Here is a 51,297-nt window from a genome sequence, read left to right on the forward strand (position 1 = left end):
GCAATGAAGGGGCCTTTCATAGCAAAATTTGCTATGAAAGGCCCCTTCATTGCACGGGGGTGCTGGCCCGCACGCGTCAGTGGTTCGAGCAGGTCCCGACGATCTCCACGGTGTGGCTGATGTCCGAGAACCCGTGCTCGGAAGCGATCTTCTCGGCCCAGCGCTCGACGGCGGGCCCCTCCACCTCGACGGTGCTCCCGCAGAGGCGGCACACCAGGTGATGGTGGTGATGCGACGAGCAACGCCGGTAGATGGCCTCGCCGGTGTCGGTGCGCAGGACGTCGATCTCGCCGGCCTCCGAGAGCGATTGCAGCGTCCGGTACACCGTGGTGAGCCCGATGCCGTCGCCGCGTTTGCGCAGCTCGTCGTGCAATTCCTGGGCGGAACGGAAGTCGTCGATCTCCTTGAGCAGCTCGACCACGGCGGCCCGCTGTTTCGTCGACCGGCGTCCCGGCACTGGCGCGGAACTGTTGACCGTCGTCGGACTCATGCTCACTTCCCCTCCTGAACGTGGGCTACGGCGTCCACCACGATATGCGCAAGGTGATCGTCGACCAGCGAGTACACCACCTCGCGGCCGCGTCGCTCACCCTGTACGACACCCGCCGTCTTGAGCACCCGCAGGTGCTGGCTGATCAGCGGCTGCGCGACATCGAGTGTGTCCACCAATTCGTGTACGCACCTGTCCGCGTTACGCAGTTGCAGGACGATGGCGATGCGCACGGGTGCGGCGAGGGCCCTGAGCAGGTCGCCGGCGTCCGCGAGAGCGGCGGCCGAGGCCGACGCGGCGGGTTCGGCCGGGGGACGGGCCGCCGAATGCGGGCCGGGGTCTTCCGTGAAGCCCGGGGCGGCAGAGTCCGGGGTCACCGTAGCCATCGCCGCCTCCAAGTCCATCATGATTTCCGAAGTCATTGCCAGTAACAGTCCAGCCCATCTTAGTGTTCCCGCCCGACGTGGTCTGTTCGCCGACCGGGCGACCACTTGGCGGCCACGTTACTGCTCCATTCGGGTGACTTAGCGAATAAATGACCATTCCACTTCGCATGTCGTCGCCAACGGTGCAAGGTTGTCGCGAGGGTCGAGGGAGGCAGTGGGGAGAAATGACTCGTTTCGTGACGAAGCTGGCCGCCGCCACGGCGGCCGTCGCTTTGGCGTCGATCCCGGGGCTCGCCTCGGCGCAGACGACGCAGGCCGTCGATGAGAAGACCGGTCCCGTGTCGTTCGCGAACGTGGCCTCGGTACGCATCGGGAACCCGGGATCGCTGATCACCGAGACCCAGCGCTCGCCGCTGACGCCCGGCCAGTCCAAACTCTCCCCGGACCGCACCGTCGTCCCCCGTGACGACGGCGAACGGAACACCTTCGGCAAGAAATGGGACATCAACCTGGGCCGCTACGGCGGCCAGAGCCCGTACCCGCCCGGTATCGCCAGCCGCGACCACAATGTGATCGCGGCGTTGCAGCAGACCACCGTCCCGACAGCGGTCGCGGAGAGCAACTACGCCCTGATCGACAACGGACGCGGCGGCGCGAAGCCCGCCGACAACACCGTGCTGGTGCTCGAAGGCGCGAAGAGCGCCGTCGACTGTAGTGCGCCCGGTAAGGCGACGTCGTCGACGAGCGTGGAGAAGGTCTGGGTGCGGGACGAGAAGGGCGCGCTGAAGCCGTCCGGCGCCTCGGGAATCGACGTCAAGGGACTCAAACTGGGCCCGCCGTCGACCGGTGAGATCGACAAAACGGCCAGCAAGGACAAGACCACCTCCGACCTGACCGTCTCCCGGGTGACCGCCTTCGACCAGCTCATCCGCCAGGACGGCTGGCGCAGCGGCGACGTGACCGCGGTGGCGGGCTGGAAACTGGACATCGTCACGCACGTGCGCGACGAGGCGGGCAAGGATCTGCGCGAGGCCCGCACGACGATCGTGCTCGGCGGCGTGAGCTGCGCGATCCCGAAGAACTTCGTGGCGAAGCCCGCCGGTGGCACCGGACCGGGCGCGGCACCCGAGCAGCCCGCGGTGCCGGGAACGGTCCCCGCGGGCGGTATCCCGCCGCAGGCAGGCGACTCGACGAGGACCGTGGTCGGGCTCGGGCTGCTGGGCGGCGGCATCGTGATCGGCGCCGCGACCATGCTGCTCCTCCGTCGTCGCAAGCCCGTCCCGGTGCGGGAGAAGTAGCGGCCCCGTGCGGACCTGGCTGGCGGGGCTCTCCGCCGTCGTCTCCGCGCTCGCCATCTCCGCGGGCGTGATCGTGCTGACCTGGATCCCGCCGGAACCGTCCGCCTCGACGGCCGAGCCCGCGGTCATGCCGGGGGAGGACGGCGCGCCCCTGGTGCTGCCCGCCGACGCCGCGAAGCGCGGTCAGCGACCCGGCACGATCCGTCTTCCCGAAGGCGGATCGGCGAAGCTCGTCCGCGCCGAGGTCAACTCCGACGGCACCCTCCCGATCCCGCGCGGGCTCGGAGACGCGGCCTGGTGGGGTGCGCGGCTCGGCGCCGAAGCGGGTACGGCGCTGATCTCCGGGCACGTCAACTGGGGCGGCGTCAAAGGACCGTTCGACGAGCTGTGGCGGATGCGGGAGGGCCAGGAGGTCGCCGTCAGCGACGCGGCGGGCGGGATCTGGGTCTACCGCGTGCGCGAGGTCGTCACCGTGCACAAGAACGACCTGCCCGCGCAGGCGGCGAAGCTGTTCGCGCAGAGCGGTCCGCACCGGCTGGTGCTGGTCACCTGCGGCGGCGATTACCTCGGCGGGACGGACGGCTACCGCGACAACCGGGTCGTCGTCGCGACTCCCGTCTCCGGCCCGCCCGTCTGAAGTCGATGCAACCCCTCTCGGCTCGCGTCGCGTGTCTAGCGACACCGGCCGCTCCGGCGGCTTGACGCGAGCAAGGAGTAATACCCGATGGTGGGACAGTTCGACGACGGCGAGCCGAGCGAGGAGCAGCCGAAGAAGCGCTCCAATCTGGGGTGGATCCTCGCCTCCGCCGCGATCTTCGTGGTGGCGGCCGTGGTCGCCGTCCTGGTATTCACCGGAAAGAATGATTCTGTCGTCGCAGCCGCGCAGGATCAGGTGAACACGTCCGCGGGGCAGACGTCCGGAGAAGCCCCGGTCGAGACGGGACAGGCGCCCGGCACGGTCAAACTCCCCGGTGGCGGCACCGCGAAACTGATCCGCAAGGAACTGACCGCCGACGGGACCCTCCCCATCCCCGAGGGCCTCGACGAAGCCACCTGGTGGGGCGCGAAACTGGGCGCTGAGCAGGGCGCTTCGCTGCTTTCCGGGCATGTGAACTGGAAGGGCGAGAAGGGCCCGTTCGACGAACTGTGGCGGCTCAAGACCGGCCAGGAGGTCGATCTCGTCGACACCGACGGCGGCAAGTGGGTCTACAAGATCAGCGAGATCGTCACCGTGCACAAGACGAAGCTGGCCGAGCAGTCGGAAAAGCTGTTCGGACCGGACGGTCCGCACCGGCTCGTCCTGGTCACCTGCGGTGGCGAGTACGTCGGCGGGACCGACGGTTACGAGGACAACCGCATCGTCACCGCGTCGTTGGTCACCCGCCCCTGAGCCGTCCGACCTCGCCGGAGGCCGCGCGGGGACGGGCAGTTAGGCTTGTCCTTCTAACCCATACCCGTCCCCGCATGCTTCGGAGCGTGGAGTGCCCGCCAACACCATTGAGACCGTCGTCAGCCTGTGCAAGCGTCGAGGCTTCGTTTTCCCGTGTGGAGAGATCTACGGCGGTACCAAGTCGGCGTGGGACTACGGGCCCCTCGGTGTCGAACTCAAGGACAACATCAAGCGCCAGTGGTGGAAGACCGTCGTGCAGAGCCGGGACGACGTCGTCGGCCTCGACTCCTCGGTCATCCTGCCGCGCCAGGTCTGGAGCGCGTCGGGTCATCTCGACGTCTTCACCGACCCGCTGATCGAATGTCTGTCCTGCCACAAGCGTTTCCGTGCCGACCAGCTGGCCGAGGACTTCTCCGCCCGTTCGGGCAAGGAGGTGTCCGAGGACGACCTGTCCGAGGTCCCGTGCCCGAACTGCGGCACCCGCGGGCAGTACACCGCGCCGCGTGACTTCAACATGATGCTGAAGACCTACCTCGGCCCGGTCGAGTCCGAGGAAGGCGTGCACTACCTCCGCCCGGAGACCGCGCAGGGCATCTTCATCAACTTCCTCAACGTGCAGACCGCGGCGCGCAAGAAGCCGCCGTTCGGCATCGGCCAGATCGGCAAGTCGTTCCGGAACGAGATCACGCCGGGCAACTTCATCTTCCGCACGCGCGAGTTCGAGCAGATGGAGATGGAGTTCTTCGTCGAGCCGGGCGAGGACGAGACCTGGCACCAGTACTGGATCGACGCGCGCACCGAGTGGTACAAGGACCTCGGCATCAAGGCGGACAACCTCCGCCTGTACGAGCACCCGAAGGAAAAGCTCTCCCACTACTCGAAGCGCACCGTCGACATCGAGTACCGCTTCGCGTTCAACGCGGGTCAGGAGTGGGGCGAGCTCGAAGGCATCGCGAACCGCACCGACTTCGACCTCACGACGCACTCGAACCACTCCGGCGTCGACCTGTCGTTCTTCGACCAGGCCACGAAGCAGCGGTTCCGCCCGTTCGTCATCGAGCCCGCGGCCGGTGTCGGCCGGTCGATGATGGCGTTCCTCGTCGACGCCTACCACGAGGAAGAGGTGCCGAACGCCAAGGGCAGCACCGACACCCGCGCGGTGCTCAAGCTGGACTACCGGCTCGCGCCGTTCAAGGTCGCCGTCCTCCCGCTGTCCCGCAACGCCGACCTCACGCCGAAGGCACGCGACGTCGCGGCGGCGCTGCGCAAGCACTGGAACGCCGACTTCGACGACGCCGGCGCGATCGGCCGCCGCTACCGGCGCCAGGACGAGATCGGGACGCCGTACTGCGTCACCGTCGACTTCGACTCGCTCAACGACCACGCGGTGACCGTGCGGGAGCGCGACACCATGGCTCAGGAGCGGGTCGCGATCGACAAGCTGGAGTCGTACCTGGCGGGTCGCCTGATCGGCGCCTGATACGCACCTGGGAAGTACGTGAAGGCCCCCTTCATTGCGCTAGACGCAGTGAAGGGGGCCTTCACGTACTTGGGACGTTCCCACCCCTGACAACTGTCACGCCCAGGTCGTGACGCGCGGCCCATGGCCGGACCGCCTGAGCGCGACAAGCTCTAGGCATGCGAGAACAAGACATCACCGCGGGGGCGGCGGTACGACTTTCCGGCCTGCGTAAGCACTATGGCGACGTCCACGCCGTCGACGGCCTGGACCTGACGATCGCGCCGGGCGAGGTGGTCGCCCTCCTCGGCCCCAACGGCGCGGGCAAATCCACCACGGTCGACATGATCCTGGGCCTGTCCGTGCCCGACAGCGGCATCGTGACCGTCTTCGGGCGGAAGCCGGGCGACGCGGTCGGCGACGGGATGATCGGCGCGATGCTGCAGGGCGGCGCGCTCGTCGAGGATCTCACGGTCGCCGAGACCGTCGGCATGGTCGCCGCGCTGCACCGCAAGCCGATGCCGGTACGCGAGGCGCTGCGCCGCGCCGGGATCGAGGACATCGCGAACCGGCGCTCCACCAAGCTTTCCGGCGGGCAGAAGCAGCGCGTGCGGTTCGCGGTCGCGTTGGTGAGCGACCCGGATCTGCTGATCCTCGACGAGCCCACCGCCGCGATGGACGTCGGCACGCGCCGCGAGTTCTGGAAGTCCATGTACGAGTACACGGACTCCGGTCGCACGGTCCTGTTCGCGACCCACTATCTCGAAGAGGCCGAAGAGTTCGCCGACCGTGTCGTGCTGATGCGGTCGGGACGGATCGTCGCGGACGGTTCGGTCGCGCAGGTGCGTGCGCTCGCAGGGGGACGCACGATCCGCGCGGCGGTGCCCGCGGCGGCGGAGCCGGTGATCGCGGGGCTGCCCGCGGTCACCGGGTTCGAACTCCGGGGCGGCCGCGTCGCGATCTCCAGCTCCGATTCCGACGCCACGCTGCGCGCGCTGATGACCGAAGTCCCCGAAGCGCGTGACATCGAGATCAGCGCCGTCGGCCTCGAAGGCGCGTTCCTTTCCCTGACCACCGACACGGAAAACACCGAGGAAGCCGTCCGATGAACCCGACCTATCTCAAGACCGAGATCGTCCGCACCTTCCGTTCGACGCGGTTCGTGCTCTTTGCCGTCGCCTTCCCGGTGCTGATGTTCCTGTTGCAGGCCAACGTTTTCGGCTCCGCCGAGATGAACATCGCCGGGGTGATCATGGTCAACATGATGGCTTTCGGCACCTTCTCCGCCGCGATGACGAGCGGCGCGAAACTGGCGATCGAAAGGTCCACGGGCTGGCAGCGCCAGCTGCGGCTGACCCCGCTGACCGGCGCCGGTTACCTCGGCGGCAAGGCCCTGTCGGCGATGCTCGTCGCGCTTCCGTCGCTGCTCATCGTTCCGCTGATCGGCGTCCTGTTCCAGGGTGTCCACCTCGACGCCGCGGGCTGGCTGCGGCTGGTGCTCGGTGTCTGGCTCGGCGCGATCCCGCTGGTGCTGCTGGGCCTGCTGCTCGGTCAGTTCGGCACCCCGGAGTCGATGCAGCCGATGAACATGATCGTCATGATGGGCATGGGCTTCCTTGGCGGCCTGTGGATCCCCATCGACGGGATGCCGTCGTGGATGGCCGACCTCGCCCAGGTCACGCCGACGTACTGGCTGATCCAGCTGGTCCGCCCGGTCGTCACCGACCATCTGACGGTGAGCCTCCCGGCTGCGCTCGGCGTGCTGGCGGCGTGGACCGTGGTCCTCGGGGCGCTGGTGGTCAGGCGTTACCGTAAAGACAGTGCGCGGGTCTGAGAAAAGGGTGAACTGGTGAACGACTACCCGGGCAGGGTGAAAACGGGCTTGAACAGCCGTGAGAACTGGTGGTCGGACATGCCGCCGCGGACCGGCCGGGGACCCCGGCCGGGGCGGTGGGCGATCCTCGGCATCGCCTTCATCCTGCCCAGCATGGTCCCCGCCGCGGTGGACCTGTTCACCGACGGGGCGACAGCCAAGGAGCTGGTGATCGCCGCCCTCCTGGTCGTCTACGGCTCCTGCTACGTGCTGTTCCCGCTCAGCCTGCGGCCCTCCCACCGGAAGACGACCTATGTCGCCTCGGTGGTGATGCTGCTGATCGGCCTCGCCCTGGTCTTCCTGCACGACACCAACCCGTACGTGCTGATCTACGCGACAGCGGTACTCGCTTTCACGCTGCCACCGGCGTGGGCGGTGATCCTGGACGGCGGGGCCCTCCTGCTGGTGCTGGGCGTCCACCTGGCCCTCGGGAGGGACGACTTCGGGGATCTCATCGCGGTCACCTCGATCACGGCGGCGATGTTCTTCATGGCGAACCTGGTCCGCGCGGTGCGGAAACTGGAGGCGGCGAACCGGGAGATCGCGACACTCGCGGTCGCGGGGGAACGCGAGCGCCTGGCGCGGGATCTGCACGACATCCTCGGCCACAGCCTCACCACCATCACGGTCAAGGCCGGGCTCGCCCGGCGGATCCTGGAGAGCGGCAAGGACGATCCCCGCGCGCTGCAGGAGATCAGCGACGTCGAGAACCTGACCCGCAGCGCGCTCTCGGACATCCGCGCCACGGTCTCCGAGTATCGCGAGGTGTCGCTTTCGGCCGAGGTCGCCGGGGCACGGGCGGCGCTGCGGGCGGCCGAGATCGACGCGGACCTGCCGCACGCGGTGGACAACGTCGACCCGTCCTTGCAGCGGACTTTCGGTTACGTGCTGCGGGAGGCGGTGACCAACGTCCTCCGGCACTCCGGGGCGAAGCGGGTCAAGGTCCGCTTCGGCAAGACCTGGCTGGAGATCGAGGACGACGGTGACGGCGGCGAGGTCGAGGAGGGGAACGGGCTGCGGGGGCTCACCGAACGGCTGGCCGCGGTCGGCGGAACCTTGACGGCCACCGCGCCTTCTGCGGGAGGATGGCTCGTCCGCGCGGAGGTACCGGAATCGGCCGTGCGGAGCGGCGCGCGGGCGCCGCTCACCGAACCGGCTGGAGGCTGCGCGTGATCCGGGTCCTGCTCGCCGACGACCAGGCCATGGTGCGTGGGGCGTTGGCCACCGTGCTCGGCCTCGAAACCGACATCGAGGTGGTCGCCCAGGTCGGCTCGGGCGACGAGGTGCTCCAGCGGGCGAAGGAAACCGCCCCGGACATCGCGCTGCTCGACGTCCAGATGCCGGGCAAAGACGGTCTCGAAGCCGCCGCCGAGCTGCGCGGCGCGCTGCCGTCGTGCCGGATCATCATCTGCACCACCTTCGGCAGACCGGGTTACCTCTCGCGGGCGATGGCGGCGGGCGCGGCGGGGTTCGTGGTCAAGGACGCCCCGCCGGAGCAGCTCGTCGACGCCGTCCGAAGAGTCCACAGTGGACTTCGGGTGGTCGATCCCGCGCTCGCCGCCGAATCGCTCGCCACCGGCGCGAGCCCGCTGACCGGACGCGAGCACGACGTCCTCGAAGCGGCCAAGGACGGCAGCACGGTGGCCGACATCGCCGGTGCGCTGCACCTTTCCGAAGGCACCGTGCGCAACCATCTTTCGGCCGCGATCGGCAAGACCGGGGCGAGGACGCGGGCCGAAGCGGTGCGGCTCGCGGAAGAGCACGGCTGGCTCTGAGATCGACTCGCGGCTCTGCGAGAATCTCCTTGTGAGTACCGCCGTACGGACCAAGCCCACCCGCGCGAACTGGGTGCGCCGGACCCTGGCGGGGTCCCTGCTGATCGTCGTCGCGGTGATCGGCGGGACGGCGTTCCGCGTCTGGCAGGTCGCGCGGGACGACGTGCGTGACCGCGCCGACGTGATCGTGGTGCTCGGCGCGGCCCAGTACAACGGCAGGCCGTCGGAGATCTTCCAGTCACGGCTGGCCAAGGCGAAGACGCTGTACGACCAGGGCGTCGCGAAGGTCATCGTCACCGCGGGCGGCAAGCGGGCCGACGACAACTACACCGAGGCGCAGGCGGGCGCGCAGTGGCTGCGCAAACGCGGGGTGCCGGAGTCGGCGACGCTGCCGGTCGGCGAGGGCAGCGACACCCTGCGCAGCCTCCGCGCCGTCGCCGATCAGGTGCAGAAGCGGGGCTGGAAGACGGCTGTACTGGTCAGTGACCCGTGGCATTCGTTCCGCGCGCGGGTGATGGCCGACGATCTCGGGCTGGACGCCTGGACGTCGCCCACCCATCGAGGCCCGGTCGTGCAGACCCGGGAGACGCAGGCGCGCTACATCGTCCGCGAGACCGGTGCGCTGCTGTACTACCGCCTCACGAGGTTCCCGGCGGAAGTCTGAGCCCGATAAGTGTCGGTGATCGCGTTTAAGCTGGTCGCGTGGACACCTACACCGAGGCCGACAGGGCGCGTCTGCTGCCCGAGCGGCCCAAGGGCGCGGCGCTGGAGGGCGCGGAGGACGGGCGGAGCGCCTTCGCCCGTGATCGCGCGCGGGTGCTGCACTCGGCGGCCCTGCGGCGGCTGGCCGGCAAGACCCAGGTGGTCGGCCCCGGTGAAGGCGCCGAGGTCAGCGGCGTACCCCGCACCCGGCTGACGCATTCGCTGGAGGTCGCGCAGATCGGCCGCGGCATCGCGGACGAGCTGGGCGCGGACCCGGATCTGGTGGACACCGCCGGGCTCGCGCACGACATCGGGCATCCGCCGTTCGGGCACAACGGCGAGCGCGCGCTGAACGAGGTCGCGCGGTCGTGCGGCGGTTTCGAGGGCAACGCGCAGACGCTGCGGATCCTGACCAGGCTGGAGCCCAAGGTCCTGCTCGAAGGCGGCGCCGTCGGCGGGCTGAACCTCACCCGTGCCTGTCTCGACGCCTCGACGAAGTACCCGTGGCCCCGTGAAGACGGCAATCCGAAGTACGGCGTGTACGCCGACGACGCCGAGGTGTTCGCGTGGGTCCGCGAGGGTGCGCCGGACCGCACGACCTGCCTTGAAGCGCAGATCATGGACTGGTCCGACGACGTCGCGTACTCCGTGCACGACGTCGAGGACGGGGTGCTGGCCGGCCGGATCTCGTTGCGGGTACTGGCCGACGCCGAGGAGCGCGCGGCGGTGGCCGAGGCCGCGCGCCGGTTCTCGGACCAGTCCCAGTCCACTTTGGAGGGAGCGGCGAAGGAACTGCTCGACCTGCCCGTGGTCGCGGAGCTCGCCGAGCCGGGGCTCGACGGCTCGCTCAAGGCGCAGGTCGCGCTGAAGCGGCTGACGAGTGAGCTGGTCGGCCGGTTCGCGACGGCGGTCGTCGGCGCGACACGGGAGGTGTACGGCGAGGGGCCGCTGAGCCGCTACGGCGCGCGGCTGGTCGTCCCGGAGCAGGTCGCGGCCGAGGTCGCGTTGTTCAAGGCGCTCGCGCTGCGGTACGTGATGAGCGACAAACGACGTCTCGCGATGCAGGACGGTCAGCGTCAGACGCTCGCCGAGCTGGTCGGGGCGCTGTGCCGCCGCGCGCCGGACGCGCTGGACGGCCTGTTCCTGCCCGCCTGGGAGGCCGCCCCGGACGACGCGGCCCGCCTGCGGGTGGTCGTCGATCAGGTGGCCTCGCTCACGGACGCGCAGGCGTACGCGTGGCACGCCTGGCACACGGGCCGCCACGGCTGAGGACCGAGCCGGGACTGGAGTGATCAGGTACCGCACTCGCGCGATCAAGCACGGATCTCACGGGCTGGAGGGACGGCACGCGTGATCAGGCGGACGGCACGTGTGTCCAGACGGACGACACGTGTATCCGGACGGACGACACGTGTGTCCGGACGGACGGCACGTGGAGTTGCCCCCGGTTGCCGGACACGGGTTTTCACGCGGCTTGGTGATGACTGTAGGTGGTTCGGGTTTCGTGGGGTGTTCGGTGGCTGAGTGTCGAATGTAGGCGGTCGTGGTTGTAGTAGTGGAGGTAGCGGTAGAGGTCGTGTCGGGCTTGGTTGCGGGTGGGCCAGATGGTGGTGCCGATCTCGGTTTTGAGGGTGGCGAAGAACGATTCGGCGACGGCGTTGTCGTAGCAGGATCCGACTCGTCCGATCGAGGGGCGGATCCGGTGCTCGGCGAGGGCGGCCCGGAATTGGCCGGAGTTGTATTGGACGCCACGGTCGGAGTTGAACACCGCGTCGGGGCGGATCAGGCCGCGTGCGGTGGCGAGGGTGATCGCGTCGCAGACCAGGTCTGCGCGCAGGTGATCGCCGATCGCGTGCCCGGCGATCTCGCGGTTGTGCAGGTCGATCACCGTGGCCAGGTAGAGCCAGCCCTGGAATGTGGGCAGGTAGGTGATGTCCCCGACGAACCGGCGGCCAGGATGCTCGGCGGTGAAATCACGGCGGATCACATCCGCCACCGGTGTCACCGGGCCGGCGGCGGGCTTGGTCAGGCTCCGGCGTTTCCGGCGGGTGATCCCGGCTAGGCCCTGCTCGCGCATCAACCGCTGCACCCTCTTGTGGTTCACCACGCGTCCGCGCCGGCGCAGCTCCGCGGTGATGCGGGGCCGCCCGTAAGCGCCTCGGTGCTGCGCGTGGATCGAGGCGATCATTGCTATCAGCTCCCGCTCCCGCGCCGCCGCGACCTCCCGGGCGGACTCGGCCGCGACCCATTCGTGGAAGCCTTGCCGGCGCAGGCCCAGGACCTGGCACAACCGCTTCACGCCGAACTCGGCGCGATGCTCGGAGATGAACCGGTAGCGGTAGATCATCGATCCATCTCTTTGGCAAAATAGGCGGCCGCTTTACGCAGGATCTCCTTCTCTTTCTGCAGCTCAGCGACCTGCTTCCGCAACCGCTGCACCTCATCGAGAGTGGCCGGGTCCTCCGTCGGCGGCCCGGCCTCGGCGGCCTGTTTGGCTACGTTGACCCACGATCGCAGGGTTTCGTGATTGACACCGAGCTCGCGGGCGATCTGCCGCAACGGCCGATCACTGGAGCTGACCAGCTCGACCGCATCGCGACGGAACTGCTCCGGATACTTCGAACGAGACACCAGGACATCCTCCCTCCAGACCACTGTCTGGAATCAAGGTGTCCGGAATCCAGGGGCAACCCCACACGTGTGTCCGGACGGACGGCACGCGTGATCAGACGGACGGCACGTGTGTCCGGACGGACGACACGTGTATCCGGACGGACGACACATGTCTGGACGGACGGCGCACGCTCGCGGCGGACCCCTGGCCGCGAGCGTGTCGTCCGTCGGATCACGCGAGTTCGCCGTCTGATCACGCGAGTTACGTGTCTGATCACATGAGTCACGCCTTCAGGCCCGGTACCGGCCTTCACGGACTTGGTGATCGTCACGGTCGCCCCAGACGCACCAGCAGTCACAGGGGCCGCGCGTGAAGGAGGCCTTCACGCCAGCCCAAGTACATGAAGGCCCCCTTCCTTGCGCCTAGCGCAGTGAAGGGGGCCTTCATGTACCGCGAGTGGGAAGCACGGCACACCACCGTCGCGCCGGCCCTCGACCAAGAGGGGAACTTTCGGACAGGAGACGGACGGGCGCGTGCACGGTACGGTCTGCGGCATGGGAGCTGTCGAAAGCCACCTCCGGTTTGGTCTGGACCTCTATCGGGTGCTGGCGAGCCGCGCGGAGAACGCGTGTTTCTCGCCGTACTCGATCGCGAGCGCGCTCGGCCTGGTGACGCAGGCCGCCAAGGGGAAGACCAGAGAGGAACTGATCGCGCTGCTCGGCGACCCGGACGAGCTCGCCGACCTGCTGGGCAAGGCCTCGTCGCTGCTCGACGACGGTCCCGAACTCGCGGTCGCGAACACGCTCTGGGCCTGGGACGGGCTCCCGCTCGAGAAGTCCTTCCGCGAGGAAATCGCCACGTGGCCGGGCGGCAAGGTCGAGAGCGCCCCGTTCGGCGAAGACCCGGAGGAAGCGCGGCGGCTGATCAACGCCGATGTCGCGGAGGCCACCCGCGAACTGATCCCCGAACTGCTCAAGCCGGGGACGGTCGCGCCGGACACCGTCGCGGCCATCGTCAACGCGTTGTATCTCAAAACCGCTTGGCAGAATCCGTTCTCGCGTGACAACACCGCGCCCGCGGACTTCCACGCGCCGTCCGGCACCCGTACGGTGCCGACGATGTGGCTCGAAAAACAGCTCGACCACACCCACGAGGACGGCTGGCAGGTCGTCCGCCTCGGCGCCGAGGGCGGGGTGGAGGCGATCATCCTGCTGCCGGACGGCGACCTCGACGACGCCGAGCTCGACGCGGGCAAGCTGTCGGGGCTGCTGGAGAACACGCGGTCCAAGACGCTCGCCCTGTCACTGCCGAAACTGGATCTGGACGTCGACAGCCCGCTGACGGCGAAACTGAAGGACCTCGGCGTGCGGACGATGTTCACCGGCGACGCCGATCTCACCGGGCTCGCCGACGACGACCGGCTCGAAGTGTCCGACGTCCTCCACCAGTCCGTGTTGCGCATCGACGAGCAGGGCCTCGAAGGGGCCGCCGCGACGGCGGTGCTGATGCGGCTGACGTCGATCATGGTCGACGAACCGCTGGAGGTCACCGTCGATCGTCCCTTCCTTCTGCTCGTCAGGCATGCCTCGACGGGTGTGATCTACTTTCTCGCCCGCGTTGTCGAGCCGTGAGGACGGTCAGTGAGTCTTTTCCAGGCTGAGGCGGTCGTGGAGGCCGACGAGACTCCCACGAGACCCCGCCGGTTCGCGGCCGCCGACGCCGCGATCATGGGCGCCTTCGTGCTGTTCGCCTTCTTGCTCTACAACGGGCTCTGGCTCGACCTGGAAGAGGGCTATCTCTGGAACAGCGCGTCGGATCAGAACCTGTGGGAGTGGTTCTTCTCCGTCACCGCGGACAACGTGCTGCACCTGAGGAACCCGCTCAGCTCGCACTTCCAGAACCATCCGCTCGGCGTGAACCTGATGGCCAACACGGCCATGCTCGGCATCGGCATCCCGCTTTCGCCGATCACGCTCACCTTCGGCCCGACGCTCACCTGGGCCATCGCGCTCACCGGCGGTCTCGCCGGCACGGCCGCCGCCTGGTACTGGGTCTTCTCGCGGCATCTGGTGACCCACCGGGTCGGCGCGGCCATCGGCGGCGCGTTCGTCGGGTTCGCCCCGCCGATGATCTCGCACGGCAACGCGCACCCGAACTTCGTCGCGTGGTTCGTGCTGCCGTTCATCGCGTTGCTGATCTTCAAGATCGCCCGCGGTGAGCGCCCGGTCCGCAACGGGATCTTCCTCGGCCTCCTGGCGGCGTACCAGATCTTCCTCGGTGAAGAACCGCTGCTGATCTTCGCGATGGCGTTCGCGATCTTCGCCATCGCCTATTTCGCGACGAACCACCGCGAGTTCCGGCCGATGGCGAAACCGCTCGGGATCGGCGTCGGCATCGGTGTCCTCGTGGCGCTCGTGCTGTGCGCGTATCCGCTGTGGTGGCAATTCTTCGGCCCGCAGAGCTATCAGGCGATCGAACACGGCCCCGTCGGGAACGACACGGCCGCCTTCACCCGTTTCGCGACGCAGTCGGTCGCCGGGCAGCCGCAGGCAGCCGCGGACGTGTCGATGAACCGCACCGAGGAGAACGCGTTCTTCGGCTGGCCGCTGATCGTGCTGATGGTGGTCATCACCGTCTGGCTGTGGCGCGAGGTGTTCGCGCGGGCGCTGGCGATCTCGATGTTCGTGATGGCCTGGCTCTCACTCGGTGTACAGCTCGTGGTCGTGCACGAGGAGACCGGGATCCCGGGGCCGTGGAAGCTCCTGTCGGAACTGCCGCTGTTCGAATCGCTGCTGGAATCCCGGCTCGCGATGGGGTGTATCCCGCTGATCGGCGCGCTGCTGGCCTTGGCGACCGAACGCGTCTACGCGGTCGCGTCGAAGCTGCCGGAAGTGCCGGGGGAGCGGCGGTTCCCGTTGCGGCTGGTGTGGATCGGCGTCGTCATCGCGGTACTGCTGCCGATCGCGCCGACCCAGCTGATCGTGAAGGAACGGCCGCCGACGCCGAAGTTCCTCGCCGACGGCACTTGGCGGTCCTACGTCGCGCCCGGCGGGACCGTGGTGCCCGTGCCGTTGCCGAGTTCCGGCGAATCCGAGCCGCTGCACTGGCAGATCGACGCGGGACTCGGCTATTCGATGCCGGAAGGCTATTTCGTCGGGCCGAGCGGCCCGGACGACAAACGTGGCCGCTACGGCGCCATCCAGCGGCCGACGTCGGTCATCTTCGACCAGATCAAGCAGACCGGGGTGCCGGCGACGATCACCGAATCGCAGCGCGTGCAGGCGCTGGAGGATCTGCGGTACTGGAACGCCGACGTCCTCGTGCTGATCCCGCGCGAACACCAGGACGCTTTCCGGGCCACGGTGGATCTGCTGCTGCGCAAGCCCGCCGAGTTCGTCGACGGCGTCTGGGTCTGGGACGTCCGGACGATCACGCCATGACTTCCCGCATTTCGTCCTCTGGATGCGGTAGTTGGTAAAGCGAACTACCGCATCCAGAGGACGAAATGCGAAGGGCGTCAGGTCCAGGGGGCGAGCGGGTACCACGGCAGGATGCCCCGGAACTGGAGCATCCGTACGTCCCAGTAGAACAGCGTGAACACGCCGGTGAAGATCAGCGCGCCCGCGGTCAGCGCCACGATCCGCCCCGGCCTCGCCGCCAGCCATCGCCGCAACCCGCCGCCCGCGACGTTGACCAGGATCAGCAGGATCGCCATCACCAGGATGTTCCCCACCGATTGCAGCGTGAACGCCGCCGCGCCGTAGAGCGGGTTCCCGCTTTCCGCGGCGTCGCGGAAGATCTGCCGGAACAGCACCCACGGCCGCCCGATCAGGAACGCGCCGATCAACGCGCCCAGGAACACCGTGCGAGCACGCGCGGAGAACGGATCGCGGACGTAGCCGAGCTGCGCGAATCCCAGGTACGTCAGCGAAATCCCGATGAAACCGAACACCAGCATCGACTGGACGTTGCGCGCCGTCAGCTCGCCCAGCGGCGCCTGGTCGCCGGTGAACTGCGGCATCTTCGTGCCCACCAGGCTGACGACGACGCCGTAGAGCGCGGACACGGCGATCATCCCGGCGGCCAGCAGCCGCAGCGGGGCGAGGGTCGCGCGGAACCGGGCCCAGCGGCCGCCGTCGGTGCCCAGCATCGGTGACATGGCCCCGAAAACCGCGACGTTGCAGCCGGTGAAGGTCCCCGCGAGACCGGATACGAACGCGTACACCACTCCCGTGACGACGCCGTCGATCGGCGATTGCGCGGGCTTGCCCAGCACGGCTTCGGTGACGCCGCCGCCGATCACCGTGTCGACGAACTGCGCGGACCACACGGTGGTCAGCACGAAGCCCGCGAGAGCGCTGACGAGCACCACGCGCCGCCGGTTCACTTCCGTTTCGAGCGCGGTCATCGCGCACCCGCCGGGCGATGCACGACGAACGGTTCCGTGTTGCCGTCGATGCCCCACGTACCGCCGGAAACCCCGAGCCCGCTCCATTTCGAGCCCGCGAACGGCTCGTCGAGGGACATGGCCAGATGCTCGTTGACCCAGACCGTCCCGCCTTCGAGCCGCATCGCGACGTCGGCGGCGTGCTCTTCGTCCGTGCCCCACACCGATCCGCACAAGCCGAACTTCGTGGCGTTCGCGAGCCCGACGGCTTCGTCCACTGTGGAGCATCGAACGATCGGCAGTACCGGGCCGAACTGCTCCTCGGTCACCACCCGCATGCCGTCGTGCGCCTCGGCGAGGATCGCCGGGGCGAAGAAGTACCCGGGCCCGTCGAGCCGTCCGCCGGTGACGAGCCGCGCGCCGTCCGACCGCGCTTCCTCGGTGAGACCGATGACGCGGTCGTACTGCGGCCGGTTGTTCACCGGGCCGATCCGCGTCCCGGGCGTCCGCCCGTCGCCCACCACGACCTCCGTCGCCAAAGCGGCCAGCGCCTCGACGACGCCGTCGTACGCGGAACCGACGGCGTAGACCCGTTTGATCGCCATGCAGATCTGCCCGCAGTTGGCGAAAGCGCTCCAGAACAGCTTTTCCGCGAGGAGAGCCGGGTCGGCGCAGGGAAGGACGATCGCCGGATCGTTTCCGCCCAGCTCCAGCGTCAGCCGCTTCAGATCGGGCGCGGCCGCCGCGGCCACGTGCTTCCCCGTGGCGACGGAACCGGTGAAGTTGATCTTCCGGATCCCCGGATGCGTCACCAGATGCTCGCCGAGCGGGTCCTTCCCGGTGAGCACGGTCAGCACGCCCGGCGGCAGTACCTCCGCCAGCATCCGGCCCAGGTGCAGGGTGGTGAGCGGGGTGTGCGGCGACGGTTTGAGCACCACCGTGTTCCCCGCGGCGAACGCCGGCGCGAGTTTCGCGACGGCCAGTTGCACGGGGAAGTTCCACGGCGTGATCGCGGCGACCGGCCCCAGCGGACGCCGGTGCACCTCGGCCTGGCCGACGACCCGGGGTTCGATCCGCAGACCGGCGAAGTACCGGAACCGTGCCGCCGCCCTGGTGAACTCGGCTTCGGCTTCCCGGAGCGGTTTCCCCTGTTCCTCGGTCAGTACGGGGGCCAGCACGGGCGCGGCCTCCTCGACGACGGCGGCGCACGACATCAGCGCCGCGTGCCGGTCCGTGACCCGCCACGCCGGCCAGGCGCCGACGGCGGCGCGGACCGCTTTGTCGACATCGGCCGGTCCGGCGTCCGGGACGGTCGTGATCCGCTGCCCGGTCGCGGGATTCTCGACGGCGAGCATCAGTCCTCCGCGCCGAGCAGTTTGGACGGGTTCACCGAACTCGTCGTGTGGACCTCGTCCTTGGTGAGCCCGAAGGCCTCCATATGCGCGCGCAGCAGCCGCAGCGCCTCGACCGTGTTGGGGAACAACGGTTCCCCGGCGTCGCTGGACAGCGTGACGTACTCGGTGCCGAGCGCCTGGATGGTCCGGCACATCTCGGCCGGGTCGACGCCGAGCAGCGGCGAGATCTCGTCGTAGGTGAAGTTCAGGTAGATACCGGCGGAAGTGAGTTCCCGCATCTGCGCCTGCGAAAGATCGATGAACGGGCTGAACGGATGGTCGATGACAGCCTTCGTGATGCCGAGGTCGCGGACCTGCTCGGCCATCTCCCAGATCTCGGCGTGGGTGGCGTGCGCGAACGAGATCATCACGTCGTGGTCCGCGACCATCTTGAACACCTCGCGGTACTCGGGTTTGAGTTTCCCGTGCTCGTCGAGGGTGTACGTGCCGACGCGCAGCGCCTTGTCCCACGGCAGCGGATCGGTCCACACACTGGGTTCCTCGCCCCACCAGCCGCTCATGCCGCCGACCTTGCTCAAGGTGTTGGCGCTGCGGAACACCGGCATCCACACCGCCGAGACGCCGTCGGCCAGCTGCCTGCGCGCCTGTTCCGGGATGGACAGGCCCATGGTGTCGGTGGTGATCCAGCCGGACCACAGCCGCGACGGCGGCACGTCTGCCTCGTCGCACCACTTGCGCAGTTCGCCTTCGACCTCGCGGACGACACCGGCGGGACCGGCGACGTCGGTGCGGGCCCGCCAGACGATGCTCTTGAACAGCAACCCTTTCACGCCGCTGGCGGACGCGAGTTTCGCGATCGACAGCCCGTCCTGTTGCCCTTCGTGACCGTGGCAGTGGATGTCGACGGCGCCTTCGACGCCGAACACCGCGGGCGGCACGAGGACGTCGCCCCGGTAGCCCATCCGGGCCCGGTAGGAGGACAGGAACCGGTCGTGCGGGGCGTTGTTCCGCCGCCGCAGCTTCGCCTCCGCCAGGTATTCCTTCTCGTCGTCCATTTCGGCCGCGTCGTTCATCCCCGCACCCGTCCTTCCGCGTCGTGGGTCGCGAAATACCTTTGGGCAAGCCGTTTTCGGCGCGCGTCGAGCACCATGTAGGTGCCGAGCACCAGCTGGACGACGTCGCGCCGGAGCTCCCCGGCGCGGTCACGCACCCGGAGATACCGCAACAGCCGCCGATCCGATCCGGGGTCGTCCACCGGCCGCAGCACGCACGGCCCCCGGTTGGGGATCGAGCGGACGTGGGTCGCCGTGGAACTCAGGAGGTACCGGGACAGCACGGCTTTCGCGACCGCGCGCATCGTCGGCGGCACTATTCCCTTGGCGGGGCAAGGCCGGTTCGCGGTGACACCGAACGGGATGTGGTTCGCCCGCGACGCGGTGTGGCGCTCCCAGCGATCCGGGTCGAACCGCTCCGGATCGGCGAACCCGCTCGCGTGGAAGTCCGCGTAGTTGAAGCACAGCACCGAACCGGCGGGCAACGTCGTGTGCTCGTCGACGGTGATCTCCCCCGAGCTGATCCGGTGCGCGATCCCGAACAGCGGGTACCGGCGGAAGGATTCGGACAGGACGCGGTCGAGGTAGGCGTCGCCGGATTCGGTCCGCAGGCGTGCCTGCACCTCCGGGTGGTGCGCGATGGCCAGCAGCAGATGGGTCATCGCCTCCGAGGACTGCACGACGGCGGTGTTGAAGAAGGCGCCCTGCAGGTACAGGACCTGTTCTTCGGGGGAAAGCCGTCGCGGGAGCGGCAAAGGACGCTCGCTCAGCCTCTCCGTCAGGTACCGGGTGAGCGCCGCCCGCCGGTTCATGTGCCGCAGTCCCAGGCATTTCAGCGCGGTGACGACGTCGGTCGCGTTGGCCACGATCAGGTCCCGCGCCCTCCGGGGGCACGGTTCGCCGAACACCAGCTCGTAGTAGAACTCCGCCCAGATCGGCATCATCTCGTCGCGCAGGCGGACCAGCCTGGTGCGTTTCGGTTTCTCGTCCAGTACCCGTTCCGCGGCCCGCGTGGCGCGTTCGGCGCTTTCGGCGTGCGGGCGCGCGAGGAAGCGCCGGGTGGTGCGGGCGACGTCGTCGTAGCGCTCACCGGGTTCGAGATGTTCTTGGTGGACTTGGGGTCCCGGGGCCAGCCAGTACCAGAAGAGGTCGGACAGGACGGCGCCCTCGCTGCGGCCGTCGGCGTTCGGATGTGCGTAGACCTCGCGGAAATGCTCGACGCCGACGGTGTCACCGGGGATCGGCACCGCCTCCTGGCCGTTGACCCTGGCGAAGACCCAGTTGCGGAGCGCGGTCAGCGCCATGACACCTCCTCCACCAGGTCGCGGCGGACGGCGGCGGGGTCGGCGTACCCGCACAAGGCCAGCGCGTTGACGATTTCCCGGCGCAGCAGGTCCAGGACCTTCGTGACGCCGGCTTCCCCGTCGTAGGCGAGACCCCAGACGACCGGGCGGCCGATCGCCACCGCCCGCGCCCCCAGCGCGAGCGCCTTGACGACGTCCGTGCCGCGGCGGACGCCGCCGTCGAGCAGGACCGGCACGCGGCCTTCGACGGCGTCGGCGATCCGGGGGAGCAGGCGGATCGACGGCGGGGTGGTGTCGAGCTGCCGCCCGCCGTGGTTGGACACGATCACGCCGTCGGCGCCGTGATCGGCGGCGAGCCGGGCGTCGTCGGGGTGGAGCACGCCTTTGAGCAGGATCGGCAGCGACGTGGTCTCGCGCAGCCACTCGAGGTGCCGCCACGAGATCTCGGGTGAGAGCACGACGTTGCGGACCTCGCCTGCCTGCTCGCGCAGGTTCGGGCAGTTCATCCCGGGCGGAAGATCGTGGAAGTCGTTGCGGTCGTTGCGTTCGTGCCTGCCGAGCGCGGGGGAGTCGGCGGTGACCACCAGCGCGCGGCAGCCCGCGGTCTCCGCCCGCCGGACGATCGCTTCGGTGAAGCCCAGGTCGGGCTGAAGGTAGAGCTGAAACCAGATCGGCGGTTCGTGCTCGGAGGACACTTTGCGGGCTTCGGCGGCGATGTCCTCGATGGCCACCGTCGACAGCATCGCCGAGATCAGGATCGTGCCCGCGGCCGCCGCCGCGCGGGCGGTGGCGCGTTCGCCCTCGGGATGCGCGAGTTCGTGGAACGCCGTCGGCGCCAGCAGGACCGGCATCGACACGCGTTCCCCGAGGACGGTGACTTCCGGCGACGGGTCGCCCGCGCCGGTCAGGACCCGGGGGAGGAGCGCCAGCCGTGCGAACGCGGATTCGTTGCCCCGTACGGTGACCTCGTCCTGCGCGCCGCCGGCGAAGTAGTCGTCGCGGACCCTGTCGAGCAAGGCACGCGCGGCCTGCTCGACCTCGCGGAGGTTGACCGGCCCGGTCACCGGACGGCCACCATCTCGCGGACCGGCGCGCGGTAGTCGGCCTCGCCCGTCCAGTCGTTGGCGACGTCCTCGGGCAGATGCCGGGTCTCGGCGAGCTCGCCGTCGACGTACCGGCGCAGCACGGGATGCATGTAGAGCGACTCGGTCGCGGGGTCGTCCTCCCAGGCGCGCCCGGCGGTGACGTCGAAGGGGTCGATTTCGGGATAGCCCGAGCCGTACTCCAGGGTGATCGTGACGAAACGCCTGCCGGGCCGCTCCGCGAGGGCGAGACCGGCCGGGATCTCCTCCAGCAACCGGGAGGTGCCGTCTTCGTTCAGCACCAGCACGTCGGCGAGGAAACCGAACTGGTTCCACAGCCCGGAACTGCGGTTCACCCGCGCCAGGATCGCGCCCGCCACGACGTCCGGATCGGCGGGCAGGTCCTCGCCCGGCCAAGCGGTGCCCTCGTAGCGTTGTTCGAGCACGTGGTGCAGGGCGCGGACGCCGTAGCGGAAGCCGTGCAGGACGCTGCTGGTGAACTTGCGGCGGTCGAGGACCTGGGTCAGCGTGCCCGCGAAGTACAGGCCCGGCACGGTCGTCGATTCCCAGGCCTGGGTCAGTTCGGCGAACCGGTCGTTCATCGTCAGGCACGGTCGCACCCGGTCGGTGAAGATGCCGGTGTCCATCCGGAACCCGGTGCAGGTGATCACCCGGTCGTAGACCAGCGTCACGGTCTTCGGCCTGCGGGAATAACGGAGGGTCACGTGGTATTCCGCGTCGCGAAGTTCGATCTTTTCCACGGTGGCGTCGAGGACCAGGTTCTGCGATTTCAACTGATAGGTGTCGAGGAAGTTGTTGTTCACCGCGCGCAGATCGCCGGAGAAATGCGTGCGCCAGGCGAACCGGAGCGACTCCGGGCCGAGAACGTGGATCAGTGCCGCGTTCGCGACGAGATTGTCGGCGGTTTCGAACGCCGAGTTCCCCTTGCCCAGGATCAGCACCCGTTGATCGGTGAAATCCCGGGGATCGACCGAAACATCGTTGTACGATTCCGTCGTTTCGATTCCGGGGACGGCGGGGACGTACGGACGGGCGAGTCCGGTCGCGACGATGACCCGTTTCGCGGAGTAGGTCCGGCCGACGTCGGTGGCGACCCGGAATTCGGTGTCCCGGTCGATCGAGGTCACCCGTGTCCCGTATTCGACCTGAACGCCCGTTTTCGCCGCGTAGTCGGCGAAGTAGTCGACAAGGAGGTCCGCCGAGGGGAAGTATTCCTCGGTGTACCGGGTGAACCGCAGGTCCGGATCGTCGGACAGCAGCGAGTTCCAGTCCATCCGCAGATTCAGTTCGGGATCGGCCCAGCCGGTGTGCGGTTTGTTGATCGAGATCAGTTTCCGGTGCCGGGGAAAAGTGCGGAAGTACGAGCCGGGCGCGTCTTCCGCTTCCAGCACGACATGATCTCTTCCGGCTCGCTGGAGGAAATGTCCGAGTTGAAGGCCGGCCGGGCCCGCGCCGATGACGAGGTAGTCCATGTGTTTCCTCCGATGGGAGAGAGCGGAGGGATCGCCGAATAAACCGATGTGGCGGCACCGGTTCTTCGAGGGGATTGCTGATCGTCAGCGTACCTTCGATGATCGAATGGGGGTTCCGGCGAAAAGGCTAATCGTCACCTACCCAGGCGGGCGATGACTAAAGTAGGTTCGACAGCATACCGACAGTAAGTTCTTCAATTCGTCCCGTTCCCCGGGAATCGTAATGGGCCGATCCGACGGTTCCCGATCCCGCTCCGCGATCGGGAAGGGCGAGTGGCCCACGTCACCAGGGAGCGGCTGTCACGTCCTCGCGGGCCGTCTCGTCCACCTGGTGATCGCAACCGCACGAGGAGGACACCATGCCGCGTATTCCCGCCGTCAAGACCGCCGAAGCCGGCTTCCTGCTGAAGCTGATCTACAAATTCGCCGGGAAGCGCTTCGGTGCCGTACCCGAGCCGATGGCCGTCTACGCGCACCACCCGGCGCTGCTGCGCGCGAACGGTGTGCACGAGATGCTGGCGGAAAAGGCCAGCAAGACACTGGCGTCGAACGTGCGCGAGCTGGCCGTGTACCGCGTCGCGACCCAGCTGGGCTGCTCGTGGTGCATCGATTTCGGGACCATGCTGCAACTGCACGAAGGGCTCGACATCGAACGGCTGAAGAACATCGACGACTACGCGAAGTCGCCCGCCTTCACCGCGCAGGAACGGCTCGCGCTCGCGTACGCCGACGCGATGACCGCGAGCCCGGTGACCGTCACCGACGAACAGGTCGCCGAACTGGAACGAGAGTTCGGCCGCAAGGGTGTCATCGAGCTGACCTACCAGATCGGGCTGGAGAACATGCGTGCCCGGATGAACAGCGCGCTCGACATCACCGCGCAGGGTTTCACCTCGGGCGACGCCTGCAAGATCCCGCTGCCCTGATCTCCCCGCGTTTAGTCCTCTGAATGCGCTCAGAGCGCATTCAGAGGACTAAACGCGGTCAGGAACCGACGCGGGTGCGGGCGGTGGTGAGCTTGTCCGGGTTCGCCATGTCGTAGATCTCCACGATCTTCCCGTCGCGGATGACGAAGGCGTCGACGTGTTCGTCGAGCGCCCGGTACCCCTCCGAAGCGGCCTGCGGCGGGATGTAGAGCCCGAGGTCGCCGTTGACCAGCGCGAGCCTCGCCTGCTCGATCCCGGCCGGGTCGTACATCCGCATGAGTCCCTGGAACAGCCGGGTGACCTTGTCGAAGCCGGTGACCGTGTGGACCGCCGTACGCGCCTTGCCGCCGCCGTCGCCGACGAGGACGACGTCCGGATGCAGCACCTCGGCCACCGCCTGGATGTCGCCGGTGAGCATCGCGGTCATGAACTTCTCGATGATCTGCTGCTGCTCGGCGAGCGCCGTCCGGGGCGGCGGATCCGCGTCGGCGACCGCGCGGCGGCCGCGGGAACCGTGCTGGCGCGCGGTCTCCACCGTGCAGCCCAGGATCTCGGCGATCTCACCGAACGGCACCGAAAACGCGTCGTGCAGGACGAACGCGACGCGCTGCTCGGCGGTCAGCCGGTCGAGGACCACCATCGCCGCCATCCGCATGCCGTCGTCGCGGACCGCGACGGTCAGCGGGTCCTCCGACGACGGCGTGCCCAGCGGGCCGAGCACCGGCTCGGGCAGCCACTCGCCGACGTACCGCTCGCGGCGCACCACCGCCGACCGCAGCCTGTCGAGGCAGATCCGGCTGACGACGGTGGTCAGCCAGCCCTTGTGGTCCTCGATGGCCGCGCGGCGGCGCTCGTCGAGGCCGCTCAGCCGCAGCCAGGACTCCTGGACCGCGTCCTCGGCGTCGGACAGCGCGCCGGTGAGCCGGTAGGCGACCGACACCAGATGGGGGCGCAGCGCGGCGAAGTTCCCGGCGAGTTCGTCCAGGGCGGTGCTCATTCCCCGAGTGTGCCGCACAGCGCCCGGAGAGGAAGAACTAGAGTGATGAGCGTGGCAGGACGGATTCGGGAGAGCGACATCGCGGAGGTGCGCGAGCGCAACCGGATCGACGAGGTCATCGGTGACTACGTGGCGCTTCGCAGCGCCGGCGGCGGCAGCCTGAAGGGGCTTTGCCCGTTCCACAACGAGAAGACCCCGTCGTTCAACGTGCGCCCGTCCCACGGCACCTTCCACTGCTTCGGCTGTGGCGAAGGCGGTGACGTGATCAAGTTCATCCAGAAGATGGACCTGATCTCGTTCGTCGAGGCCGTCGAGCGGCTCGCGGACCGCGCGGGCTTCCGGCTGACCTACGAAGGCGGCGGCGGAAGCGTCCAGCGCGATCGCGGCACCCGTGCCCGGCTGATCGAGGCGCACCGCGCGGCCCAGGAGTTCTACGCCGAGCAGCTGCTCACCCCGGACGCGCGCGCGGCGCGGGACTTCCTGTCCGAACGGGGTTTCGACGCGGCCGCGGCGCAGACGTTCGGCTGCGGGTACGCCCCGGCGGGCTGGGACAAGCTCACGAAGCATCTGCTCAACCGCGGGTTCGAGGTCAAGGAACTGCTCACGGCCGGGCTCGCCAAGGAAGGGCAGCGCGGGCCGATGGACCGGTTCAACCGGCGGCTGCTCTGGCCGATCCGCGACGTCGGCAACGAGGTCGTGGGGTTCGGCGCGCGGCGCCTGTTCGACGACGACCGCGTCTCGGCGAAGTACCTGAACACCGCGGAATCGCCGATCTACAAGAAGTCGCAGGTGATGTTCGGCCTCGACCTGGCCAAACGCGAGATCGCGAAGCGGCATCAGGTCGTCGTGGTCGAGGGCTACACCGACGTGATGGCGATGCACGCCGCCGGGGTCCCGACGGCCGTCGCGTCGTCGGGGACGGCGTTCGGCGAGGACCACATGAAGGTCCTCCGGCGGCTGATGATGGACGACGACGCCTTCCGCGGCGAAGTGATCTTCACCTTCGACGGTGACGAAGCCGGCCAGAAGGCGGCGTTGAAGGCCTTCGAGGGTGACCAGACCTTCGCCGGGCAGACCTACATCGCTGTCGCCCCCGACGGCATGGACCCCTGCGAACTGCGGCTGGCCAAGGGCGACACCGCGGTGCGCGACCTGGTCGCGCGGCGGATCCCGCTGTTCGAGTTCGCGATCAAGAGCATGCTCAAGGCGTTCGACCTCGACTCCGTCGACGGTCAGGTCGCGGCTTTGCAGAAGACCGTGCCGATGGTCGCCGGGATCAAGGACCGCGCCAGCCGCGACGGCTACGCGTCGAAACTCGCCTGGTGGGTCGGCTGGCAGGACGCGGCGCAGGTGGTGAACCGGGTCCGCGGCAGCGCGGGCGCCACGGCGAAACGCTCCGCCACCGTCGAAGCCCGGCGGCCCGCTCAGACGGCCACCGCCACCACCGCCGAGGAGGACCTGCCGAGGCCCTCACCCGGCGATCCGCGGTTCATCGCGCAGCGCGAGGCACTCAAAGCGGCGTTGCAGCAGCCGATGATCGCCGGGACGGAGTACGACGCGCTCCCCGAAGACGCGTTCACCCATCCGGTGTACGTCGCCATCCACAAGGCGCTGCTGTCCGCCGGGGGAGCGGGTTCCGGGCTGACCGGGCCCGCCCTGCTCGACGCGGCCGCCCCGCACTGTCCGCAGGGGACGGTGCGCCGGGTGCTCAGCGAGCTTTCGGTGGAACCGTTGCGCGCCAAGGGCGAAGTCGACTCGCGCTACATCTCCGCGCAGCTCGCGGCGGTGCAGGAAAGCCTGGTCGGCCGCCAGATCAACGAGATCAAGTCGAAGCTCCAGCGGCTTTCCCCCGTCGAGGCGCCGGACGACTATCGCGCGCTCTTCGGCGACCTCGTCGCGCTCGAGCAGTACCGGAAGGCGCTGAAGGAACAGGCCATCGGCGGATTGGACTGAGCATGGGCTGGCTGCGTCACCTGCTGGGTGAGCGTGTCCCGGCGGATTTCGACGGCACGCTGGACGACGGTGAGCACGTCGTCGGGAGCGCGGCGGTCGAGGGCGGCGGATACCTGCTGGTCACGGCGCTGGGACTGTGGATCCCGGGCCCGCGCCGGGTCGGCTGGCACCTGGTCGGCAAGGCCGCCTGGTCCGACGGTGTGCTCACGCTGACCGAATCCGAGGAGACCGGGACCGCGGGGCAGGCCGTGCTGCTGGCCGACAAGACCCCGGTCCGGTTCCGGCTCGCTCAGCCGGGCAAGGTCCCGATGCTGCTGCGGCAGCGGGTCGACGGCTCGGTCCGGGGCAGGCATCGCAAGGACCTCGGCACCGGGGGAGCGTGGTTCGTCGAGCGCAAGGTCCCCGGGCAGGACGGCACGGTGCTGCAGGTACGGCCGGATCCGGGTACGGACATCGACGTGATCAAGGCGATCGCCGAGGAGGCGGCCGGGAAACTGGCCAAGCCGCACGGCTAGCAGTACGCTCGTACTGTATCGCTGGGAGGCGCCATGTGGGATCCGGTCAAATACCTCGACTACGCCGACCTGCGGGCCCGGCCGTTCTACGACCTCCTCGGGCGGATACCGGCCGAGAAGCCCCGCCGGGTCGCAGACCTCGGCTGCGGTCCCGGAAACCTGACCGCCGACCTGGCGGAACGCTGGCCGGACGCGATCATCGAGGCCGGCGACAGTTCACCCGAAATGGTCGAGGCCGCCCGCTCCCGGGGCGTCGACGCGCGAGTGCTCGACGTCAACGACTGGTCGCCCGAGCCGGACACCGACGTCGTCATCTCGAACGCCGTGCTCCAGTGGGTCCCGGAACATCGCGTCCTGCTTCGCCGCTGGGTGGACCTCCTGCCGTCCGGGGCGACGCTCGCGTTCCAGGTCCCAGGCAACTTCGACGCGCCGTCGCACGCCCTGGTCCGCGCCCTTGCGCGCACCGAGGAATGGGCTCCGCGTCTCGCCGACGTCGTCCTGCGGGAGAACGAGGCCGTCGACAGCCCGCTCGGCTACGGGAACCTGCTCGCCGACGCGGGCTGCGCCGTCGACGCCTGGGAGACGACGTACCTGCAGCGGCTGACCGGGGAGGACGCCGTGCTCGAATGGATCACCGGCACCTCGCTGCGGCCGGTCAAGGAGGCCCTCCCCGGAGCCGACTGGGACCACTTCCGCGCGCAGATCGCCCGCAAACTGGACGAGGCCTACCCGCCGCGCCCCGACGGGACCACGTGGTTCGAGTTCCGGCGCGTCTTCGTGGTCGCCGTCGTACCGTGAAAGGGCCCTCCACCCGCAGGTGAAGGGCCCTTTCGGCTCGTCTCGAGCGGGGTCAGCGCCCCGGCCGTCCGAACCTCTCGCCGACCTTGGCGCGAGCGACCCCGGCGGCGCCCTGCACCATGGGGTGGTCAGCGACCTTGCGGTACGTCCGCACGATCTGCTCGTACCGTCCCCGGCCGGCCTTCGCGCCCAACACGTAGCCCGCGGCCGCACCCAGCAGGAACATCTTCATCCGAGTCCACGCCTCCGTTCGATCTTGCTCCGGCTGTCATTGTCCCTCAAAACGCGAGCTTGACGAGGTGACGTCGAAAGTGGGGGGTGGGTGCGCGGCCGTCGGCGGGCATGGGCTAAAGTTCTCTCATCGGTCGGAGCGATCCGGCTGGTGCGGAGCACAATCCCCTGTAGCTCAACTGGCAGAGCATTCGGCTGTTAACCGGAGGGTTCTTGGTTCGAGTCCAAGCGGGGGAGCTCAAGCCCAGGCCACGCGGCCTGGGCTTCTTCGTTTTTGGGGTCGATCCGGTGTCGATTTGGCCGCGCGGCCGGTGTTTGCCTGTCACGCCGCTTGCACAAAGCCGTCCCGGCGTTCGGGTCGGCCAGCGGGCGTGATGTTCCTACGGGGTGTGCCGGCGCGGTGACGATCGTGGGCGCGGCAGCTCAGCCTGATGCTGCTCTCGGGTGGTGGGGCCGGGTCGCGGCAAGTTTGCCCGCAGCGGACCCCGTGTCGACCGCCCGAATGGTCGCCGAGGACGGAAGCAGCGGTTCGCCCTGCCCGTTTCTCCTCCTCGTCCGAAGGGACCGGCTTCGTCTAGCGCTGAGGTCGGGCGTGTGCGCAGGCTCCGTGACGGAAACGGCTCGGCCCAGCCGGGTATCCACCTGGCCCAAGGGAATCTTGAGCGTGAAGATCATGGCGTCCAGCACCGACTGGTCCATGCCAGAGATCCGGGCCTCGAAGAACTTGACCCACCATTCCTCGATGGCACTTGCTAGACCGGGTTGTATGTGGCAGCGAAGTGCGCGGTGGAACCGATTAGTGGAGCGGTGTGGTTCTCGCTGTCGGTGAACAGTGTGAGCGGTGTGAACCCGGCGAGGCTGGCGTAGAGCTCTAGTTCGCGGGGGAACAGGACTCGACGTTGGATGAGGTCGTGTTCGGTGGTGCCGTCGTCGAGCTGCCATGTCCGGTGGACGGTGGCGATCTGTGTGCGCGGGTTCCAGCTGTGTTCGGTGGTGACGTCGGCGCCGAGTCCTGCTGCGTCAACCCGGCCGCGGGCCGGCGTGGCGGCGACGGTGGGAGCGATCTGGGTGACGATGATCAGCAGCGATCCGGGATGCGCGTGGGCCGCGAAAGTCTGGAACGCCGCGCGGATGTCGTCGTTGTGGTGCAGGTAGGCGAGGGTGTTGCCGAGGCAGGTGATGGTGTCGAAGGTGTCGTTCAGCCGGACGGTGCGCACGTCTCCGGCCCGGAGGTCCAGAGCCGGATATCGCTGTTGTGCGTGTCTGATGAGGGCGGGCTGAAGGTCGACGCCGACGCAGTGGTGGCTGTTGGCGAGTGCGGCGAGGTCGCGGGCTGTGCCGCAGCCGAGGTCGAGGACGCTTCCGGCGGGGGCGGTGCCGTAATGGTTGATGAGGTGTTGGCAGGTCGCGGCGGCGGTGCTGTCTTGTGTCAGCGCGTCGTAGAGGTCGGGGTGGCGGTAGGCGATGTTGTTGTCGGCCAGGTTCATGAGGCTGGGGTGGTGTCCGGGGCCAGTAGTGAGCGGAGGCCGATTTCGAGGACAAGGGTGTCGCACAGCACGGACGGCACGGTAGCGCTCTGGTGGGCTTGCCGCACGGTTCGCCGGAGTGCGTCGGGGTCGACGAAGTCTTGGTCGGCGAGGCCCGTCGCCGCTGACCACTTATGCTGCAGAGCTCACGGTGCGAGGCGTTCCACCTGCCAGGTGCCTTGGACCAATACGTACCGCAACCTGTCGTGCATGCGATCGCGGCGAGCTTGCCAGAACTCCACCACCTCGGGCCGAACGCGCCAGCCACCCCAGTGCGGCGGCACCGGGATCATGTCAACTTCGGCGAACTGCCGCTTGATGGCGGCCAGCGCGTAATCGAGGCTGGCGTGGCTCGCCACCACACTGGACTGTGGCGAGGCCCACGAGCTCAGCTGGGAGCTGCGCGGCCGGCTGTTCCAGTACCGTTCCGTTTCCTCGGCGCTGACCTTCTCCACCGTGCCGTTGATGTGCACCTGACGCTGGAGGTCCCACCAGGGGAAGGTCACCGAGGCGAAGCGCGTCGACATCAGGTCGTGGCTCTTGGACGACGAGTAGCTGGTGAAGAACACAACGCCGCGCTCATCCAGGCCCTTGCACAACACGGTCCGAGACGACGGCATGCCCTCTGCGTCGGCTGTCGCGAGCACCATCGCGTTCGGCGCGACCACGCCAGCCTCGACAGCGTCGGTCAGCCAGTGGGCCAGCTGCTCATGCCATGTGGGCGCAAGAGACGTTTCCGTCAACGACTCACGCTGTCGCGCGGCCGGCTGTCCGGCGATAGCCTTCGCGGTTTCCGCGTCGGCTCGTGCCCTCAGCGCACGTGCTGCGGGCGTGCCCAGCGAGGAGCGCTCGATCATTGCGGCGAACCGTGCGGAGTCAGGGCCAGCAGGACTCTCGGTCTCGGTCCGATCGGCATCGAGACCGGCAGGGTCGGATGCCCCCGGCCCGATCACCGGCAGACGATCAGCATGTCGATTCATCGCCTGCTCCTTCGTCGTCGATCAGCTTCAACTGTGCTTTCGCGCGCCAGCGTTTCAGAACGCCGCGCACCGCACCCGGGGTACTTCCGAGCACGTAAGCGATCTCCGTACTCGTGTACCCGTCTACGCACAGCCTGACAATGGCGATCTCGCGCTCACCGCTGTCGGAGAGCAACTCGTCTAACGTGATCATCGCGTCAACGTCGTGCTCCGGGTGAACGGTTGCGTGCCTGCCGCCGATCTCCGAGCTGGTGGCTGTCTGAGCGTTGCTCCAGCGGTCTTCGCAGCGTTGCCACCGTCGAAGGACGTTGGGGAAGCAGTAGAGGCAGGCTCCCATGAAGTAGGATGTCAGCGATCGACCACCGGCTGGGTCCCACTGACCTCCGCTGAGCTTTTGTCGGAAGAGCACCATCGCCGCGGCTGCGGTCTCTCCAGCCAGCTCTTTCCGCGTCTCAACCGCTTCGAAGTCCGAGCCACGTAGTTGCCAGGGCATTGACACGCCACCGTGGCCCTCTTTCGCCACTTTCGCGCCGATCACACCGCTCACCAGCCATGCTTCAAGCACTCCGCATCCGTACCGGGCCAGCTCCTCGGCCAATTGACGCCACAACACGCCGCTGAAGCCTGCCTGTCGGAGGACCTGATAGATCTCCGTATCGGTCTGTCGGCGCTCCCACTCCTCGAGCGGATCTGCACCGCCGTCCGGCTCGGCACTGGCGTCCCAACCCAGGGGGTCGCCCGGTTCGCTCATGCGATGTCCTCGTAAGTCGTTGCCCGAACACTATCTCCTATGTCAGCGGGTGCCGCGAGCGTGCGCCGAGTCAACGAATCATTCAAGCGAACCTTGAACCGCACGCAATCCGGATCAGCCGACATACACCTCCATACAACACATGCACAGGAGAGGGAGATCGCCATGGTGTTCCACGACCTGACCGTGATCCTTAGCCTGTTCGGGGGAGCCGGAGCCGCGACCGGCTTCACTGCGTGGATGACCCGACGTCATGGTGGCCGCACCAACCTGAGAACAGTCGGAGTCTGGGACGTACTGAAGGCCTGGGTCGAGGGAAAGAATCGGGCCACGATGGAACGTGAGCGGCGTGTCACAAGACTTGAAACGATCAAACTGATCGCCACCATGTCACCGCCCTCACAGGTACTTAGTCCGCAGGTTGACACGATGACAACGCTTACGCAGGAGAAAGCACATGAACCCATTTCTCCGACCGCGGAGCAGATCAATCACCGGTCAAATCGATGACCTCCTCGACGTGAGCGGCAATCGAACCACTCCTCCGGCGCGACCACCGCGAAAGCGAAGCTTCGGAGCGACTTTCGGCCAGCAGAACGACATACGCTCATCGGTTCGTCACTACCTGCGGAAACAGGTCTTGCCCCAGGAAACTAGGGACTGTTCAGGGTTTGGTCGACTTCGGGATCTCTGAGTCGTGCCTGGCGAACTGGATGCGTGCCGCGGACGTCGAGGACGGCACACGTCCTATCGAGCCCAACCGGCGGGCAGAGGGCCCGTGCCAGAGACCTGGGCCGTCGAAGAACCCCACCCGTCGCGCTTCGACGTCACGAAGGAACGTCCGGCCAAGCGTCCCCGGCACCGAGGAAGTCGACTCGCATCGGCTTCGAAATCGATCCTGGTTCCGGTTATGATCGACTCGTGGTGCGATTCCACGGTGCGGCCGTATAGTCGGCCGGTTCCGCCGAGTGGGTGGAACGACCCGGTGAGATTCCGGGACCAGGCGGTGACACCCCGCGTCCCCCTTCGTCCGGCCGTAGCCGGACTTCCTGGGGTACGACGTCAAATGGGGTGATGATTCATGTTCACTGGGCGAATCGGCGAGTTGGGTGCCGTCGAACAGATCAAGGGCGACGTGCTGCGGGTGCGGGCGCCGAAGAGCGCGAGCCGGGTCCACGACGGCGGATCGGCGTGCGTCAATGGGGTACGGCTCACCGTGCGGCCGGTCGACGATGTCCTGGAGGCGGTGCTCTCCGCCGAAACCCGGCGCCGGTCGACGTTCGACACGCTCGGGGCCGGGGACGCCGTCAATGTCGAGACGCCGCTTCAGGTCGGCGACCCGCTGGACGGCCACCTGGTCCAGGGCTATGTCGACGCTGTCGGCAAGGTGATCCGGATCGACGACGAAGGCGGTTCCCGCCGGATCTGGCTCCGGCCGCCGCAGCGTTTGCTGGACAGGCTGCTCGCGAAGTCCCCGATCGCCCTCGACGGTGTCAGTGTGACCATCGCCGAGGTCCTGCGTGACCGGATTTCGGTCGTGCTGCTCCCGATGACCCGTTCAGTCACCACACTCGGTGGCCTGGAGGCCGGGGACCGGGTGAACCTGGAACTCGACCTGGTCGGCCGTTTGGTCGAGAAGGCGCCACCTTCGGCTGTGGGCAAGGCGTTGCCCCAGCTGCCGTGGGCCGGTCGTGTCGACGGACGTGCCGGCGTGGAGAAGGTGCTGCGCCAGCTCGCCGCCGGTGGCGGTGTCATCGTCTGGGACCCGGAAACCGAAGGCGAGGGCGACGTCATCTTCGCCGGTACCAGGCTCCGCCCCGAATCGTTCACCTTCCTGCTGACGCAGGTCTGCGGCTTCCCGGCGGTGCCGTGCGCGCCGGAAGTGCTGCGACGCCTCGAAATCGCGCAGATGCCCGGGGAAGGCGACCGGCAGGGAACGGCCTGGTCGATACCCGTCGACCTGTCGGCGGGCACGGGCACCGGCGTGTCCGCGGCCGAACGCGCCGCCACCGTGCGGAAACTGGCCGATCCGAACGCGACAGCCGGGGACTTCCTGCGTCCAGGGCACGTGTTCCCGCTCGCCGCTCGGCCGGGTCTGCTCGCCGAGCGGTCCGGGCACACCGAAGCGACCGTCGCCCTGTGTGTTGCCGCAGGCCTTCCCCCGGTCGGCGTCTGCTGCGAAGTGATGAACCCTGACGGCACGATGGCGGGCAGCGCCGACCTCGAAGTGGCGGCGTTGCGCTGGGGAATGCCCATGGTGGATTTGGCTGATCTGAAAGCGTGGCTCTGATGACCGCACTGACCCTCGAAGACGCCCGGGCGGGCCTCGCCGCGCAACCGTTCAGCGTCTTGCTCGGCGCGCGCGTGACCGCGTTCGGGAACGGCGCGGCGACCCTGGAATTCGACATCCGCGAAGACCTGTTGCAACAGAACGGCTATCTTCACGGCGGCGTACTCGCGTATGCGGCGGACAACGCGATCACCTTCGCCGCCGGGACGACGCTGGGGCCGTCCATTCTCACCAGTGGGTTCAGCATCGACTATCTGCGGCCTGCAAAGGGAATCCGGCTCGCAGCGGAGGCGCAGGTCCTCTACAGCGGCCGTCGGCGGGCGACCTGCCGCTGTGAACTCCACGTGATCGGCCAGGACGGGACCACGACGCTCAGTGCCGTGGCACAAGGAAGCGTGATGACCAGGAACGGCCCGACCGCCTGATGCACCAGTGGCGGGGAGAACCATCGGCGACGCGAGCTGCGGATCCTGCACCCACGGCAGGAAATCGTGCCGGCACTCGCCCGAGGTGTTCGGAAACGATCCGCTGAGCTGGTTTCACCACAACCGGCTGAACGTCGACGGGCCCCGGCAGCACATCGGCTGGCGGGGCCCCTCGACTTTCACCGGGTTCTGGTTCTAGTCGTCGATCTTCTTCTTCGTTTTCCGGCCGCTCCTGCGGAGAGCGACCAGGAGCGGGGAGAGCAGCCCGGCCACGACCAGCGGTGTGGCGGTGGGCATCTTGACCGCGAGGAACACCAGCGCGCACACGATGCCGAGCAGCAGCAGCGTGACCGGGATCAGCAGCATTACCGCGTGCCGGGTCCGGCGTTCGTCACCCAGGACGTAGTGCAGCAGCTCGGTCCAGCTGGTGTTCCTGCGTGCATACGGTGGCTTGGGAATCGTGCCCGTTCTGCTGAGATACCGCAGCGGAGAGGCTTCCTCGTCGAGGTACGGACCGTACCCCTGTTCGTATCCATATCCGTATCCGTAGGTGTTCGAGTAACCGCCGCCGTCGAGGAAGTCGGCGCCGGCGGCGTAGGCCCCGCCCACCGGGGGCGCGGGCTCGGCGCTGACCGGCTTGTCGCTGCCGGCGCGGGTGTTTTCGGCTTCCCGGTGCAGCTTGTGCCAGAGGTCTTTCACGAGATCGATCTGGATGGGGGTCAGGCCACAGGCCTTGACGAAGGCTTCGACCTGATCGGGGTTGCTCGGGAGACCGGGTCGTTTGGTGTCGGGCAGGCTGTAGGCGGTGGAGCGAGGCATGCCGGTCTTGATGGAGATCTGGCCGCAGCTCAACGGAGACGTGTCGAGGATCCGCCCCATCAGGGCCCGGAATTCGGTCGCGTCGCCTGCTTCGAAGACGAGCTGCTGCTCGCCTGGGCTGGTCACGGTCATCGCCCGCCCTCCCGCTCCTGGTGCAGGCGGGCCAGTTCGTCCGCCGCCGAGCGCAGGAAGCGCAGGTTCTTCGCGATCTCGCCGATGCCGCGCGGGACCGCGAGGACGGCGACGAACACCACCATCACGCCCGCCGCGATGCCCGCGGCCGCGACGATCGGCGTGTGGTCGTGCACGTTGAGGAAGATGGTCAGGCCGACGGCCAACGTGATCACGAAGGCCTCCGGCCAGGTCAGTCTGACCGCGGCCGGGACGGCGCCGCCTCTGGAGGGCGGTCTCACCGTTGTCAACGCCATGTTGTTGTGCCCCTCTGCGAGGAAACGCGCCTGCCCGCCCCGATCTTGAGAAGGGGCGGGCGAGGATGGTGCGTTTCGTGGTTGCGGATTTACGAGCACTCACCGGTCGGGCTGATGCGGCTGGAACCACGGCCCTGTCGGCGACATCCCGGGGTGGGACCGGAACGTGAAAATCGTCCCGCACGCGCACGCACATGAGAAGACCCCGCGACTCAAACGATGTCTACGCCCACTCGGCGGAGTCCCCATAGACACGACGAAGGCCTCGAGCGAAAACTACGCTCGAGGCCTCGCCTGAGTGTGCGGGCTAGTTCCAGCTAGACCGCAAGTCCCTGTGCTCCACCGCAACCACGCAGAAGGGCTTCAGGACCCTCACCGCCCCCACTCACGGGCGGAGAAGACACGACACGGCACCGGACCGAGGCATGCGACAACGCGCGCCGCGTGATGACGTACATGGCCATGATGCCTCCAACCCCCGCTACCGTTAAATCCCCCGCAACTGCGAGAACCAGAATGAGCCCCCGCAAGCCACGGCGAGTCCACTGGTGGACACCAGACACCCGGCTTCCGGACTCACGCAGGTCAGTACCACTATAGAGCCGTCCACAGAGATCGCGTGGACACCCGTGGGCACGCATCGGTGAACGCCCGCCCCCATCTCGACGCGCATCTCACCGATCAGGTCGCCCGCCCTCGGGATGGCGACCAGCGGTGCCCGCGCCGCTGTTTTCCGAGGCTCTTCGGAACGCCTTTGCCGCGGGTTCCGCAACGCCCGGAGCTCCTGCGGTCTGGTTCTTCGGCAGGCAGGCCGCACAGATCGGCGAGGCGATGTCCGCGCCGCCGGCAACGAGGGCCCGGAACCCCGCTCCGGTCGTCCCGTGACCCTCGGCGCTAATGAACCGAGGGCCGGGTCTGGGTGCGGGGTGTGCGGAGCCGTTTACCCACCCGTCGTGCCCGTTCGATCCACGCGCCGCGGCCTGCCTTGAGCATCTGCTCGGTCCGGTAGTCGACCTCGGCCAGCACGCCGGTGAGAAGAACGTCGTTGCTGTGCATCATGGTGGCTCTCCTTCAGGAACTCACTGCCTCGTCGGTAGTGATCAGAGTCGTCCTGAGGGATGCCACCTGGCATCGGGTGATCACCTGCACCCGCACCTGATCCGACCCCTGGCCCTCGTCGATTCACTGCTCAGGCGAGGTAAGGGGTCCGTCATCGGGTTCGCGGACCTCATCAGCCCGGACGCTGTCGAAGTCGCGGTCCAGGGTGAGGGGGGTGTGTGGAAATAGGGAGGTTCAACGTCCCTATTTCCACACACCCTCATGCCTCCGACCGTCGCGACCGGACCGGTCACGCGGGACTGTGTGGATTTCGGGTCACCTAACGCAACAAAATCCACACGGTCACCGTTATGGCGGCGGGCGTTACACAGGGCCGCGCGGCCTGGGCGCCTTCGTGTCCAGAGGCCGGGTTCGCCGGTGATCAGCGGGCGGCGGACAGGACCAGCTCGACGTAGTTGCGCGTAGCCTGCTCGAAGGATTCCAGTTCCAGCTTTTCGTTCGCCGCGTGCATCTGCCGGGGATCTCCCGGCCCCCAGATCACGATCGGGGCTCCGGTCACCGACCCGGCCAAAGCCGAAGCGTCGGTGAAATAGGTGGCGGCGGGCGCGGTGACCTGGCCGGAGAGAAGCTCGGGCAGGTGCGCGGTCCGGACGGCGGGCAGATCGAGATCCACCTCGGAGGTGATGGCCGGATCGAGCGAGGAGGCCCAGGCGATCGCTTGGGCTCCACCGTCCACAGTGCGCACGTCCAGCGTCAGAACAGCCGACGCGGGCACGATGTTCGTCGCGGTCCCGCCCTCGAAGGTGCCGACGTTGACGGTTTCCTCGCCCAGATAATCGTCCGCGGCCAAGGGAAGGGAATCGAGGGCGCCGAGGGCCCGGTCGGCGAGCAACCGGATCGCGTTGCGGCCGAGCTGGGGCGTGGAGCCGTGGGCCGCCTTCCCCTGCGCGGTGAGCCGCAGCCAGGTCGCTCCGCGATGTCCGAGTGAGACGCGGTTCCGGGTCGCCTCCGGCACCACCACGATCCGCGGCGACAGATCCAGCGAGGCCGAAGCTTCGATCGCGCCGCGGCAGCCGATCTCTTCGTCGCTGGTGATGAGGACCTGCGCGTCGGCACCGGCTTCCGCGGCGTTGCGCAACGCGGCCAAGGCGGCGACCAGCCCGCCCTTCATGTCGACGCTGCCGCGGCCGTGCAAGAACTCCTCGTCGACGTCCGCGGAGAACGGGTCGCGGTCCCAGAGCGCGGGGGAGCCGACGGGGACGGTGTCGATGTGACACACGAACAACACCCCGTCGCCGGAGCCGGTGCCGACCAGTACCCAAGGTCGCCCGGTGGTGGAGCGTCGCAGCACGCGAACGCCCGCGGTGGCGGTGGCGTAGGAAACGGCCAGTTCCTGCGCGGCGGCCTGCGCGGCGCTGTCGCCGGAGGTGGTGTCTCGGCGGACCAGGTCGCGCAGCAGCGCGAGGGCTTCGTCGGTCATGAGGGGTACTCCAGGGTCGATTCGCGGACGACGAGTCGCATGGAGAGCACGTGGTCGGCGGGGGCGTGGCCGGCCGCGAGGCGGGTGATCTCGTCGACCGCTTTGCGGGCCATCTGCTCCGTCGGCTGGGCGACGGTGGTCAGCCTCGGCGACGTCCATTCACCGAGGGTGATTCCGTCGCAGCCGATCACCGAAAGGTCGCCCGGCACCGTCACCCCGGCGCGGCGGGCCGCTTCGAGCAGGCCTACCGCGGCGATGTCGCTGGCGGTGAACACGGCCGTCGGCGCCGCGCCGGCCCGCGCCATGTGCGCGAAGAAGTTCATGCCGAACGCCGAGCTGAAGGCGCCGCGCACGATCATCGACTCGTCGACGTCGACCCCGTGTGTCTTCAGGGCCGCCCGGTATCCGGCCTCGCGCTGGTCGGCCGTGCGCAGCCCGGCCGGTCCGCCGACATGGGCGATCCGCCGGTGGCCCTGGGAGATCAGGTGGGTGGTCGCCTGATAGGCCCCACCGAAACCGTTCGCGGTGACGTGCGCGATCCGCGGTCCGGTGGCTTCGACGTACTCGTCGAGGAAGACCACCGGGACATCGCCCGCGAGGCGGCTCGCGAAGGCTTCGTTGGTGTTGTTCATCCCCAGGTAGACCAGCCCGCCCACGTCCGGCACCCGCGTCAGGCGTTCGACGGCGGCGCGCTCCCGTGACGGCGACGACCCGGTGAGCGCGGTGAGCACGTCGATGCCGTCCGTCGCGGCGGCGTCGACCACCGCGTCCGCCAGCGTGGAGAAGTACGGGTTGTCCAGCGACGGGACCACCAGGCCGAGGCTGAGGCCGGTCACCTGTTTCCGCACGGGCGGATGCCCTTGGGCCGACAGGGCGGCGTCGATGCGCCGGGCCGTCTCGGAGGCGACGTTGAGCTCCCCCTTGACGTACCTCGACACCGTCGACACGGCCACTCCGGCCTCCCGGGCCACCTTCGCCAGCGACATCCGGCTCCTCCCCGTTGAGCGTTGACGGCGACTGCGACCGCATCTTATATTGACCGCGTTGCGCTATGTTGCGCAACAAACGCTAACGCTTTTCGCTCGAAGGAGTCGTCGATGGTCAAGGTCCTGCTAGCCGGGGAGTCGTGGGTCAGTGCGACGATCGACCACAAGGGATACGACCCGTTCGCGCACACGCAGGTGGAGATCGGGTGCGACCGGCTGCTGGCGGCGCTCGCCGCGGAAGGGGTCGAGGTGACACACCTGCGTTCGCACGACGTGGCCGAGAAATTCCCGCAGACGCTGGAGGAACTCGATGCCTACGACGTCGTCCTGCTCTCCGACGTCGGCTCCAACACGCTGCTGCTGCACCCGGACACCTTCACCCGTGGCCGTCCGACGCCCAACCGGCTCAAACTGCTGCGCGAGTGGGTGACGAACGGCGGCGGCCTGATGATGGCGGGCGGCTACCTGAGCTTCCAGGGCTTCGAGGGCAAGGCCAACTACCACCGGACGCCGATCGAGGAGATCCTCCCGGTCGACATCGACCCGTACGACGACCGCGTCGAGACGCCGGAGGGCGTCCGTGCCCACGTCGTGCGGTCCGGTCACCCGGTGGTCGCCGGCCTCGATCAGGACTGGCCGATCCTGCTGGGATACCAGCACACCACGCTGAAGCCGGACGCGGAGTTGCTCGCCACCGTCGAGGGTGACGTCATGCTGGCCGCGCGTCAGGTCGGCCGCGGCCGCACCCTCGCGTTCACCTCGGACATCTCCCCGCACTGGGCTCCGGAGGAGTTCATGAGCTGGGACGGCTACCGCAAGCTTTTCGCGCAGGCGATGACCTGGCTCGCCGGACGCGAAATCTGAGCCGCGCGCACTCGGGATCAAGGAGGATTCGATGAGTACGTCAACCACCGGCCGCGCGGCTTCGGCCGTCGTCCTGACCATCGCGACCGTCTTCGCCGGGATGCTCGGCCCGTTGCAGTCGCTCGTCAACGGACATCTCGGCACCGCGCTCGCCGACGGGCACGCCGCCGCGCTGGTGTCCTTCGGCACCGGCCTGGTGCTGATGCTGATCATCGTGCTGGCGCGCGCCCGGACGCGGGACGCGTTCCTCCGGCTGCCCGGTCAGCTGGTGCGCGGCGAGATCCCGCGGTGGAACTTCTTCGCCGGGTTGTGCGGCGCGGTGATCGTGCTCTCCGAAGGCGTCACGGTGGGTTTCCTCGGGGTGGCGATCTTCCAGACTTCGCTGATCTCCGGCATGGTCATCTCCGGTGTGGTGTGCGACCGCCTCGGCATCGGCGTCCCGTTCAAACAGGCGATGAGCGCGCCGCGCGTGGCCGGGGCGATCCTGGCCATCTGCGCCACGGTGCTGGTGGTGTCCCCGAACTGGTCGGCGCCGCACATGATCGCGCTGGCGATCATGCCGTTCGTCGGTGGCCTGCTCGCCGGCTGGCAGCCCGCCGGCAACTCCGAGATCGGCCTGCTGTCCGGCTCGATGTTCATTTCCATCACCTGGAACTTCCTCATCGGCTTCGTGGCGCTCGGCCTGGTGTACGTGGTGCGGATGGCGGTCGCGGGCGCGCATTTCGCGTTGCCGGGCACCTGGTGGATGTACTTCGGCGGACCGCTCGGCCTCCTGTCGATCGCGCTGATGGCCTTGCTGGTGCGCGGTCTGGGACTCCTGCTGCTGGGGCTCGCTTCCACGGCCGGTCAGCTCATCGGCTCGCTGCTGCTCGAAATCGTCGCTCCCGCGGCGGGGTCCAGCCTGCACCTGGTCACCGTCATCGGCGCGGTCGTGGCACTGGCGGCCGCGGCGATCGCGATGATCCCCTCCCGGCACACGGCCGAACCGGCTGTCCTCGCCCAGCCCGCCGAGGTGCGCCGTGGCTGAGGTGCGCGGCGTTCTCGGTGCGGTCGACGCGGCCGACCTCGGGCTCGTGCTGCCGCACGAGCATCTCTTCAACGATCTCTCCTCCGCGGTCGCCGAACCCTCCTATGCCGCCACGCGGCGGCTCGTCGAGGCGGAAGTGGGGCCGGGCTTGCAGTTCCTGCTTCGGCAGGATCCCTACTGCTGCAACGACAACGTGGCTGTCAAGGATCACGCGAGCGTCGTGCGCGAGGTGACCGCGTTCGCCGCGGCGGGCGGCGGCACGGTGGTCGACGCGACCGGAAGCGCGGCGATCGGCCGGGATCCGCTCGCCTTGGCGGCGGTGGCCGAGGCCACCGGGGTCACCGTCGTCATGGGCACCGGCGCGTATCTGGAGAAGTTCGAGGGGGAGCGCATCACCGCGGTCACCGTCGACGCCCAGACCGAGCGCATCCTCGCCGAACTGGACGAGGGCGTGGGCGACACGGGGATCCGGGCCGGTGTCATCGGCGAGGTCGGTGTTTCGCCGTTCTTCACCGACGGTGAGCGGGCCTCCTTGCGGGCCGCGGCGCTCGCGCAGGCGGAGCGGCCCGCCGTGGGGCTGAACATCCACATGCCGGGCTGGCAGCGCCGCGGGCACGAGGTGCTCGACCTCGTGCTGGAGGAATGCGGTGCGCTTCCGGCCAAAGTGGCCTTGGCGCACAGCGATCCGTCCGGCGACGACCCGGGATACCAGCGTGGGCTTCTCGAACGCGGCGTGCTGCTGGAGTTCGACATGATCGGCCTCGACATCTCGTTCCCCGGCGAAGGCGTCGCGCCGACGGTTTCGCAGACCGCTCGCGCCGTGGCGAGGTGGGTGCACGAGGGCTTCGGGGACCAGATCATGTTGTCGCACGACCTGTTCCTGAAGCAGATGTGGACGCACAACGGCGGGAACGGGCTCGTGTTCGTGCCGACGATCTTCGCCGATCTGCTCGAAGCCGAAGGCGTGGCGGCCGAAGCCGTGACCCGGCTGATGAAAGACGTCCCGGCCCGGTGGCTGACCGCATGAGCCGCGCGGTGGCGGTGGTCGCGTCGCTCAACGTCGATCACATCGTCCAGGCGCCGCGCATCCCGGAGCCGGGGGAGACCCTGATGGGTTTTTCGGCGAGCCGGGAGCTGGGCGGGAAGGGTGGCAACCAGGCGGTCGCCGCCGCCCGGCTCGGCGCGGAAGTGGCCGTGATCGGCTGCGTCGGCGAGGACGAGGACGGCGACGAGTACCTGGAAGCGCTGCGCGCCGAGGGTGCCGACGTGACCCATGTGGGAAGGTCCGCGTCGCCCACCGGGAGGGCGGCGATCACCGTCGACGAGGAGGGCGTCAACTCGATCGTCGTCGTGTCCGGGGCGAACGCCGACATCCCAGCGGTGGTGGCCGAAGCGGCGATCCGCGAACTGCCGGGGCTCCGGGTCGTCGCGGGCCAGCTGGAGGCGGCGGCGGACGCGACGGAACGCGCTTTCGCGGCTGCTCGCTCGCGTGGCGTGCTGACCGTGCTCAACACCGCGCCCGCCGGCGACGTGGCCTGGAAATTGCTGCCGGTCAGCGATGTGGTGGTGGCGAACGAAATCGAGTTCCGTCAGCTCACCGGCCAGGATCCGTTCGACGACAACGGTTTGCGGCGCGGTGGTGCCGGGCTGTTCGCCGCGGGATGCCGGTGGGTGATCGTGACGCTGGGGGCCGGGGGCTGCGCCGTCCTCGACGCGTCGTCGTCCGCGCACGTCCCGGCCGTCGCGGTACGGGCGGTGGACACCACCGCCGCGGGAGATTCGTTCGTCGGAGCGCTCGCTGCCCGGCTCGCGGGAATTCCCGGTGAGCCGACGACCGCGGAGGTGGTGGCGGCTTGCGGTTTCGCGGCGAAAGTGGCCGCTGTCGTCGTGACGCGGCACGGAGCGCATCCCTCCCTGCCGACCTTGGCCGAGGTACCCGGCGCTTGACGCCCGGGATGACGGCGTTCGCGCCGGGACGGGTGTGGCGGGTGGCGTGCGGTGGCCTGCCGGGGCCGTAATCTGGCTGGTGCATCGATCGCGCTGTTCGGAGATAGGAGTGGTCCGGGGTGGTCAGTGACCGGGGCGTGCGGCGGCGCCGGGCCAACGGCGAGGAGTCCCGGCGACGGATCCTGGACGCCGCGGTCGAGATCGCCGGGGAACGCGGCTACGAGGGCACCAGCATCAAGTTGGTCAGTGCCCGGTGTGGCCTGCCGGCGAGCTCGATCTATTGGCACTTCAAGGACAAGGACGAGCTGATCGCCGCGGTGATCGAGCGGAGTTTCGGTTCCTGGCTGGGCGCCATGGTCCTGCCCGACGCCGACGACGTGGCCGACCCGGCCGCGCGGGAGCGGCAGCGCGTGAGGGGCCTGGCGGCGCAGGTGGCCCGGTCGTTGCTGGAGTCTCCCGACTTTCTCCGGCTGGGATTGATGCTGGCGCTGGAGCGCCGCCCGGAGCAGCCGACGGCCCGCACGGTGTTCTTGCGGGTTCGTCAGGAAGCGCGGGAGCGGGTGTCGGCCGCGATCACCGAACTCGCTCCCGAGCTCGGGCCGGAGCAGGTCGAACTGTTGTCGCTCTACGCGCTGGCGGCGGCCGACGGGTTGTTCATCGCCTATCAGATCGGTGGTGAGGAGGTCGATCTCCTCGGCCTGTTCGAGCTGCACGCCCACGCCTTGATCGACGCCGTCGCACGGCTTCGCGGCCGGCCCGAGGTGTGATCAGCCGCGCGCGGAAGTGGCGGCGAGCTTGAACAGGGCGCCGACGGCACGGCTCTTGATCTCGCCGCGCAGGGCTTTCGCCCGGCCAGCGGGGGTGACCGGCACGGTCTGACGGGCGAGCCGGGGGAACAGGGCGGCGGCGTTGCCGTGGTCGATGGCGGCTTCGATCGTGGCGCCGAAGGGCGTGTGCTCCAGGTGTTGTTCCAGGCCCTTGGCGAAGTAGTGCACGACCATGTCCGTGGCGAAGGGCCAGTCGCTGCCGAAGAGGATGCGTTCGGGCCGGGCGAAGGCCAGTAGCGCGGGCAGGGCGCTGGGGCTGGCCGAAAGCGCGGTGTCGAAGTAGAAACTGCGCAGGTCGGTGAGGGCATCGGGGAAGCTGTGGCCGTCGTTGGCCATGCCCATGGCCAGCCGGTGTGCCGCGTAGGGCACGAACCCGCCGGCGTGGGAGAGCACGAAGCGGATGTTCGGGTAGCGGCGCACGATCCCGTTGCGGACCAGCAGGTAGGCGGCGCGGGTGGTGTCGAGCAGGAAATCCGCGGCGAACGGCGCGACACCGGGAACGGCCGGGCCGGGTAGCTCGGCCGGGTGCACGAACACCACCGCCTGGCGCTCGTCGAGCGCGGCGAACAGCTGATCTTGCCCCTCTTCGCCGAGATAGGTGCCGCGGGAGTTGGCGAGCAGCACGACACCGTCGGCGTGCAAGGTGTCGAGAGCGTGGGTGGCCTCGGCCGTCGCGGCTTCGACGTCGGGCAGCGGCACGGTGGCGAAATGGCCGAACCTGTCCGGGTTTCGTTCGACCAGCTCGGCGCCGTACTCGTTGACTTCCCTGGCAAGCCTCACCGCGGCGGCGGGATCGTCGAGAAAAGTGGTGCCGGGCGCGGACACCGACAGCACGCCGGTGGCGATGCCGGCCTCGTCCATCAACGCCTGAGCGGTTTCGGGACTCCAATCCGGCAGTGCCCGGCCGCCGACCTCGGTGATGCCCGCGGCTCGTAGCGCGTCGCGGTAGGGCGGGGGCACGAGGTGCTGGTGGACGTCGATCCGGCCGGTCATCTTTTCCTCCTGAGCTGGGTGTTTTCGGGTGTCCTTGACTCTTTTCGCACTCCATCTTACCGTAGTGCTCATTCCAATTGTAGTGATCACTACATTAACGAGGAGGCCCCATGCCCCGGCGCGTGGAGAGCACCATCCGGGTGGGCGCCCGCGACATCTTCTTGACCGAAGCCGTCTCCGAGGGCGGTGCGACGCGACCGGCCGCGATGGTTCTGCTGCACGGGGGAGGCCCGGGAGCGACCGGGGCTTCCAATTACGTGCGCAACATCGATGTGCTCGCGGCGGCGGGCTACCGGGTGCTGGTCCCGGACATGCCCGGCTACGGACGGTCGTCGAAGGAACTGGACCAGTCCGACCCTTTCGGTGACCTCGCGATCTTCGTGCGCGGGCTGCTCGACGCCCTGGACGTGGAAAGGGCGCACCTGGTGGGTAACTCCTACGGGGGCGCGGCGGCGCTGCGGCTGGCGCTCGACCGGCCGGACCGGGTGGAGAAGCTCGTGCTGATGGGTCCCGGTGGCATCGGCTCCACGCGTCGACCGCCCACCAAAGGATTGTCCGCTTTGCTGGGCTACTACGGCGGCGACGGCCCGTCCCGGGCGAAGCTGGACTCGTTCATCCGCGGCCAGCTCGTGTTCGACGCCTCCAGCGTGCCCGACGAGCTGATCGACCTGCGTTACCGGGCCAGTGTGGACCCGGAGGTGGTGGCGAATCCGCCGCTGCGCCGCCCGTCCGGACGCGGGGCGCTGCGCACGCTGTGGCGGATGGATTTCACCCGTGACCGGGCCCGGGTCGCGCGCTGTGAGGTGCCCACCCTGGTCGTCTGGGGCACGCACGACAAGGTCAATCGTCCGGCGGGCGGACCGTGGCTGGCGCGCACCATGCCCGATTGCGATCTGCACCTGTTCGCCCGCACCGGGCACTGGGCGCAGTACGAACAGGCTCACCGGTTCAACCGGCTGCTGCTGGACTGGCTCGACGGAGGCGCGGCATGACCACCATCGCCGAGCAACGAGAGAGCCGCCCGGACATTTTCGGCGCCGCCCGGCTGGGCTACGTGGTCGTGCAGTCGCGACGGCTGACCGACTGGAACCGTTTCGGGGCCGACGCGATCGGTCTGCACGTCGACGAACTCACCCGCGACACCCTGCGCCTGCGCCTCGACGACCGTGAATGCCGGTTCCTCATCGAGCGAGGCCCCGCCGAGGACGTCACCGCCGCGGGCTGGGAGATCGACGACCACGAGACCTTCGAAGTCGTACTGGGACGTGTCACCGCCGCGGGCCTGCCCGTCACCGAGGGCACCGCCGAGGAGGCCGCGCTGCGCGGGGTGGAGCGGCTGTGGCGGTTCCCCGGCCCGAAAGGCATCGCCACCGAGATCTTCACCCGCGCCCGCACCACCACCGCGCCGTTGCGGATGCGCAACACCGCGTTCGTCACCGGGCGCTCCGGCATGGGTCATCTGGCGATCACCACCACCCGCCCCGAGCAGCTGCACACCTACTGGAACAACCTGCTCGACCTGCGCCTGTCGGACCGGATCGTCGAACGCGTCGGCCCGGCCAGGCTGAACATCCGGTTCCTGCGCAGCGGGCAGCGCCACCATTCCATCGCCTTGGCCAACGTCGCCGGACTGGCCCTCGACCCCATCCGCACCTCGGTGCAGCACGTCAACATCGAGCTGGCGACCCTGGAAGACCTGCTGGCCGGCTTTCACCGGGTCACCGACCTCGGCTTCGCCATGGCCTGGTCGGTCGGTCAGCACACCAACGACCGTGAGCTGTCCTACTACTGCGTCACCCCGTCGGGATTCGAGCTGGAGGTCGGCTGGAACCCGGTAGTCGTCACCCCCGAACGGGAGCGGACCTGGGAACCCGCCACCTACGAGGGCATCTCGATCTGGGGACACACCACCGTCGGCAACGACGTCATCGCCCTCATGTCGCGGTTCCAGGCCACGGTCCGGTCCTTGCGCGAGCGAGAGGACACCGTTCCCGCCCTGTCCTCCACCGCGCTGGGCTCCCGCCGCTGACCGCCGTCCGCACCAACCCGCCCCCACAGCCGAGGAGTCACGACGACGTGTCCCAGATCCCCCATTACGACGTTGCCATCATCGGGTACGGGCCCACCGGGGTCACCGCCGCGAACCTGCTCGGCGCGCAGGGCCTGAACGTGGTCGTGGTCGAACGCGACGCCGAGATCTACACCCGCGCCCGCGCCATCTCCACCGACGAGGAGGTCCTGCGCGTCTGGCAGCAGACCGGTCTGGCCGAGGAGCTGCAGCGGGACATGCTGGCCGGGCTGCCGATCGACTTCGTCGACCATCTCGGCCGGTCGTTCCTGTCCGCCGTCTTCGACCCCGCGGGACATGGCTATCCGCCTCAGCTGTTCATCTACCAGCCCGCACTGGAAGCCACGTTGCGCGAGGGTGTCGCGCGGTTCCCGAACGTCGAACTGCTGACGGCGCACGAGTGCTTGCGTGTGCGCCAGGACGGCGACGGCGCCGAACTCCTGCTGGCAGGGGAAGGCGGCGAGCGCCTCGAACGCGTCCACGCCTCCTGGGTCATCGCCGCGGACGGGGGTTCCAGCCCCACCCGAGGCCAGCTCGGCATCGGCTTCGATGGCCGCACGTACGAAACCCGCTGGGTCGTCGTCGACACCGAGGTCAAGCGCGAGTGGCCCGACCACGACCGGCTGCGCTTCCACTGCGACCCGCGCCGCCCCGCCGTGGACTGCCCGACACCACTGGGCCATCACCGCTGGGAATTCCCCGTACTGCCCGGCGAGGACGAACACGAACTCGTCGGCGACGCCGCCGTGTGGCGCCTGCTGAACCGCCAGGGCATCACGTCCGAGCAGGTGTCGATCCTCCGGGCGGTGGTCTACAGCCACCACGTCCGCGCCGCCGCCCGATGGCGCAGCGGCCGGGTCTTCCTCGCCGGCGACGCGGCCCACGCGATGCCGCCGTGGATCGGCCAGGGCATGGCCGCCGGCGTACGCGACGCGGCCAACCTGTGCTGGAAACTCACCGCCGTCCTTCGCGGTGAACTGCCCGACACGGTCTTGGACTCCTACGAGATCGAGCGCAAACCCCATGTGCGCGAAGTGACCCGTCGCGCCGTGCTCTTGGGCCGGATCATCACCGAACGCCGTCCCCTGGCCTGCCGCGTGCGCGACACCCTGCTGCGCTCCCTGGCACGACTGCCCCTGATCCGCCGGGCGCTGGTGAAGCTGGCTTGGCTGCCCGAAGCGCGTTATCCGCGCGGCTTCTTCGGCGACGGCACCTCGGCCATCGGCCGCAAACTGCCCCAGCCGTGGGTGCTCGACGGAAACGGCGCCCGGCGCAGGCTCGACGACGTCCTCGCCGGGCGCTGGACGGTGCTGCACACCAGCGCTGTCGTCCCGGCGACCGGCTGGACCGCGGCCGGAGCCGCCGGCCTGACCGTCCTGCCGCCGGGAACGCGGCCGCGGAGCGGTGCTGTGGTCGATGTCGACGGCACGCTCCTCGCTTGGCTGCGCACCCACCGATCGCGCAGCCTCGCCGTGCGGCCGGACAGCTTCGTCTATGCCGCCGCGGGCACCGCCACCGAGCTCGGCCCGCCACCGGCGGGGCTGCGCTCGGTGACGGCCGCCGAGCACCCGCCGGCCGCGATCACCGAGGCGTGACCGGCCGACGCGTCACCGTGCGGGGATGTTCAGGCCGGCCAAATCCGGCCGCTTCTCAGGAGAACCCCAATCCAGAATCTCACGAAGCTTTCGAGAGAGGTTTTCCTCGTCCACCCGTGCTTCGGTCAGGTTCACTTCGACGGGCGTCGAGATCTCGAGGATCTCCGCATCCTCGGCGGAGAATTCGAGCGTGAGAACCATTCCGGAGAGCCGGACACCGCGCAGGCAGCCGTAGACGGTCAAGCCTCGCTCGGTGGAAACGTTGTAGGAATCCATTCCGGACCGGATTTCCTGCTCATCCGGTTCGTACGTGGATCGCTGAAAGGAGAACGATCTCGGCGTACCGGACTCGTCCACCCCGGCAACGCCCACTTCAAGGGCCTCTTCGTCTTCGTGATCCTCGAAGAACCCGATCTCCGCGGCGGCCAATCTCATCGTCAGCGCTTCCTTTTCGGTTGCCCGATCCGACCGGGGGATGGGATGATCACGTGGTCAGCCTTTCGACGAGAGGAGGTGCGGTCGAGATGTTCCCACACGAGAAGCCCGCGCCTCACCGTCGGCACCGCTGACCTGCCGTGACTTTGGGGCGCATTCATCCACTTTGGAGAGTGCGATGGTCGCGAGTATTCACAACATCACCTTCGATACCACCGGTGATCCGTACGAGCTGGCACAGTTCTGGTCGATGGCGGTCGGCCGTCCGATGCGCGTCGAGGACGAGCCTGGCGACCCCGAGGTGTCGCTGATCGCCGAGGGGCAGCCGACGATGCTGTTCATCCGGGTGCCCGAGGGCAAAGCGGTGAAGAACCGCGTACACCTCGATCTGCAACCTCGGGATCGCACCCGCGACGAAGAGGTCGACAGGCTGATCGGTGCCGGCGCGAAGCTCTTCGAGGACCACCGCCGCCCGGACGGCACCGGCTGGGTCACGCTCACGGACCCGGAAGGCAACGAGTTCTGCGTGGAACGCAGCGCCGCCGAGCGAGCCGCCTCGTAGCACCGTCCAAGCAGGGGAGTAAGAAGGCCCAGGTCACCCGGCCTGGGCCTTCTTCGTGTCTCGGGTCCAAGAGGTGACCTCCGTCGTCAGAGGTCCTCCATGTACGGCCGGTCGAACCAGTCGTCGTCCTCGTCGCGCCGTTCGTCCGGCCGGGATTCCCGCGGTGGCCCGGACGCGGCACGCAGTTCCGCTTCGGCGGCTTCGATGTCCAGGCTTGCCAGTTCTTCGACCTCGCGACGCACCGCGTCCTGGGCAAACGCGCGCAATTCCCGGAGTTCGGCCGGTGGGATCTTGTCGAGCAGCCGCCGGAAGGCCGCGCCCTGCTCGGCGAGTTCGTCGGTGACGGGCCGGTGCGCCAGCAGTTCGTGTGGTCGCCGGGTCCCGGCCAGGACGTCCTTGGCGAAATCGGCCCCGGCCCCCTTCCCGGAAGCGGCCAGCAGCCGCAGCATGTTGTGCCGGGCTGTGGGCCAGCCGGGGTTGTCCGCGGGATCGAGGTGTGTCATAGCCGGGCCCCCTGTCCGCAGTTCGCGTGCGGATGGTCGTAGGTGAAGGGCCAGCTGGGAAGTTCGGTGGTGCGCGCGGTGGCGCGGGTCGCGTCGACGATGCCCCAGCCGAGTTCGAATTGGTGTGCCAGCGCCAAGATGGCGCTGATGGTGGTGCGAATGACGCCTGTTTGGTCTACGGCGGCCGCGATGAGTGCGAGAAGTTGCTTGACGTCGCCGCCGAAGAGCCCGAACAGCTTTTTGCCCTCGGCGAGGGCGTCGATGACGTCGAGAATGAACCCGACGACTTTCTGGCCGGATTTCGCGGCCGCTATCGCGCCTTTGGTGTAGATCAGCAGCAGGATCTCGATCAGGACACCCAGGCCGTGCTTGAGATCCTGCATCAGGTGGTACGCCGCTCTGGCCAGGCCCTCGATGGCGTCGCCGGCTGCTCCGCAGTAGCCGGACAGGTCCAGGCAGGCCTCGTGATACTTGTCGAGCCAGTCCTTGGCGGCGTCGGCCGCCCGGCCGATCCATTGGTCCTGAATGCCGTAGCGGCCCTGGTTGATGTTGGCGGCGATACCGGCGAACCCGGATTCGGTGTCGCGAAAGAGGACCGCCTGCTCCTGCAACGCTTTCCAGTCGCCGATCACGGCGCGGGCGGCCAGGCCGAAGATGTCCACGCCGGTGATGTCTTCGACGAACCCCGCCACGTCGCCCAAGGTGCCGCCGAGGTCGAGAATCTCCTCGGCCGCTTCCTGAGCCTTGACCGGCCACCAATCCGGGTTGTCGATCTTCTCCGGGCTCGGGCCCGGGTAGTCCACGGGTGCCACTTCCCGGAACGTTCCCGCGGAAGACGGATCGCGGACCTCGTCCCGGCCGACGCGTTCGACCTTGATCTCCTGGAGTTTCCGGTCCAGTTCTTCCGCCGTGGCGCGTTCGGTGTCGCGGTACCAGACGGCCGTGCAGTGGAGGGTGTCGCCGGCGGAGACGCCCGAGCCGAACGCGATACCGAGGTGATTCCTCGTGTCGTGCTGCCAGCCGTCCAGCTTCGGCCAGATCCGCGCGAGCAGCCCCTCGCCGTCGTCATTGGTGCGGCCGCCGTGGACGATGGTGTTGCGGAACGCCTGGCGGAAGTCGCCCGCCCCGTCCCCTTGTCTGCGCACGAGGCCGGCGAGGCCGTCCACCGCTTCCGGTCGCACGAAGAACCCCGGCCCGGTTGGCACCATCGATCCGCCCCCTTGCTTCCCGGACGCTTGTCGCCCGAGTGGATGTGGCACTTTGGGTTAGGATGTCACATAAGCCGGATCGGTTCCATCGGATCGCGGAGAACGACTCTTCGGGCGGCAAGTCCCGGACAGCCACGTGGTCTCGGCGGCGGTGTTCCCAATGTCGCATTTGTGTCGCTGAGCGTCTCGAATGCGACATTGGGAACGGGGAAGTCGACCGGCGGATCGCGAACGCCCCCGTGCGACCCAGTACGGTCCGGCGCCCAGCGTCGCGAAAGCGACTTTCGCAACGGTGAAGGTTGCGAAAGTGGCTGTCGCCGACGCACCCCGCCGGGGCCACACCCGGAGGAAGGCGATGACCTGCACCAGTCCGTGAAGGCCTCCTTCCCTACCCTGAAAGTAGGGAAGGAGGCCTTCACGGACTTCGCCCTCCGACCTGGCACC

Annotated in this window: 52 protein-coding genes and 1 tRNA gene; 29 read left to right on the forward strand and 24 right to left on the reverse strand. The window is 68.5% G+C overall.

The genetic code is table 11. From position 1 onward, the window contains the following. Positions 1 to 76: 76 nt before the first annotated feature. Positions 77 to 490: a Fur family transcriptional regulator gene (locus ACFWMR_RS23825; RefSeq protein ID WP_093935287.1), complete on the reverse strand. Its 414-nt coding sequence runs from the start codon at positions 488 to 490 to the stop codon at positions 77 to 79. 2 nt (positions 491 to 492) lie between these two features. After that, on the reverse strand, positions 493 to 876 hold the full coding sequence (locus tag ACFWMR_RS23830; RefSeq protein WP_378379943.1) for an ArsR/SmtB family transcription factor: 384 nt from the start codon (positions 874 to 876) through the stop codon (positions 493 to 495). 224 nt (positions 877 to 1,100) lie between these two features. On the opposite strand from ACFWMR_RS23830, the gene ACFWMR_RS23835 reads away from it, so the two are divergent. The 10 genes from ACFWMR_RS23835 (at position 1,101) to ACFWMR_RS23880 (ending at position 10,642) form a co-directional block, all read left to right on the forward strand. Further along, positions 1,101 to 2,174 (forward strand): hypothetical protein, encoded by a 1,074-nt coding sequence (locus tag ACFWMR_RS23835; RefSeq protein WP_093935286.1) that lies wholly within the window; start codon positions 1,101 to 1,103, stop codon positions 2,172 to 2,174. Positions 2,175 to 2,181: 7 nt separating this feature from the next. Then, positions 2,182 to 2,811 (forward strand): class F sortase, encoded by a 630-nt coding sequence (locus ACFWMR_RS23840; protein WP_378379944.1) that lies wholly within the window; start codon positions 2,182 to 2,184, stop codon positions 2,809 to 2,811. Between the two features lie 87 nt (positions 2,812 to 2,898). Further along, the gene (locus ACFWMR_RS23845) at positions 2,899 to 3,564 is read left to right on the forward strand and encodes a class F sortase (RefSeq protein ID WP_378379945.1); all 666 of its coding nucleotides are present in this window, start codon (positions 2,899 to 2,901) and stop codon (positions 3,562 to 3,564) included. A 91-nt stretch (positions 3,565 to 3,655) separates the two neighbouring features. Then, entirely contained in the window at positions 3,656 to 5,044 is a 1,389-nt protein-coding gene (locus ACFWMR_RS23850; protein WP_093935283.1) for a glycine--tRNA ligase, read from the forward strand. A gap of 158 nt (positions 5,045 to 5,202) precedes the next feature. Next, the gene (locus ACFWMR_RS23855) at positions 5,203 to 6,132 is read left to right on the forward strand and encodes an ABC transporter ATP-binding protein (protein ID WP_378379946.1); all 930 of its coding nucleotides are present in this window, start codon (positions 5,203 to 5,205) and stop codon (positions 6,130 to 6,132) included. Next, a complete protein-coding gene (locus ACFWMR_RS23860; RefSeq protein WP_093935282.1) occupies positions 6,129 to 6,857 on the forward strand; it encodes an ABC transporter permease in 729 nt (242 codons plus the stop codon). The genes ACFWMR_RS23855 and ACFWMR_RS23860 overlap by 4 nt, the downstream gene beginning before the upstream one ends. Positions 6,858 to 6,872: 15 nt before the next feature. Next, positions 6,873 to 8,069 carry a sensor histidine kinase gene (locus ACFWMR_RS23865; protein WP_378379947.1) on the forward strand — a complete coding sequence of 399 codons (1,197 nt, stop codon included), beginning with the start codon at positions 6,873 to 6,875 and terminating at the stop codon, positions 8,067 to 8,069. Continuing rightward, positions 8,066 to 8,671, forward strand: a complete 606-nt coding sequence (locus tag ACFWMR_RS23870; RefSeq protein ID WP_093935280.1) for a response regulator transcription factor — start codon at positions 8,066 to 8,068, stop codon at positions 8,669 to 8,671. The genes ACFWMR_RS23865 and ACFWMR_RS23870 overlap by 4 nt, the downstream gene beginning before the upstream one ends. A 31-nt stretch (positions 8,672 to 8,702) precedes the next feature. After that, positions 8,703 to 9,335: a YdcF family protein gene (locus tag ACFWMR_RS23875; protein ID WP_378379948.1), complete on the forward strand. Its 633-nt coding sequence runs from the start codon at positions 8,703 to 8,705 to the stop codon at positions 9,333 to 9,335. A gap of 38 nt (positions 9,336 to 9,373) precedes the next feature. Beyond that, positions 9,374 to 10,642, forward strand: a complete 1,269-nt coding sequence (locus tag ACFWMR_RS23880; protein ID WP_378379949.1) for a deoxyguanosinetriphosphate triphosphohydrolase — start codon at positions 9,374 to 9,376, stop codon at positions 10,640 to 10,642. 196 nt (positions 10,643 to 10,838) lie between these two features. Here ACFWMR_RS23880 and ACFWMR_RS23885 read toward each other — a convergent pair whose 3' ends face one another. Both ACFWMR_RS23885 and ACFWMR_RS23890 read right to left on the reverse strand, forming a co-directional pair. Continuing rightward, complete coding sequence (locus tag ACFWMR_RS23885) at positions 10,839 to 11,720, reverse strand: IS3 family transposase (RefSeq protein ID WP_378379950.1); 882 nt, start codon at positions 11,718 to 11,720, stop codon at positions 10,839 to 10,841. Beyond that, a complete protein-coding gene (locus ACFWMR_RS23890) occupies positions 11,717 to 12,004 on the reverse strand; it encodes a transposase (RefSeq protein ID WP_378379951.1) in 288 nt (95 codons plus the stop codon). Before ACFWMR_RS23890 ends, ACFWMR_RS23885 begins: the two co-directional genes overlap by 4 nt. Before the next feature lie 537 nt (positions 12,005 to 12,541). Between ACFWMR_RS23890 and ACFWMR_RS23895 the strand changes: the two genes are divergently transcribed. After that, entirely contained in the window at positions 12,542 to 13,618 is a 1,077-nt protein-coding gene (locus ACFWMR_RS23895) for a serpin family protein (protein WP_378379952.1), read from the forward strand. 9 nt (positions 13,619 to 13,627) lie between these two features. Beyond that, complete coding sequence (locus ACFWMR_RS23900) at positions 13,628 to 15,427, forward strand: glycosyl transferase (protein WP_378379953.1); 1,800 nt, start codon at positions 13,628 to 13,630, stop codon at positions 15,425 to 15,427. Positions 15,428 to 15,504: 77 nt separating this feature from the next. Here the strand turns inward: ACFWMR_RS23900 and ACFWMR_RS23905 are convergent, their stop codons facing one another. Genes ACFWMR_RS23905 through ACFWMR_RS23930 form a run of 6 tightly spaced genes read right to left on the reverse strand, consistent with a single transcriptional unit; the run spans position 15,505 to position 22,660 of the window. Next, positions 15,505 to 16,395 carry a hypothetical protein gene (locus ACFWMR_RS23905; protein WP_378379954.1) on the reverse strand — a complete coding sequence of 297 codons (891 nt, stop codon included), beginning with the start codon at positions 16,393 to 16,395 and terminating at the stop codon, positions 15,505 to 15,507. After that, the gene (locus tag ACFWMR_RS23910) at positions 16,392 to 17,729 is read right to left on the reverse strand and encodes an aldehyde dehydrogenase family protein (RefSeq protein WP_378379955.1); all 1,338 of its coding nucleotides are present in this window, start codon (positions 17,727 to 17,729) and stop codon (positions 16,392 to 16,394) included. Before ACFWMR_RS23910 ends, ACFWMR_RS23905 begins: the two co-directional genes overlap by 4 nt. Further along, on the reverse strand, positions 17,729 to 18,802 hold the full coding sequence (locus tag ACFWMR_RS23915; protein ID WP_378379956.1) for a DUF6282 family protein: 1,074 nt from the start codon (positions 18,800 to 18,802) through the stop codon (positions 17,729 to 17,731). The genes ACFWMR_RS23910 and ACFWMR_RS23915 overlap by 1 nt, the downstream gene beginning before the upstream one ends. After that, entirely contained in the window at positions 18,799 to 20,085 is a 1,287-nt protein-coding gene (locus ACFWMR_RS23920; RefSeq protein ID WP_378379957.1) for a cytochrome P450, read from the reverse strand. Before ACFWMR_RS23920 ends, ACFWMR_RS23915 begins: the two co-directional genes overlap by 4 nt. Then, a complete protein-coding gene (locus ACFWMR_RS23925) occupies positions 20,076 to 21,149 on the reverse strand; it encodes an alpha-hydroxy acid oxidase (protein ID WP_378379958.1) in 1,074 nt (357 codons plus the stop codon). The genes ACFWMR_RS23920 and ACFWMR_RS23925 overlap by 10 nt, the downstream gene beginning before the upstream one ends. Next, on the reverse strand, positions 21,146 to 22,660 hold the full coding sequence (locus ACFWMR_RS23930) for an NAD(P)-binding domain-containing protein (RefSeq protein WP_378379959.1): 1,515 nt from the start codon (positions 22,658 to 22,660) through the stop codon (positions 21,146 to 21,148). Before ACFWMR_RS23930 ends, ACFWMR_RS23925 begins: the two co-directional genes overlap by 4 nt. A gap of 359 nt (positions 22,661 to 23,019) precedes the next feature. Here ACFWMR_RS23930 and ACFWMR_RS23935 point away from each other — a divergent pair, with 359 nt between their 5' ends. Further along, entirely contained in the window at positions 23,020 to 23,586 is a 567-nt protein-coding gene (locus tag ACFWMR_RS23935) for a carboxymuconolactone decarboxylase family protein (protein WP_378379960.1), read from the forward strand. Positions 23,587 to 23,644: 58 nt separating this feature from the next. Here ACFWMR_RS23935 and ACFWMR_RS23940 read toward each other — a convergent pair whose 3' ends face one another. Next, complete coding sequence (locus tag ACFWMR_RS23940; protein ID WP_378275269.1) at positions 23,645 to 24,583, reverse strand: sigma-70 family RNA polymerase sigma factor; 939 nt, start codon at positions 24,581 to 24,583, stop codon at positions 23,645 to 23,647. A 45-nt stretch (positions 24,584 to 24,628) separates the two neighbouring features. Between ACFWMR_RS23940 and dnaG the strand changes: the two genes are divergently transcribed. From dnaG to ACFWMR_RS23955, 3 genes are read left to right on the forward strand one after another with little or no spacing between them, the layout of a single operon-like run. Continuing rightward, the gene (dnaG, locus tag ACFWMR_RS23945; protein ID WP_378379961.1) at positions 24,629 to 26,536 is read left to right on the forward strand and encodes a DNA primase; all 1,908 of its coding nucleotides are present in this window, start codon (positions 24,629 to 24,631) and stop codon (positions 26,534 to 26,536) included. A 2-nt stretch (positions 26,537 to 26,538) separates the two neighbouring features. Beyond that, positions 26,539 to 27,051: a hypothetical protein gene (locus ACFWMR_RS23950; RefSeq protein WP_378379962.1), complete on the forward strand. Its 513-nt coding sequence runs from the start codon at positions 26,539 to 26,541 to the stop codon at positions 27,049 to 27,051. Between the two features lie 33 nt (positions 27,052 to 27,084). Continuing rightward, positions 27,085 to 27,849 carry a trans-aconitate 2-methyltransferase gene (locus ACFWMR_RS23955; RefSeq protein ID WP_378275267.1) on the forward strand — a complete coding sequence of 255 codons (765 nt, stop codon included), beginning with the start codon at positions 27,085 to 27,087 and terminating at the stop codon, positions 27,847 to 27,849. 52 nt (positions 27,850 to 27,901) lie between these two features. Here ACFWMR_RS23955 and ACFWMR_RS23960 read toward each other — a convergent pair whose 3' ends face one another. Then, a complete protein-coding gene (locus tag ACFWMR_RS23960) occupies positions 27,902 to 28,081 on the reverse strand; it encodes a hypothetical protein (RefSeq protein ID WP_378275265.1) in 180 nt (59 codons plus the stop codon). A gap of 163 nt (positions 28,082 to 28,244) precedes the next feature. Here ACFWMR_RS23960 and ACFWMR_RS23965 point away from each other — a divergent pair. Further along, positions 28,245 to 28,317: transfer RNA gene (locus ACFWMR_RS23965), tRNA-Asn, on the forward strand. Positions 28,318 to 28,832: 515 nt separating this feature from the next. Here ACFWMR_RS23965 and ACFWMR_RS23970 read toward each other — a convergent pair. From ACFWMR_RS23970 to ACFWMR_RS23980, 3 genes are all read right to left on the reverse strand, one after another. Next, a complete protein-coding gene (locus tag ACFWMR_RS23970) occupies positions 28,833 to 29,567 on the reverse strand; it encodes a class I SAM-dependent methyltransferase (protein WP_378379963.1) in 735 nt (244 codons plus the stop codon). A gap of 185 nt (positions 29,568 to 29,752) precedes the next feature. Next, entirely contained in the window at positions 29,753 to 30,463 is a 711-nt protein-coding gene (pdxH, locus tag ACFWMR_RS23975) for a pyridoxamine 5'-phosphate oxidase (RefSeq protein ID WP_378379983.1), read from the reverse strand. Positions 30,464 to 30,569: 106 nt separating this feature from the next. Then, positions 30,570 to 31,337 carry a hypothetical protein gene (locus ACFWMR_RS23980; RefSeq protein ID WP_378379964.1) on the reverse strand — a complete coding sequence of 256 codons (768 nt, stop codon included), beginning with the start codon at positions 31,335 to 31,337 and terminating at the stop codon, positions 30,570 to 30,572. A 165-nt stretch (positions 31,338 to 31,502) separates the two neighbouring features. On the opposite strand from ACFWMR_RS23980, the gene ACFWMR_RS23985 reads away from it, so the two are divergent. From ACFWMR_RS23985 to ACFWMR_RS23995, 3 genes are all read left to right on the forward strand, one after another. Continuing rightward, positions 31,503 to 31,847: a hypothetical protein gene (locus tag ACFWMR_RS23985; RefSeq protein WP_378379965.1), complete on the forward strand. Its 345-nt coding sequence runs from the start codon at positions 31,503 to 31,505 to the stop codon at positions 31,845 to 31,847. Positions 31,848 to 32,418: 571 nt separating this feature from the next. Beyond that, entirely contained in the window at positions 32,419 to 33,627 is a 1,209-nt protein-coding gene (locus tag ACFWMR_RS23990; protein WP_378379966.1) for a 3,4-dihydroxy-2-butanone-4-phosphate synthase, read from the forward strand. Continuing rightward, positions 33,627 to 34,052: a PaaI family thioesterase gene (locus ACFWMR_RS23995; protein ID WP_378379967.1), complete on the forward strand. Its 426-nt coding sequence runs from the start codon at positions 33,627 to 33,629 to the stop codon at positions 34,050 to 34,052. The genes ACFWMR_RS23990 and ACFWMR_RS23995 overlap by 1 nt, the downstream gene beginning before the upstream one ends. A gap of 195 nt (positions 34,053 to 34,247) precedes the next feature. Here the strand turns inward: ACFWMR_RS23995 and ACFWMR_RS24000 are convergent, their stop codons facing one another. The 5 genes from ACFWMR_RS24000 to ACFWMR_RS24020 form a co-directional block, all read right to left on the reverse strand. Then, positions 34,248 to 35,003 (reverse strand): hypothetical protein, encoded by a 756-nt coding sequence (locus ACFWMR_RS24000; protein ID WP_378379968.1) that lies wholly within the window; start codon positions 35,001 to 35,003, stop codon positions 34,248 to 34,250. Next, positions 35,000 to 35,218 (reverse strand): hypothetical protein, encoded by a 219-nt coding sequence (locus ACFWMR_RS24005; protein ID WP_143267122.1) that lies wholly within the window; start codon positions 35,216 to 35,218, stop codon positions 35,000 to 35,002. The genes ACFWMR_RS24000 and ACFWMR_RS24005 overlap by 4 nt, the downstream gene beginning before the upstream one ends. Positions 35,219 to 36,193: 975 nt before the next feature. After that, a complete protein-coding gene (locus ACFWMR_RS24010; RefSeq protein ID WP_378379969.1) occupies positions 36,194 to 36,358 on the reverse strand; it encodes a hypothetical protein in 165 nt (54 codons plus the stop codon). A gap of 421 nt (positions 36,359 to 36,779) precedes the next feature. Beyond that, positions 36,780 to 37,838, reverse strand: a complete 1,059-nt coding sequence (locus ACFWMR_RS24015; RefSeq protein ID WP_378379970.1) for a M20 family metallopeptidase — start codon at positions 37,836 to 37,838, stop codon at positions 36,780 to 36,782. Beyond that, on the reverse strand, positions 37,835 to 38,824 hold the full coding sequence (locus ACFWMR_RS24020; RefSeq protein ID WP_093935256.1) for a LacI family DNA-binding transcriptional regulator: 990 nt from the start codon (positions 38,822 to 38,824) through the stop codon (positions 37,835 to 37,837). Before ACFWMR_RS24020 ends, ACFWMR_RS24015 begins: the two co-directional genes overlap by 4 nt. Positions 38,825 to 38,935: 111 nt before the next feature. On the opposite strand from ACFWMR_RS24020, the gene ACFWMR_RS24025 reads away from it, so the two are divergent. From ACFWMR_RS24025 to ACFWMR_RS24045, 5 genes are all read left to right on the forward strand, one after another. Continuing rightward, entirely contained in the window at positions 38,936 to 39,688 is a 753-nt protein-coding gene (locus ACFWMR_RS24025; protein WP_093935255.1) for a glutamine amidotransferase, read from the forward strand. A 31-nt stretch (positions 39,689 to 39,719) separates the two neighbouring features. After that, on the forward strand, positions 39,720 to 40,715 hold the full coding sequence (locus ACFWMR_RS24030; protein WP_378379971.1) for a DMT family transporter: 996 nt from the start codon (positions 39,720 to 39,722) through the stop codon (positions 40,713 to 40,715). After that, complete coding sequence (locus ACFWMR_RS24035; protein WP_378379972.1) at positions 40,708 to 41,742, forward strand: phosphotriesterase family protein; 1,035 nt, start codon at positions 40,708 to 40,710, stop codon at positions 41,740 to 41,742. The genes ACFWMR_RS24030 and ACFWMR_RS24035 overlap by 8 nt, the downstream gene beginning before the upstream one ends. Then, on the forward strand, positions 41,739 to 42,662 hold the full coding sequence (locus ACFWMR_RS24040) for a ribokinase (protein ID WP_378379973.1): 924 nt from the start codon (positions 41,739 to 41,741) through the stop codon (positions 42,660 to 42,662). Before ACFWMR_RS24035 ends, ACFWMR_RS24040 begins: the two co-directional genes overlap by 4 nt. A 119-nt stretch (positions 42,663 to 42,781) precedes the next feature. Continuing rightward, on the forward strand, positions 42,782 to 43,429 hold the full coding sequence (locus tag ACFWMR_RS24045) for a TetR/AcrR family transcriptional regulator (protein ID WP_378379974.1): 648 nt from the start codon (positions 42,782 to 42,784) through the stop codon (positions 43,427 to 43,429). Here ACFWMR_RS24045 and ACFWMR_RS24050 read toward each other — a convergent pair whose 3' ends face one another. Next, positions 43,430 to 44,482, reverse strand: coding sequence for an amidohydrolase family protein (locus ACFWMR_RS24050; protein ID WP_378379975.1), 1,053 nt, complete (start codon positions 44,480 to 44,482; stop codon positions 43,430 to 43,432). Between the two features lie 110 nt (positions 44,483 to 44,592). On the opposite strand from ACFWMR_RS24050, the gene ACFWMR_RS24055 reads away from it, so the two are divergent. From ACFWMR_RS24055 to ACFWMR_RS24065, 3 genes are read left to right on the forward strand one after another with little or no spacing between them, the layout of a single operon-like run. After that, positions 44,593 to 45,474: an alpha/beta fold hydrolase gene (locus ACFWMR_RS24055; RefSeq protein ID WP_378379976.1), complete on the forward strand. Its 882-nt coding sequence runs from the start codon at positions 44,593 to 44,595 to the stop codon at positions 45,472 to 45,474. Continuing rightward, the gene (locus tag ACFWMR_RS24060) at positions 45,471 to 46,511 is read left to right on the forward strand and encodes a VOC family protein (RefSeq protein ID WP_378379977.1); all 1,041 of its coding nucleotides are present in this window, start codon (positions 45,471 to 45,473) and stop codon (positions 46,509 to 46,511) included. The genes ACFWMR_RS24055 and ACFWMR_RS24060 overlap by 4 nt, the downstream gene beginning before the upstream one ends. A 47-nt stretch (positions 46,512 to 46,558) precedes the next feature. After that, positions 46,559 to 48,145 (forward strand): bifunctional 3-(3-hydroxy-phenyl)propionate/3-hydroxycinnamic acid hydroxylase, encoded by a 1,587-nt coding sequence (locus ACFWMR_RS24065; protein ID WP_378379978.1) that lies wholly within the window; start codon positions 46,559 to 46,561, stop codon positions 48,143 to 48,145. Positions 48,146 to 48,157: 12 nt separating this feature from the next. Here the strand turns inward: ACFWMR_RS24065 and ACFWMR_RS24070 are convergent, their stop codons facing one another. Further along, complete coding sequence (locus ACFWMR_RS24070; RefSeq protein ID WP_378379979.1) at positions 48,158 to 48,580, reverse strand: Imm10 family immunity protein; 423 nt, start codon at positions 48,578 to 48,580, stop codon at positions 48,158 to 48,160. A gap of 178 nt (positions 48,581 to 48,758) precedes the next feature. Here ACFWMR_RS24070 and ACFWMR_RS24075 point away from each other — a divergent pair, with 178 nt between their 5' ends. Then, entirely contained in the window at positions 48,759 to 49,142 is a 384-nt protein-coding gene (locus ACFWMR_RS24075; protein WP_378379980.1) for a VOC family protein, read from the forward strand. Positions 49,143 to 49,228: 86 nt separating this feature from the next. Here ACFWMR_RS24075 and ACFWMR_RS24080 read toward each other — a convergent pair whose 3' ends face one another. Then, positions 49,229 to 49,645: a hypothetical protein gene (locus tag ACFWMR_RS24080; RefSeq protein ID WP_378379981.1), complete on the reverse strand. Its 417-nt coding sequence runs from the start codon at positions 49,643 to 49,645 to the stop codon at positions 49,229 to 49,231. Next, entirely contained in the window at positions 49,642 to 50,853 is a 1,212-nt protein-coding gene (locus ACFWMR_RS24085; RefSeq protein WP_378379982.1) for a hypothetical protein, read from the reverse strand. The genes ACFWMR_RS24080 and ACFWMR_RS24085 overlap by 4 nt, the downstream gene beginning before the upstream one ends. Positions 50,854 to 51,297: the final 444 nt, after the last annotated feature.

Origin of the sequence: Amycolatopsis thailandensis, assembly GCF_042723255.1 — a bacterium.
Lineage (GTDB): Bacteria > Actinomycetota > Actinomycetes > Mycobacteriales > Pseudonocardiaceae > Amycolatopsis > Amycolatopsis thailandensis.

Excerpts from the sequence above, each read along its gene's own strand:
- ACFWMR_RS23825 (WP_093935287.1), bottom strand. The coding sequence starts at position 490 with ATGAGTCCGACGACGGTCAACAGTTCCGCGCCAGTGCCGGGACGCCGG.
- ACFWMR_RS23830 (WP_378379943.1), bottom strand. The coding sequence starts at position 876 with ATGGCTACGGTGACCCCGGACTCTGCCGCCCCGGGCTTCACGGAAGAC.
- ACFWMR_RS23835 (WP_093935286.1), top strand. The coding sequence starts at position 1,101 with ATGACTCGTTTCGTGACGAAGCTGGCCGCCGCCACGGCGGCCGTCGCT.
- ACFWMR_RS23845 (WP_378379945.1), top strand. The coding sequence starts at position 2,899 with ATGGTGGGACAGTTCGACGACGGCGAGCCGAGCGAGGAGCAGCCGAAG.
- ACFWMR_RS23855 (WP_378379946.1), top strand. The coding sequence starts at position 5,203 with ATGCGAGAACAAGACATCACCGCGGGGGCGGCGGTACGACTTTCCGGC.
- ACFWMR_RS23860 (WP_093935282.1), top strand. The coding sequence starts at position 6,129 with ATGAACCCGACCTATCTCAAGACCGAGATCGTCCGCACCTTCCGTTCG.
- ACFWMR_RS23885 (WP_378379950.1), bottom strand. The coding sequence starts at position 11,720 with ATGATCTACCGCTACCGGTTCATCTCCGAGCATCGCGCCGAGTTCGGC.
- ACFWMR_RS23895 (WP_378379952.1), top strand. The coding sequence starts at position 12,542 with ATGGGAGCTGTCGAAAGCCACCTCCGGTTTGGTCTGGACCTCTATCGG.
- ACFWMR_RS23905 (WP_378379954.1), bottom strand. The coding sequence starts at position 16,395 with ATGACCGCGCTCGAAACGGAAGTGAACCGGCGGCGCGTGGTGCTCGTC.
- ACFWMR_RS23910 (WP_378379955.1), bottom strand. The coding sequence starts at position 17,729 with ATGCTCGCCGTCGAGAATCCCGCGACCGGGCAGCGGATCACGACCGTC.
- ACFWMR_RS23915 (WP_378379956.1), bottom strand. The coding sequence starts at position 18,802 with ATGAACGACGCGGCCGAAATGGACGACGAGAAGGAATACCTGGCGGAG.
- ACFWMR_RS23920 (WP_378379957.1), bottom strand. The coding sequence starts at position 20,085 with ATGGCGCTGACCGCGCTCCGCAACTGGGTCTTCGCCAGGGTCAACGGC.
- ACFWMR_RS23930 (WP_378379959.1), bottom strand. The coding sequence starts at position 22,660 with ATGGACTACCTCGTCATCGGCGCGGGCCCGGCCGGCCTTCAACTCGGA.
- ACFWMR_RS23935 (WP_378379960.1), top strand. The coding sequence starts at position 23,020 with ATGCCGCGTATTCCCGCCGTCAAGACCGCCGAAGCCGGCTTCCTGCTG.
- ACFWMR_RS23940 (WP_378275269.1), bottom strand. The coding sequence starts at position 24,583 with ATGAGCACCGCCCTGGACGAACTCGCCGGGAACTTCGCCGCGCTGCGC.
- dnaG (WP_378379961.1), top strand. The coding sequence starts at position 24,629 with ATGAGCGTGGCAGGACGGATTCGGGAGAGCGACATCGCGGAGGTGCGC.
- ACFWMR_RS23950 (WP_378379962.1), top strand. The coding sequence starts at position 26,539 with ATGGGCTGGCTGCGTCACCTGCTGGGTGAGCGTGTCCCGGCGGATTTC.
- ACFWMR_RS23955 (WP_378275267.1), top strand. The coding sequence starts at position 27,085 with ATGTGGGATCCGGTCAAATACCTCGACTACGCCGACCTGCGGGCCCGG.
- ACFWMR_RS23960 (WP_378275265.1), bottom strand. The coding sequence starts at position 28,081 with ATGAAGATGTTCCTGCTGGGTGCGGCCGCGGGCTACGTGTTGGGCGCG.
- ACFWMR_RS23970 (WP_378379963.1), bottom strand. The coding sequence starts at position 29,567 with ATGAACCTGGCCGACAACAACATCGCCTACCGCCACCCCGACCTCTAC.
- pdxH (WP_378379983.1), bottom strand. The coding sequence starts at position 30,463 with ATGATCGAGCGCTCCTCGCTGGGCACGCCCGCAGCACGTGCGCTGAGG.
- ACFWMR_RS23980 (WP_378379964.1), bottom strand. The coding sequence starts at position 31,337 with ATGAGCGAACCGGGCGACCCCCTGGGTTGGGACGCCAGTGCCGAGCCG.
- ACFWMR_RS23985 (WP_378379965.1), top strand. The coding sequence starts at position 31,503 with ATGGTGTTCCACGACCTGACCGTGATCCTTAGCCTGTTCGGGGGAGCC.
- ACFWMR_RS23990 (WP_378379966.1), top strand. The coding sequence starts at position 32,419 with ATGTTCACTGGGCGAATCGGCGAGTTGGGTGCCGTCGAACAGATCAAG.
- ACFWMR_RS23995 (WP_378379967.1), top strand. The coding sequence starts at position 33,627 with ATGACCGCACTGACCCTCGAAGACGCCCGGGCGGGCCTCGCCGCGCAA.
- ACFWMR_RS24000 (WP_378379968.1), bottom strand. The coding sequence starts at position 35,003 with ATGACCGTGACCAGCCCAGGCGAGCAGCAGCTCGTCTTCGAAGCAGGC.
- ACFWMR_RS24010 (WP_378379969.1), bottom strand. The coding sequence starts at position 36,358 with ATGATGCACAGCAACGACGTTCTTCTCACCGGCGTGCTGGCCGAGGTC.
- ACFWMR_RS24015 (WP_378379970.1), bottom strand. The coding sequence starts at position 37,838 with ATGACCGACGAAGCCCTCGCGCTGCTGCGCGACCTGGTCCGCCGAGAC.
- ACFWMR_RS24020 (WP_093935256.1), bottom strand. The coding sequence starts at position 38,824 with ATGTCGCTGGCGAAGGTGGCCCGGGAGGCCGGAGTGGCCGTGTCGACG.
- ACFWMR_RS24025 (WP_093935255.1), top strand. The coding sequence starts at position 38,936 with ATGGTCAAGGTCCTGCTAGCCGGGGAGTCGTGGGTCAGTGCGACGATC.
- ACFWMR_RS24030 (WP_378379971.1), top strand. The coding sequence starts at position 39,720 with ATGAGTACGTCAACCACCGGCCGCGCGGCTTCGGCCGTCGTCCTGACC.
- ACFWMR_RS24040 (WP_378379973.1), top strand. The coding sequence starts at position 41,739 with ATGAGCCGCGCGGTGGCGGTGGTCGCGTCGCTCAACGTCGATCACATC.
- ACFWMR_RS24050 (WP_378379975.1), bottom strand. The coding sequence starts at position 44,482 with ATGACCGGCCGGATCGACGTCCACCAGCACCTCGTGCCCCCGCCCTAC.
- ACFWMR_RS24055 (WP_378379976.1), top strand. The coding sequence starts at position 44,593 with ATGCCCCGGCGCGTGGAGAGCACCATCCGGGTGGGCGCCCGCGACATC.
- ACFWMR_RS24060 (WP_378379977.1), top strand. The coding sequence starts at position 45,471 with ATGACCACCATCGCCGAGCAACGAGAGAGCCGCCCGGACATTTTCGGC.
- ACFWMR_RS24070 (WP_378379979.1), bottom strand. The coding sequence starts at position 48,580 with ATGAGATTGGCCGCCGCGGAGATCGGGTTCTTCGAGGATCACGAAGAC.
- ACFWMR_RS24075 (WP_378379980.1), top strand. The coding sequence starts at position 48,759 with ATGGTCGCGAGTATTCACAACATCACCTTCGATACCACCGGTGATCCG.
- ACFWMR_RS24080 (WP_378379981.1), bottom strand. The coding sequence starts at position 49,645 with ATGACACACCTCGATCCCGCGGACAACCCCGGCTGGCCCACAGCCCGG.
- ACFWMR_RS24085 (WP_378379982.1), bottom strand. The coding sequence starts at position 50,853 with ATGGTGCCAACCGGGCCGGGGTTCTTCGTGCGACCGGAAGCGGTGGAC.